The sequence below is a fragment of the Streptomyces sp. P13-3-3 genome (genome assembly GCF_050571355.1).
GTDB lineage: Bacteria > Actinomycetota > Actinomycetes > Streptomycetales > Streptomycetaceae > Streptomyces > Streptomyces althioticus.
Window position 1 is genome coordinate 4713633 of sequence record NZ_CP192228.1, and the last position, 57671, is coordinate 4771303.

Below are 57671 nucleotides of genomic sequence, written 5' to 3' on the forward strand. Positions count from 1 at the left end.
GAGGCGGCCGAGGCCGAGCTGAAGAAGGCCCTCCAGCGCGAGGCGCTCCTGGAGGACGAGGTCCGCCGCCTCACCCCGCGGCTGCAGAACGCCCAGCAGACCTGGTACGAGCTCTCCCAGCTCGCCGAACGGGTGCGTGGCACCATCTCGCTGGCCGACGCGCGCGTGAAGAGCGCCACCTCCGCGCCCCCCGAGGAGCGGCGCGGCCGGGACCCCGAGGACATGGAGCGTGAGGCCGCCCGCATCCGCGAGCAGGAGGCCGAACTGGAGGCCGCGCTCGAGGCGGCCGAACGCGCGCTGGAGGACACCGTCGCCCATCGCGCCGAACTGGAGCGCGAACTCGCCCAGGAGGAACGGCGCCTCAAGGACGTCGCCCGCGCCATCGCCGACCGGCGCGAAGGGCTCGCCCGGCTCAAGGGCCAGGTCGGCGCCGCCCGCTCCCGCGCCGCCGCGGCCCAGGCCGAGATCGAACGCCTCGCCGCCGCCCGCGACGAAGCGCGGCAGCGCGCCGTGGCCGCCCAGGAGGAGTACGAGGCCCTGCAGGCGGAGGTCGACGGACTCGACGCGGGCGACGCGGAACTCGCCGACCGGCACGAGGAGGCCAGGCGCGGGCTCGCCGAGGCCGAGGCCGCCCTCACCGCCGCGCGCGAGGCGGCCACCGCCGCGGAGCGGAAACGCGCCGCGACCCAGGCACGCCACGAGGCGCTGGCGCTCGGCCTGCGCCGCAAGGACGGCAGCGGCGCGCTGCTCGGCGCGAAGGACAGCCTCACCGGGCTGCTGGGCCCGGCCGCGGAACTGCTGACGGTCACGCCCGGCTACGAAGTGCCGATCGCGGCCGCGTTCGGCGCGGCGGCCGACGCCCTCGCGGTCACCTCCCCGTCCGCCGCGGCCGACGCGATCCGGCTCCTGCGCAAACAGGACGCGGGCCGGGCCGCCCTCCTCGTCACGGGCCTCTTTCCCGACACGACGGGCGCAACGCCCTCCGAAGGCGAGGGGGACGACGCGCCCGGCCACGAAGCACCCGCACCCGCCGCCCCCTCCGGAACTCTCCTCCCCGCGGAGCGCCTGGTCAGCGGCCCCGACGACCTCATGCCGGCCGTACGCCGGCTCCTGCACGGCATCGTCGTCGTCCCCACCCTCGAGGACGCCGAGGAACTCGTCCACGCCCGGCCCGGCCTCACCGCCGTCACCGCCGAGGGCGACCTGCTGGGCGCCCACTTCGCTCACGGCGGCTCGGCCGGCGCGCCCAGCCTGCTGGAGGTGCAGGCCTCCGTCGACGAGGCCGCCGCCGAGCTGGAGGAGCTCGAGGTGCGCTGCGAGGAGCTGGCCGAGACGCAGGAGGCCGCGGCCGCCCGGCGCCGGGAGTGCGCGGCCCTCGTCGAGGAGCTGGGGGAGCGGCGCCGGGCCGCCGACCGGGAGAAGTCCGCCGTCGCCCAGCAGCTCGGCCGGCTCGCCGGACAGGCGCGCGGAGCCGCCGGAGAGGCCGAACGCGCGGGGGCCGCCGCCGAACGCGCGCAGGAGGCCCTCGACAAGGCGCTCGCCGAGGCGGAGGAACTGGCCGAGCGGCTCGAGGCGGCCGAGGAGATGCCGTTCGAGGAGGAGCCCGACACCTCCGTGCGCGACCGGCTCGCCGCCGACGGGGCCAACGCACGCCAGACCGAGATGGAGGCCCGCCTCCAGGCGCGTACGCACGAGGAGCGGGTGAAAGGGCTGGCCGGGAGGGCCGACTCCCTGGACCGGGCGGCCCGCGCGGAACGTGAGGCACGCGCGCGCGCCGAGCAGCGCCGGGCCCGGCTGCGCCACGAGGCGGAGGTCGCGGCCGCCGTCGCCGCGGGCGCCCGCCAGCTGCTCGCGCACGTCGAGGTGTCCCTGTCCCGCGCCGCCGAGGAGCGCGCCGCCGCCGAGGCCGCCAAGGCCCGCCGTGAGGAGGAACTCGCCCGCGCCCGGGGCGAGGGACGCGATCTCAAGGCGGAACTCGACAAGTTGACGGATTCGGTTCACCGAGGCGAGGTACTAGGAGCCGAGAAGCGGCTGCGGATGGAGCAGCTGGAGGCGAAGGCCCTGGAGGAACTGGGTGTCGAACCGGCCGGGCTGGTGGCGGAGTACGGCCCGCACCAGCTCGTGCCGCCCTCGCCCCCCGCCGAGGGCGAACAGCTCCCGGAGGACCCGGAGCATCCGCGTAACCAGCCCCGTCCCTTCGTGCGGGCCGAGCAGGAGAAGCGGCTGAAGGCCGCCGAGCGCGCCTACCAGCAGCTCGGCAAGGTCAACCCGCTCGCCCTGGAGGAGTTCGCGGCGCTGGAGGAACGCCACCAGTTCCTCAGCGAGCAGCTGGAGGACCTGAAGAAGACCCGCGCGGACCTGCTCCAGGTCGTCAAGGAGGTCGACGAACGCGTCGAGCAGGTCTTCACCGAGGCCTACCGGGACACGGCCCGGGAGTTCGAGGGCGTCTTCTCCCGGCTCTTCCCGGGCGGTGAGGGGCGTCTGGTGCTGACCGACCCCGACAACATGCTCACCACGGGCGTGGACGTCGAGGCGCGTCCGCCGGGCAAGAAGGTCAAGCGGCTGTCGCTGCTCTCGGGCGGCGAGCGGTCGCTGACCGCGGTGGCGCTGCTCGTGTCGATCTTCAAGGCGCGGCCCAGCCCGTTCTACGTGATGGACGAGGTCGAGGCGGCCCTCGACGACACCAACCTCCAGCGGCTGATCCGGATCATGCAGGAGCTGCAGGAGGCCTCGCAGCTGATCGTGATCACGCACCAAAAGCGCACCATGGAGGTCGCCGACGCGCTGTACGGCGTCTCCATGCAGGGCGACGGCGTGTCCAAGGTCATCAGTCAGCGTCTGCGCTGAAGCGGTTCAAACTCTTCAAGATGTGAACCCTTGGTGGGTCTCGCTTCGGGCTCCTGCGTCTAATAAGTCACAGCCCAGGACCTATTGACTTCAAAAGTTGAAGACATAGTCTCTGCAATGTTGTTCTTACCTTCAGGTGCCTACGGCAGAAACCTTGAAGGGCTGACCCCCACCCGGCGATGTTGCCGGTGGCCCGAGGAGTACACGTGACCAGCGCTGCGCAGGCACAAGCGTCAGGAGCCAGGACGGCTCACCCCGAACATCTCGGGCATGTCATCTTCATCACCGCCGCCGCCGCCATGGGCGGCTTCCTCTTCGGCTACGACAGTTCCGTGATCAACGGCGCCGTCGAGGCGATCCGAGACCGCTACGACGTCGGCTCCGCCGCGCTCGCCCAGGTCATCGCCATCGCGCTGATCGGCTGTGCCATCGGCGCCGCCACCGCCGGCCGGATAGCCGACCGCATCGGACGCATCCGCTGCATGCAGATCGCCGCGGTCCTCTTCACGGTCAGCGCCGTCGGCTCCGCGCTGCCGTTCGCGCTGTGGGACCTCGCCTTCTGGCGGGTCGTCGGCGGCTTCGCCATCGGCATGGCCTCCGTCATCGGCCCGGCCTACATCGCCGAGGTCGCCCCGCCCGCCTACCGCGGCCGGCTCGGCTCCTTCCAGCAGGCCGCGATCGTCATCGGCATCGCCGTCTCCCAGCTCGTCAACTGGGGCATCCTGAACGCGGCCGACGGCGACCAGCGCGGTCAGCTGATGGGCCTGGAGGCCTGGCAGGTCATGCTCGGCGTCATGGTGGTCCCGGCCGTCCTCTACGGCCTGCTGTCCTTCGCCATCCCCGAGTCCCCGCGCTACCTGATCTCCGTCGGCAAGCACGAGCGCGCCCGCCAGATCCTCTCCGAGGTCGAGGGCAGCGGGATCGACCTCGACGCCCGCGTCACCGAGATCGAGACCGGCATGCACCGCGAGGAGAAGTCCAGCTTCAAGGACCTGCTCGGCGGCAGCTTCTTCTTCAAGCCGATCGTCTGGGTCGGTATCGGCCTGTCCGTCTTCCAGCAGTTCGTCGGCATCAACGTCGCGTTCTACTACTCCGCCACGCTGTGGCAGTCGGTCGGCGTCGACCCGTCGGACTCGTTCTTCTACTCGTTCACCACGTCGATCATCAACATCGTCGGCACCGTCATCGCGATGATCTTCGTCGACCGGGTCGGCCGTCGGCCGCTGGCCATCATCGGCTCCGTCGGCATGGTGATCGGTCTCGCGCTCGAGGCCTGGGCGTTCTCCTCGAACCTCGTCGACGGCCAGCTGCCCGCCACGCAGGGCTGGGTGGCCCTGATCGCGGCCCACGTCTTCGTCCTCTTCTTCGCCCTGTCGTGGGGTGTGGTCGTGTGGGTCATGCTCGGCGAGATGTTCCCGAACCGGATCCGGGCGGCTGCGCTCGGTGTGGCCGCGGCGGCGCAGTGGATCGCCAACTGGGCGATCACCGCGAGCTTCCCGTCGCTGGCGGACTGGAACCTGTCCTTCACGTACGTGATCTACACGGTGTTCGCGGCGCTGTCGATCCCGTTCGTGCTGAAGTTCGTGAAGGAGACGAAGGGCAAGCGGTTGGAGGAGATGGGCTGACGCCCCTCTTCCCCCCTCGGACCCGAGGGGCGGGGTCACCTCCCCGCTGCCCTGCCCCTCGTGTGTGCCACCCCCCACCCGCCCCGGTTCGGATGTCCTCGAGCCGGGGCGGCGGCGCGTCCGGTCACCTCGCGGGTGGGTGGGGGCTCAGGCGCGCGGTTCCCCGCGCCCCTGAGCCCCTGAAAGGGGCGGTGGCTGCGGAGTCGCACGGTGCGGCGCCGCTGGGGCCGGTCGCGCAGTTCCCCGCGCCCCTGGGGGTGTTGCACGGTGCGGCGCCGCTGAGGCCGGTCGCGCAGTTCCCCGCGGCCCCGAGGGCGTTGCACGGTGTGGTGTGTGCTTGGGGTGGGCGCGCGGTTCCCCGCGTCCCTTCGGGGTGCCCTGGGCGGGGCGCGTCTGTATGGGGGGCCCGGGGGGAGCATGGCTGATACTGGACGGGTTATGGACATCGTCATCCTTGCTGTAGTCATCGCCGTGGTCGTGCTCGGCGCGCTCGGCGGGCTGATCGTCGGGAGCCGGCGCAAGAGGCCGCTGCCCCCGCCGCCGCCCGCCGCGCCCGACATCACCGCCCCGCCGGCCGAGCCGCACGTCGGCGAAGAGGCCGAGACGCCGCGGGAGGAACCGCGGCGCACCATCGAGGAGGTTGATCTTCCGGCGGGCGCCGGTCCCGTCGTCATTGAGGAACCGCCCGCCGCCGAGGCTCCCGAGATCGAGATCCCGGAGCCCACCGCCGGCCGTCTGGTCCGGCTGCGCGCCCGGCTGTCCCGGTCGCAGAACGCCCTGGGCAAGGGCCTGCTCACCCTGCTGTCCCGCGAGCACCTCGACGAGGACACCTGGGAGGAGATCGAGGACACCCTGCTCACCGCCGACGTCGGCGTCCAGCCCACCCAGGAACTGGTCGAGCGGCTGCGCGAGCGGGTCAAGGTGCTCGGCACCCGCACCCCCGAGGAACTGCGCACGCTGCTCCGCGAGGAGCTGATCACGCTGGTCGGTCCCCAGATGGACCGCACCGTGCACACCGAGAACCCCGACGGCGGCCCCGGCGTCGTCATGGTCGTCGGCGTCAACGGCACCGGCAAGACCACCACCACCGGCAAGCTCGCCCGCGTCCTGGTCGCCGACGGCAACACCGTCGTCCTCGGCGCAGCGGACACCTTCCGCGCCGCCGCGGCCGACCAGCTGCAGACCTGGGGCGAGCGGGTCGGCGCCCACATCGTGCGCGGCCCGGAGGGCGGCGACCCCGCCTCCGTCGCGTTCGACGCGGTCAAGGAGGGCAAGGAGATGAGCGCCGGCGCGGTGCTCATCGACACCGCCGGCCGGCTGCACACCAAGACGGGCCTCATGGACGAGCTCGGCAAGGTGAAGCGGGTCGTGGAGAAGCAGGCCCCGCTGGACGAGGTGCTGCTGGTGCTCGACGCCACCACCGGCCAGAACGGTCTGGTGCAGGCGCGGGTCTTCGCCGAGGTCGTGGACATCACCGGCATCGTGCTCACCAAGCTCGACGGCACCGCCAAGGGCGGCATCGTCGTCGCCGTCCAGCGCGAGCTGGGTGTCCCGGTCAAGCTGATCGGTCTCGGCGAGGGCGCGGACGACCTGGCGCCGTTCGAGCCCGAGGCCTTCGTGGACGCGCTGCTGGGGGAGTGACCCCCGAGCCGTCCGGCCGTACGCGAGGAAGCGCCCGCCCCCGGGAGTGATCGGGGGACGGGCGCTTCGCCGTACCGGCAGGGGGCGGGTGCGCGAACGGGGAGGGCGTCAGGCGCCCGAGCGGTGCGCCACGTACGCCAGCGTGCCGAGCAGCAGCCGTGCCTCCGGCGGACGGGAGGCGGAGTCCAGGGCGGGGGAGCGCAGCCAGCGCACCGGGCCGAGGCCGGCGCGGTCCGACGGCGGCGCCGTGATGTGCGTGCCGCGTCCCAGGCCGCGCAGGTCGAGGGAGCCCGGGTCGTCCCAGCCCATGCGGTACAGCAGGTCCGGCAGGGCCGCCGCGGCGCCGGGGGCGACGAAGAACTGGGCCCGGCCGTCCGGGGTGGCCGCGACCGGCCCGACCGGCAGGCCCATCCGCTCCAGCCGCGCCAGGGCGTGAGTTCCGGCGGGCTCCGCCACCTCGATCACGTCGAACGCCCGGCCGACGGGCAGCATCACCGAGGCGCCCGGGAACTCCGACCAGAGCGCGGTCACCTCGTCCAGCGGCGCGCCCGCGCGGATCACCGGCGCGTGCTTCAGGGGGTGGGCGCCCGGCGTCCGGCAGCCCGCACGGCCGCAGGAGCAGGACCCGGCGACGGCGCGCACGCCCGGCACCACGTCCCAGCCCCACAGTCCCGTGTACTCCGCCACGACCGTGCCGTCCGAGGAGCGGCCGCGCCGCCGCGAGCCGGACCGGATGTCACGGATGCCCCGGCTGATACCGATCGTGAAGCCCATGCCCCCTCCAACGGGTCCGACGTACCGGTGGTTACGTAGCGGACGCAGAGTGTGACTCTCTGTTTCCGGCTTCCCGGTGCGACCTGCGCCAACCAGCGCCTCGATGTGCGCGGGGTGGTGCGGCGGGTGTCACGCGCCCCTGGGTGCACCGCTGCATCCGCTCTTGTCCGTCCTGTGTCAAGTCAATCGCGGGACGGCGACGGTGCGTTCATTCGAAGGGGTGGCGAATGGTGGCGATTGAGGTTCCGCCATGGTGAGGCGGGTGATCGTAGGGTTACTGTGTGTGCACGGCTTGGATGGGGCACATGCACTCGTGGGTATGCCGGAGGCAACTCGGCTTTCCGTTCGAAGGGTGGCATCCGCCGGACGGGCGGCCCCAACTACCGGCATTCTGATAGGGCTTGGCGCACTCAGCGACAAGTGGTCTGCAGGGATGGGGGCGTTCCAGTGAGCGGCAACGGCGGTGGCGGGACGGGTTCTGCGAGTGCGGAGAAGCGCCCGAACGAGCTGCTCACCTCATGGTTCGTCCGCAGCGGCTGGTCCAAGGGCGAGCTCGCCCGCCAAGTGAACCGCAGAGCCCGGCAGTTGGGCGCCAACCACATCTCCACCGACACCTCCCGGGTGCGCCGCTGGCTGGACGGGGAGAACCCGCGGGAGCCGATCCCGCGCATCCTCTCCGAGCTGTTCTCCGAGCGCTTCGGTGTCGTCGTCTCCGTGGAGGACCTGGGCCTGCGCACCACACGCCCGGCGCCCTCCGCGACCGGCGTCGACCTTCCCTGGACGGGCCCGCAGACCGTGGCCCTGCTCAGCGAGTTCTCGCGCAGCGACCTCATGCTGGCGCGGCGCGGCTTCCTCGGGAGCTCGCTGGCCCTCTCCGCGGGCCCGTCCCTCATCGAGCCCATGCAGCGCTGGCTCGTCCCCTCCCCGTCCAGCCCGCTGTCCAGGCCCGAGCCGGACGTCGCCCCCTCCTCGGCGCGCGCCCGCGGCCGGCTCTCCAAGCCGGAGCTGGACCTGCTGGAGACCACCACCGTGATGTTCCGGCAGTGGGACGCCCAGTGCGGCGGCGGACTGCGCCGCAAGGCCGTCGTCGGCCAGCTCCACGAGGTCACCGACCTCCTCCAGGAGCCCCAGCCGGACGCCACCACCAAGCGGCTGTTCAAGGTCGCCGCCGAGCTCGCCGAACTGGCCGGCTGGATGTCGTACGACGTGGGGCTCCAGCCCACCGCGCAGAAGTACTTCGTGCTCGCCCTGCACGCCGCCAAGGAGGCCGGCGACCGGCCCCTCGGCTCCTACGTCCTCTCCAACATGAGCCGCCAGATGATCCACCTCGGCCGTCCCGAGGACGCCCTGGAGCTCATCCACCTCGCCCAGTACGGCAGCCGTGACTGCGCGAGCCCCCGCGTCCAGTCCATGCTGTATGCGATGGAGGCCCGCGCCTACGCCAACATGGGTCAGCCCGGCCGCTGCAAGCGCGCCGTCCGCATGGCCGAGGACACCTTCGCCGAGGCCGGCGAGTGGGACGAGCCGGACCCCGACTGGATCCGCTTCTTCTCCGAGGCCGAGCTGTACGCGGAGAACAGCCACTCCTTCCGCGACCTCGCCTACGTCGCGGGCCGCAGCCCCACCTACGCCTCGCTCGCCGAGCCGCTGATGAAGCGGGCCGTGGAGCTGTTCGGCCAGGAGGGCGGCGAGCATCAGCGCTCCTACGCCCTCAACCTGATCGGCATGGCCACGGTCCATCTGCTCCAGCGCGAGGCCGAGCAGAGCACGGTTCTCGCCACCGAGGCCATCAAGGCCGCCAAGAAGGTCCGTTCCGAGCGCGTCAACACTCGTATCCGAAAGACCGTCGACACCGCCGTACGCGACTTCGGTGAGCTCGCCGAGGTCGTCGAACTCACCGAGCGGCTCGCGGTCGAGCTGCCCGAGACCGCCCAGGCCGTCTGACCCCACCGAGGAACCCTGGACCCCGGCCGCGGCCGGCCCTCCCGAACTGCCCGACTCGGCTCCCCCATGCCAGTCATTCGGAAGGCCGACCGCGGCCGGTCGTGTGTCTCCCCGGCCGCGGCTCACCGCCGTACACCGAAGATTGCGCCACGATAACGATCGGCGCGCCCCGGATCCGGCGGTTCACCGACCCGTAACACGCCGGGTGCCTTCGTCACGGCCGCGAAACAACGAGGGGCTTCCACCGAAACGGCGCTGCGCCAATCTTCATGGCGCATAACCGGCCCACCCCTCAATCCGCTCAAGGCTTCGCCCGCACGGGGCCGTACCAACGACGAGGAGACGCCGATGGCACAAGCCATCACCCTGGCAGCAGACGCGCCCACGCTGTCCGCCGCCAACACAGGGTTCATGCTCATCTGTTCCGCCCTGGTGATGCTCATGACCCCCGGTCTGGCCTTCTTCTACGGAGGCATGGTCCGGGTCAAGAGCACGCTGAACATGCTGATGATGAGCTTCATCAGCCTGGGCATCGTCACCATCCTGTGGGTGCTCTACGGATTCTCCGTCGCGTTCGGCGACGACAAGGGCAGCCTCGTCGGCTGGAACTCCGACTGGGTGGGCCTGAGCAACATCGGCCTGACGGAACTGTGGGACGGCACCACCATCCCGCTGTTCGTCTTCGCCTCCTTCCAGCTGATGTTCGCGATCCTCACGCCCGCCCTGATCAGCGGCGCGCTCGCGGACCGCGTGAAGTTCAGCGCGTGGGCCCTGTTCATCGCCCTGTGGGTCACCGTCGTCTACTTCCCGGTCGCGCACTGGGTGTGGGGCTCCGGCGGCTGGGCCTTCGACCTCGGCGTCATCGACTTCGCCGGCGGTACCGCCGTGCACATCAACGCGGGTGCGGCCGCCCTCGGCGTGATCCTGGTGATCGGCAAGCGCATCGGCTTCAAGAAGGACCCGATGCGCCCGCACAGCCTCCCGCTGGTCATGCTCGGCGCCGGTCTGCTGTGGTTCGGCTGGTTCGGATTCAACGCCGGCTCGTGGCTCGGCAACGACGACGGCGTCGGCGCGCTGATGTTCGTCAACACCCAGGTCGCCACCGGCGCCGCGGTCGTCGGCTGGCTCGCCTACGAGAAGATCCGCCACGGCGCGTTCACCACGCTGGGCGCCGCCTCCGGCGCGGTCTCCGGCCTGGTCGCCATCACCCCGGCGGGCGGCGCGGTCTCCCCGCTCGGCGCCATCGCGATCGGCATCATCGCCGGTGTCCTGTGCGCCATGGCCGTCGGCCTCAAGTACAAGCTCGGCTACGACGACTCCCTCGACGTCGTCGGCGTCCACCTCGTCGGCGGCATCATCGGCTCCCTGCTCATCGGCTTCTTCGCCACCGGCAAGGGCCAGTCCGACGTCGCGGGCCTCTTCTACGGCGGCGGCCTCGACCAGTTCTGGAAGCAGTGCGCCGGTGTCTTCGGTGTCCTCGCCTACTCCCTGATCGCCTCCGCGGTCCTGGCCCTCCTGATCCACAAGACCCTCGGTATGCGAGTCTCCGAGGACGAGGAGGTGGCCGGCATCGACCAGGCCGAGCACGCCGAGACCGCATACGACTTCAGCGGCGCGGGCGGCGGCGCGGCCCGCACCGCGGCCAGCAGCCCCGTCGCCCCGGCCGAGAGCAAGAAGGTGGACGCATGAAGCTCATCACCGCCGTCGTGAAGCCGCACCGGCTCGACGAGATCAAGGAGGCCCTCCAGGCCTTCGGAGTGCACGGTCTGACCGTCACCGAGGCCAGCGGCTACGGCCGCCAGCGCGGCCACACCGAGGTCTACCGCGGCGCCGAGTACACCGTCGACCTGGTGCCCAAGGTCCGCATCGAGGTCCTCGTCGAGGACGACGACGCCGAACAGCTCGTCGACGTCGTGGTCAAGGCGGCCCGCACCGGCAAGATCGGCGACGGCAAGGTGTGGACCATCCCCGTCGAGACGGCCGTACGGGTCCGGACCGGCGAGCGCGGCCCGGACGCGCTCTGACAACAGACCGACCGAACAGGAGTCGCCGGGTGACGAGGACGGACATGCACCACCAGGCAGAGGACTCGGGACCCGGCGGCTACGCGGCGGCCCGGCTGCGCCTTCTCAACGAGAAGGCGCGGTCCGGGCCGCCGCGCCGTTCCGCGCTCGCCGGCCTCACCGACGCATGGCTCGCCGGCCTCTTCGCGGCCGGCGCCCCCGGGGCGCGCGGGGTGTCCCTCGTCGCCGTCGGCGGCTACGGACGCGCGGAACTCTCCCCGCGCAGCGACCTCGACCTGCTGCTGCTCCACGACGGCAGCGACCCCGAGACCGTCTCGAAGCTCGCCGACCGCCTCTGGTACCCGGTGTGGGACCTCGGCCTCGACCTCGACCACTCCGTCCGCACGCCCGCGGAGGCCCGCAGGACGGCGGGGGAGGATCTCAAGGTCCAGCTCGGCCTGCTGGACGCCCGGCACATCGCGGGCGACCTCGGTCTCACCACCGCCCTGCGCACGACCGTCCTCGCCGACTGGCGCAACCAGGCCCCCAAGCGGCTGCCCGCACTGCGGGAGCTGTGCGAGGAGCGCGCCGCACGCCAGGGCGAACTGCAGTACCTCCTTGAACCGGACCTCAAGGAGGCCCGCGGTGGACTGCGCGACGCCACCGCCCTGCGCGCGGTGGCCGCCTCCTGGCTCGCCGACGCCCCCCGCGAAGGACTCGCCGAGGCCCGCGGCCGCCTCCTCGACGTACGCGACGCCCTGCACCTGGCCACCGGACGCGCCACCGACCGCCTCGCCCTCCAGGAACAGGACCAGGTCGCCGCCGAACTCGGCCTGCTCGACGCCGACGTCCTGCTCCGCCAGGTCTACGAGGCCGCCCGGGTCGTCGCCTACGCCGGCGACGTCACCTGGCGCGAGGTCGGCCGCGTCCTGCGCTCCCGCTCCGTGCGCCCGCGGCTGCGCAAACTGGCAAGGGAGCGAAGCGACTTCATCAGAAGGGCGGTGGCGGGCGACGGGAGGGCGCTGGGCGGAGGGAAGCCCGCGCCCGAGCGGTCCCCGCTCGCCGAAGGGGTCGTGGAGCAGGACGGCGAAGTGGTGCTCGCCCGCGCCGCGCGCCCCGACCGCGACCCCGTGCTCCCGCTCCGCGCCGCGGCCGCCGCCGCCCAGGCCGGCCTCCCCCTCAACCTGCACGCCGTACGACGCATGGCCGCCGGCGCCCGCGCCCTCCCCTCGCCCTGGCCCGCCGAGGCCCGCCAGCAGCTCCTCACCCTGCTCGGCTCCGGCCGGCCCACCGTCGACGTGTGGGAGGCGCTGGAGGCCGAGGGCTTGATCAGCCTGCTGCTCCCCGACTGGGACCGGGTGCGCTGCCGCCCGCAGCGCAACGCCGTGCACCTGTGGACCGTCGACCGGCACCTCATCGAGACCGCCGTGCGCGCCTCCGCGTTCACCCGCCGGGTCAGCCGCCCCGACCTGCTGCTCATCGCCGCCCTGCTGCACGACATCGGCAAGGGCTGGCCCGGCGACCACTCGGTGGCCGGCGAGGTCATCGCCCGGGACGTGGCCGCCCGCCTCGGCTTCGACGCCGACGACGTCACCGTGATCGCCACCCTCGTACGCCACCACCTGCTGCTCGTCGAGACCGCCACCCGGCGCGACCTCGACGACCCCGCCACCGTGCGCTCCGTCGCCGAGGCCGTCGGATCCCCGGGCACGCTGGAGCTGCTGCACGCCCTCACCGAGGCGGACGCCCTCGCCACCGGACCGGCGGCCTGGTCCTCCTGGCGCGCCTCACTGGTCGCCGACCTGGTCAAACGGGTCGCCGCCGTGCTCGCGGGCCAGGCACCGCCCGACCCGGAGGAGGCCGCGCCCACCGCGCAGCACGAACGGCTCGCCCTGGAGGCCGTCGCCACCGGCGCGCCCGTGCTGTCCCTGCGGGCGCAGACCGAGCCGCCCGCCGAGCCCTCCGACGACCCGGAACCGCTCGGCGTGGAGCTGCTGATCGCCGTGCCCGACCAGGCGGGCGTGCTGCCCGCGGTGGCCGGTGTGCTCGCCATGCACCGGCTGACCGTGCGCACGGCCGAACTGCGCTCGCTGCATCTCCCGGACGGCGTCGACGGCTCCGTGCTGCTGCTGGACTGGCGGGTCGCCGCCGAGTACGGCTCGCTCCCGCAGGCCGCCCGGCTCCGCGCCGACCTGGTCCGTGCCCTGGACGGCAGCCTGGACATCTCCGGCCGCCTCGCCGAACGGGACGCCGCGTACCCGAGGCGCCGCGGGGTGGTCGCCCCGCCCCCGCGCGTGACGGTCGCCCCGGCCGCGTCCCGGCACGCCACGGTCATCGAGGTCCGCGCACAGGACGCCCCCGGGCTGCTGTTCCGCATCGGGCGGGCGCTGGAGGACACGGCGGTACGCGTGCGGAGCGCGCACGTGAGCACGCTGGGGGCGAACGCGGTGGACGTCTTCTACGTGACGCAGGAGCAGGGCGTGCCCTTGCCGGGCGAGGAGGCGGTGGCCGTGGCACGGAAACTGGAGGAGGCCCTGCGGGTGTGACCCCGTCCCGTGCCGCGCGGAGGCGTGTGCGGCACGGGGCCCCGCCCCCGGCCACCGGCCGCGGCGGGCGGGGGCGATTTGCTTGCGGGGCCGGATACCCTGGAGGGCAGCCCAGTTCCGCTCCCGACCTCGAGGACCGACGCCACCGTGTTCGATACCCTCTCCGACCGCCTCAGCGCGACTTTCAAAAACCTCCGCGGCAAAGGCAGGTTGTCCGAGGCGGACATCGACGCCACGGCGCGTGAGATCCGCATCGCCCTCCTCGAGGCCGACGTGGCCCTGCCCGTCGTCCGCTCGTTCATCAAGAACGTCAAGGAGCGTGCGCTCGGCGCGGAGGTCTCCAAGGCGCTGAACCCTGCCCAGCAGGTTCTCAAGATCGTCAATGACGAGCTCGTCCAGATCCTCGGCGGCGAGACCCGCCGCCTCCGCTTCGCCAAGCAGCCGCCGACCGTGATCATGCTCGCGGGTCTGCAGGGTGCTGGTAAGACCACCCTCGCGGGCAAGCTCGGCAAGTGGCTCAAGGACCAGGGCCACTCCCCGCTGCTCGTCGCCGCCGACCTCCAGCGCCCCAACGCCGTCAACCAGCTCAGCGTCGTCGCCGAGCGGGCGGGCGTCGCCGTCTACGCGCCCGAGCCGGGCAACGGCGTCGGCGACCCGGTGAAGGTCGCCAAGGACTCCATCGACCACGCCCGCGCCAAGGTGCACGACATCGTGATCGTGGACACCGCCGGCCGCCTGGGCATCGACCAGGAGCTGATGCAGCAGGCCGCGGACATCCGTGACGCGGTCTCGCCCGACGAGATCCTCTTCGTCGTCGACGCGATGATCGGCCAGGACGCGGTCAACACCGCGGAGGCCTTCCGCGACGGCGTCGGCTTCGACGGCGTGGTGCTGTCCAAGCTCGACGGCGACGCCCGTGGTGGTGCCGCCCTGTCGATCCGGCAGGTCACCGGCAAGCCGATCATGTTCGCGTCCAACGGTGAGAAGCTCGACGAGTTCGACGCCTTCCACCCGGACCGGATGGCCTCCCGCATCCTCGACATGGGTGACCTGCTCACCCTGATCGAGCAGGCGGAGAAGACGTTCAGCCAGGAAGAGGCCGAGCGGATGGCCTCCAAGCTGGCGTCGAAGAAGGGCCAGGACTTCACCCTGGACGACTTCCTCGCCCAGATGGAGCAGGTCCGCAAGATGGGCTCCATCTCCAAGCTGCTCGGCATGCTCCCGGGCATGGGCCAGATCAAGGACCAGATCAACAACCTGGACGAGCGGGACGTCGACCGCACCGCCGCGATCATCAAGTCGATGACGCCCGGTGAGCGCCAGGACCCGGCGATCATCAACGGCTCGCGCCGCGCCCGTATCGCCAAGGGTTCCGGCGTCGAGGTCAGCGCGGTGAAGAACCTGGTCGAGCGGTTCTTCGAGGCGCGCAAGATGATGTCCCGCATGGCGCAGGGCGGCGGCATGCCGGGGATGCCCGGGATGCCGGGCATGGGCGGCGGTCCCGGCCGTACGAAGAAGAAGCAGAAGCAGGCCAAGGGCAAGCAGCGCTCCGGCAACCCGATGAAGCGCAAGCAGCAGGAGCAGGAGGAGGCCGCGCGGCGCGCGGCGGCGGCCGAGGGCGGAGGCGCCTTCGGTCTGCCGCAGCAGGGCGGCAAGGACTTCGAGCTGCCCGACGAGTTCAAGAAGTTCATGGGCTGAGGCCCGCGCACGAACGCCGCAGGGGCGCTCTCCTCGTCGTGAGGAGGCGCCCCTGCGGCGTTCCGCGTGCCGTTCCGCGTGCCGTGCCCGTGCCGTGCGCGTCAGGGCACGCGCGCGACGAGGTACCGGAACACGTTCGGCATCCAGACGGTGCCGTCCGCGCGCTGGTACGGGTGAAGGGCCTCGGTCAGTTCCTTGTCGACCTGCACCTGGTCGGTGGCGGTGATCGCCGGGTCGAACAGACCCGTCGACGTCAGACCCCGTACGGCGCTGTCGGTGTCCGCGTAGCCGAAGGGGCAGGCCACCCGTCCCGAGCCGTCGGGCCGGAGTCCCGCGCGCTCGGCGACCCGCTCCAGGTCGTCGCGCTCGGTGGGCCGCCAGGCGTCCGCGCCGCGCAGCGGTTCCGCCAGCTTGGCGGCGACCCGCAGCACCGTCGAGGTGGTGCAGCGCTCGGGCGGGCCCCAGCCGGCCAGCACCACGGCCGCCCCGTGTCCGGCCAGCGGGAGCGCCTCGGCGAGCAGCTCGCCCAGTCCCTCCGCGTCGCCGGCGAGGCACCCGATCGGTTCGAAGGCGGTCACCACGGTGTACCCGGCGGCGTCCGCGGGGGCCGCCTCGGCGGGGGAGCCCCGCACGATCCGGGTGGACGTCCGCAGGGGGGTGTCCCGCTCGTCCGGCAGCAGCCGTTCCCGGGCGAGGGCGAGCCGGTCGGACGAGGTGTCCACGCCGGTGATCGCCGCGCCGCGGGAGGCCGCCATCAGCAGGGCCAGTCCTGAGCCGCAGCCGAGGCCCAGCAGCCGGGTCGCCGGGCCCACGTCGAGTCGCTCGTACACCGCTTCGTAGAGCGGTACGAGCATCCGCTCCTGGATCTCGGACCAGTCACGCGCGCGTGCCCGCAGGTCCACGCGCGGGGCCGCCCCCGTGCGTGACGGGTGCTGCCGCACGAGCGTAGGTGTCATAGGAAAGCGCCCCAATCAGCCGAGAGTTGCCGCCGTGCCCGTTTTCCTGGCCCCCGTGCGGTGCGCCCGCACACCCCCCGTATGCCAGGTAACTCCGCCCTCGACGTGTCGTCCAGTGGAAGGGGGCGGCCGTTGGGTAGTTGCTCGTGCCAGTGGCAAGAATTCACATTCCGGTAATCGGGGGCCGCCCGGACCGTCACGGCGGGGAGGGGCGCGGGAACGGTTCCGGCCACCGGCGGCGGGGGAGCCGGGGGCCGGGGGAGGGCCGGTTCGCGGGGGCGGGGGCGGACCCGGTAGGTTCTGCCGTCACGGCGTTCCGGGTGAACCGGACGCAGCCTTCCGCCGCGAGGGCGTCCGAAAGGGCCCTTGCGCGTCCGTGGGGCGCACGCGCACCGGCGCGTGCAGACCGGATACACGCGGGGGCGTACGTCAGCCTACGCACCACCTTGCGGTGAGCTGCGAGGCTTCTCCGCAGATCAGCGCACCCGTGTTCGTCAGGACGCATGAGTGGCAACTGACGGGTACGTGCAAATTATTTGGGATGCCCCGGAATCGGAACACAGAGGCACCCAGGCTCGTTGTCATTACGTGAGCACGACACAGACACCACCTGTTCTCGCCGCAGAGCTGGCACAGGCGTGGGCCGACATTCAGCGGTACCACCCCGAACTGCCCGATCTTGCCGCGCCCGAGTCCCTGATCGGGGAGTCGTCGTCCGCGTGCGGGCACGAACTCTCCTTCGAGCGACTGCTGCACGAGGCAGTCCACGGCATCGCCGCCGCGCGCGGCGTGCGCGACACGTCCCGAGCCGGGCGGTACCACAACCGCAGGTTCCTGGCCATCGCCGAGGAGCTGGGCCTGGACCACCCCGAGGAGCCGCACCCGAGCAGCGGCTTCTCGCTGGTCACGCTCACCCCCGAGGCGAAGCGCCGCTATCGCCCGACGACGGAGCGGCTCCAGCGTGCCCTCAAGGCCCACACCGCGGCGACGGCGGGCGACACCGCCCGCAGCTTCCGCGGTCCGGCCGCGCGGCACGGCTCGTCCGGCGGCGGGGTGCGCGTGAAGGCGGTCTGCGACTGCGGCCGCAACGTGCGCGTCGTCCCGTCCGTGCTGGCGCAGGCGCCCATCGTCTGCGGCGGCTGCGGAAAGCCGTTCCGCATTCCGGAAGTCGTCGCGGCGAGCTGAGGCCCCGGCACCTCGTGGGTGCCGGGGCCTCGGCCCCGCCGGCCACCGGGCGCACCCGACGCGAAATGCAGCACGCGCCGGGTGCTGCTTCGTCGTGCCCACGTGCCCTCACCCCGCGGCCGTCCGGTCCCTCGGGGTGTGGCACAATGGCTAGCTGTACTCGACAGCCGCACAGGACCCCTCTCTCCTCCGGCTGACGCGTCCATCGGGCACTCGGGTACCGCAACCCCACGCGGCTCTCTCGCCGTGCCCAACCACGTCAAATCCAGGAGAACCCACTCCCGTGGCAGTCAAGATCAAGCTGAAGCGTCTGGGCAAGATCCGTTCGCCTCACTACCGCATCGTCGTCGCCGACTCCCGCACCCGCCGTGACGGCCGGGCCATCGAGGAGATCGGCAAGTACCACCCGACGTACAACCCGTCGGTGATCGAGGTCGACGGCGACCGCGTGGCGTACTGGCTCTCCGTCGGCGCCCAGCCGACCGAGCCCGTGCTCGCCATCCTGAAGAAGACCGGCGACTGGCAGAAGTTCAAGGGCGAGCCCGCCCCGGCGCCCCTGCTGCAGCAGCCCGAGAAGGCCGCCCGTCCGTCCTTCGAGGCGATCGGCGGCGACGACGAGGGCAAGGGTGAGGCCATCACCCAGAAGAAGAAGGCTGAGAAGAAGGACGAGGCGTCCGCCGAGTCCGCGTCGACCGAGGCCTGAGCATGCTCGAGGAGGCTCTCGAGCACCTCGTGAAGGGCATCGTCGACAACCCTGACGATGTGCAGGTCGCCTCGCGCAACCTGCGCCGCGGTCGCGTGCTCGAGGTCCGGGTCCACCCGGACGACCTCGGCAAGGTGATCGGCCGCAACGGCCGCACCGCACGCGCGCTGCGCACCGTCGTGGGCGCCATCGGCGGCCGCGGTGTCCGCGTCGACCTCGTCGACGTGGACCACGTCCGCTGACGCCGTAAGCAGCACCGGCTCGGGCCGGGGAGGGCCACTGGGCCGTCCCCGGCCCGCAGTCGTATGACAGGAGAACGAACACAGTGCAGCTGGTAGTCGCTCGTATCGGCCGCGCCCACGGCATCAAGGGCGAGGTCACCGTCGAGGTCCGTACCGACGAGCCGGAGCTGAGGCTCGGGCCCGGCGCCGTCCTGGCCACCGACCCCGCTTCCGCGGGGCCGCTGACCATCGCGACCGGCCGGGTGCACAGCGGCCGTCTGCTGCTGCGCTTCGAGGGCGTCCACGACCGCACCGGCGCCGAGGCGCTGCGCAACACCCTGCTGATCGCCGACGTCGACCCCGAGGAACTGCCCGAGGGCGAGGACGAGTACTACGACCACCAGCTGATCGACCTGGACGTCGTCACCGAGGACGGCGAGGAGGTCGGCCGGATCACCGAGATCTCCCACCTGCCCACCCAGGACCTCTTCGTCGTGGAGCGCCCGGACGGCACCGAGGTCTTCGTGCCGTTCGTCGAGGAGATCGTCGCCGAGATCGACCTCGAGGAGCAGCGCGCGGTGATCACCCCGCCGCCCGGACTGATCGACGACCGTGCCGAGGTCGCCTCGTCCCGTGACGCGGCGGAGTCCGGGGACGACGCCCGATGAGGCTCGACGTCGTCACGATCTTCCCCGAGTACCTCGACCCGCTGAACGTCTCGCTCGTCGGCAAGGCACGCGCCCGCGGACAGCTCGGCGTGCACGTCCACGACCTGCGCGACTGGACGTACGACCGGCACAACACCGTCGACGACACCCCGTACGGCGGCGGTCCCGGCATGGTCATGAAGACCGAGCCCTGGGGGGACGCGCTGGACTCCGTCCTGGCGGACGGCTACGAGCAGGGCGCGCACGAGCCCGTGCTGATCGTCCCCACCCCGAGCGGCCGCCCCTTCACCCAGGAACTCGCCGTCCACCTCTCCGAGCGGCCCTGGCTGATCTTCACCCCGGCCCGCTACGAGGGCATCGACCGCCGCGTCGTCGACGAGTACGCCACCCGCATGCCGGTGTACGAGGTGTCCATCGGCGACTACGTTCTGGCCGGCGGCGAGGCCGCGGTCCTGGTGATCACCGAGGCGGTGGCGCGGCTGCTCCCGGGCGTCCTCGGCAACGCCGAGTCGCACCGCGACGACTCCTTCGCGCCCGGCGCCATGGCCAACCTGCTGGAGGGCCCCGTCCACACCAAGCCGCCGGTCTGGCGCGGCCGGGAGATCCCGGAGGTGCTGCTCAGCGGCCACCACGGGAAGATCGCCCGCTGGCGGCGGGACGAGGCGCTGCGGCGGACCACCGCGCACCGCCCCGACCTCATCGAGCGCTGCGACCCCGAGGCCTTCGACAAGAAGGACCGCGAGATGCTGTCCATCCTCGGCTGGGAGCCGGACCCCGACGGGGAACCGTACGGCCGATTTTGGCGCAGGACCGGCGGCGTGGAAGAATAGGCCGCTGTTGTGCGCCGTCAGGCGAGCGCCCCTGCCGCAGGGGGACACGACGCCCGCCCCGCACCGCACAGCCCGATCCGTTACCTAGTGCCGTTGATGACCTGCGGCATCAGCGAAGAAAGCAGACACGATGTCTCACCTGCTCGACTCCGTCGACACCGCGTCGCTCCGCAGCGACGTCCCGGACTTCCGTCCCGGCGACACCGTCAACGTCCACGTGCGCGTCATCGAGGGCAACCGCTCCCGTGTGCAGCAGTTCAAGGGCGTGGTGATCCGCCGCCAGGGTTCCGGCGTGCGCGAGACCTTCACGGTCCGCAAGGTCTCCTTCTCCGTCGGCGTCGAGCGCACCTTCCCGGTGCACACCCCGATCGTGGAGAAGATCGAGCTCGTCACCAAGGGTGACGTCCGCCGCGCCAAGCTGTACTACCTCCGTGACCTCCGCGGCAAGGCCGCGAAGATCAAGGAGAAGCGCGAGAACTGAGCGCTTTACCGGCGTCATATCGCGGCCGGATAGCATCTGGCCCCGATGGACACCGAAGCACAGCCGACGGAGCGCGACCGCTCCCTCCCCCCGGACCCCGAGGACTCCTCGGACGCGCCGGGACCGGAGGGGCGGTCGCGTTCCGCGTTGGTCTCGCGCTTCACGGACGGGTTGCCCGGCGGGCGGATCACCCTGACCCTGCTGCTCTGCCTGCTGTTCCTGCTGGCGGTCAACACGTTCGTGGCGCGGCCCTTCGAGATCCCGAGCGGATCGATGGAGAAGGGATTGAGGGTCGGGGACCGCGTTCTCGTAAACAAGTTGGCGTACACCTTCGGCGACGGGCCCGCCCGTGGCGACGTGATTGTGTTCGACGGCACCGGGTATTTCGGTGACGCCGACTACATCAAACGGGTCGTCGGGGTGGGCGGGGACCATGTCGTCTGCTGCGACGGGGAGGGGAGGATCCGGGTGAACGGCCGGTCGGTCGACGAGTCGGGCTTCCTGTTCCCCGGCGACAGCCCCTCCACGGTGCGGTTCGACGTGGTCGTGCCCGAGGGACGGCTGTTCGTCCTCGGGGACCACCGCGGCAGCTCCAGCGACTCGCGTGACCGTCTCGGCTCGCCCGGTGGCGGGATGGTGCCGGTGGACAAGGTCGTCGGGCGCGCGGAGGGCGTCGTGTGGCCGTTCGGCCGCGCCGGCCGCCTGGAGCCGACGGACGCGTACGCGAAGGTGCCGGCGGGGGAGGCATCCGCGCACGCGGCGGCTCCGGCGGGAGGCGGCCATGGGTAACCGCGGCAAGCCCCGCGGCGTGCCGGAGAGCGCCGCCGAGAACCTGCTGCCCACCGGGTCCCGCAGGGCCGTCGCCCCGGGCTCCGGCCGCACCCGCGCCGAGCGGCGCAAGCTCCAGCGCAAGGTCAAGCGGCGCCGCAGGCGCAGCGCCGTCAAGGAGATCCCGCTCCTCATCGGCGTCGCCGTCCTGATCGCGCTGGTGCTGAAGACGTTCCTCGTGCAGGCGTTCGTCATCCCGTCCGGCTCCATGGAGCAGACGATCCAGATCGGCGACCGCGTCCTCGTCGACAAGCTCACCCCCTGGTTCGGGTCCAAGCCGCAGCGCGGTGACGTCGTCGTGTTCAAGGACCCCGGCGGCTGGCTCCAGGACGAGCGGACCACGGTGAAGAAGGAGGACCCCGTCGGCATCAAGCAGATCAAGGAGGGCCTCACCTTCATCGGTCTGCTGCCGTCGGAGAACGAGAAGGACCTGATCAAGCGGGTCGTCGGCGTCGGCGGCGACCGCGTCCAGTGCTGCGACACCCAGGGCCGCGTCACCGTCAACGGCGTCCCGCTGAACGAGGACTACCTCTACCCCGGCAACGCTCCCTCGCTGACGCCCTTCGACGTCACCGTGCCGGAGGGCCGCCTGTGGGTGATGGGCGACCACCGCGCCAACTCCGCGGACTCCCGTTTCCACCAGGACACCGACTACGGCGGCACCGTCTCCGAGGACGAGGTGGTGGGCCGCGCCATGGTCATCGCCTGGCCCCTCGGCCACTGGAACACGCTCGACGAGCCGACGACCTACGCCTCCGTGTCCGACTCGGCGCCCGGGTCGATCGCCGGGGCCTCGCCGTCGCATAGGGTTGCCCCGGACGATCCCGGCCAACGTGAAGAGATTGTCCAGCTCCCGAGCCCTGCGGAACTCCCGCTCGTTATGGGAGTGGTGGGCCTGCGCCGGGCATGGCGCGGGCAGCGGCAGAGAGTGAGGAGTCGGCGTGGGGGATGTGGCGGTTGGCGCACGGTCCGGTCAGGGAGGCGAGGAGCCCCGCGGACGCTCCGCGGGACCGGGCGACCCGGACGCGGGCCACGCCGCGTTCTCCGGAGATGACGGGCGTGCGGTCGAGGACGGCGGAGTGAACGAGGACGGGACGCGGACCGACGGTCAGGGACCGGACGGCCCCGAGCACGGCCGGCAGAAGAAGCAGCAGCGCTCCTTCTGGAAGGAACTGCCGATCCTCATCGGCATCGCCCTCGTCCTGGCGCTGCTGATCAAGACGTTCCTCGTCCAGGCGTTCTCGATCCCCTCCGACTCGATGCAGAACACCCTCCAGCGGGGAGACCGGGTCCTGGTCGACAAACTGACCCCGTGGTTCGGCTCCGAGCCCGAGCGCGGCGAGGTCGTCGTCTTCCACGACCCCGACAACTGGCTGGCGGGCGAGCCGACCCCCGACCCCAACGCGCTGCAGAAGGCTCTCAGCTTCATCGGCCTGATGCCGTCCGCGGAGGAGAAGGACCTGATCAAGCGGGTCATCGGCGTCGGCGGCGACACGGTCGAGTGCAAGGGCACCGGCCCGCTGACGGTCAACGGCAAGGCGCTCAACGAGCCCTACGTCTACCCGGGCAACACCCCCTGCAGCCAGGACGACCAGGGCGGCCAGTTCAAGGTCAAGGTTCCCGAGGGCCACATCTGGGTCATGGGCGACCACCGGCAGAACTCGCGGGACTCCCGCTACAACACGGCCGACAAGAACCAGGGCTTCGTCCCCGTCGACAAGGTCGTCGGCCGCGCCGTGGTCATCGCCTGGCCGATCAACCGCTGGACCAACCTGCCCGTCCCGGACACCTTCGACCAGCCCGGGCTGAACACCCAGGCGCAGGACGCGGCGGCCCTGACGGTCGCGCCTCCCGCGCTCGCGCTGGCCGGCGCGGTGCCGTTCGTGCTGTGGCGGCGCCGTCGCGCCTGACGGCCGGGACCCGCGCCCTCTCGGGAAGGGGAGGCGCGGGGAGGGCTGACCCGCCCGGGTACCGCCGGGTAGGGTGCCGCCCATGAGTGGTCAGAGCACGACGCGTACGGTCCCGGGCAGCGGCGGTTCCGGCACGGCACGGAGCGGCCGGACCGGGCAGGTGCTGTCCAACGTGGCCGTCGCGCTCGGGCTGGTGCTGTTCCTCGGCGGGTTCGCCTGGGGAGCGGTGGTCTACCGGCCCTACACCGTGCCGACCACCTCGATGGCCCCGACGATCGACGCCGGCGAGCGGGTGCTGGCGGAGCGCATAGACGGCGGAGAGGTCCGCCGCGGCGACGTCGTCGTCTTCCGGGACGCCACCTGGTCGAACGCCCCCATGGTGAAGCGGGTCGTCGCCGTCGGCGGAGACACCGTCTCCTGCTGCGAGGACGGCAAGCTCACGGTCAACGGCAAGGAGATCGACGAGCCGTACCTCCCCGACGACCCGATCGCGCGGTCGTCCGTCTTCCCCGAGGTGACCGTGCCGAAGGGACGCCTGTTCCTGCTCGGCGACGAGCGCTCCGGGTCGGTCGACTCCACGGCCCATCTGACCGACGCCGCCAGCGGCACCGTCGCCCGCGACGCCGTCCAGGCGCGCGTCGACGCCGTCGTCTGGCCGATGGACGGCATGCTCGCCAAGCCCGCCGGCTTCCAGGCCCTCGGTCCGCTCTCCACGCCGGGACCGCTGCCGGGCGTGCTCGCCGCGGTGGTCGGCGGGGCGGTGCTGGTGCTGGCGGGAGCCGCCTACGGGCCGCTGGCCAAGCGCGCGGCCGCCTCCCGGGCCCGGCGCGCCGCGGGGAGCACCGGTGGCCGCTGAGCCGGCGCCGGCCGCACCGGACACGTACACGGGCGGGCTGCGCAGGGTCGCCCGGGTGGTCCTGCTCGACCCGCGGGACCGCATCCTGCTGCTCCACGGCCACGAACCGGACGACCCCGGCACCGACTGGTGGTTCACGCCCGGCGGCGGCGTGGAGGGCGACGAGACCCGTGAACAGGCCGCCCTCAGGGAACTCGCCGAGGAGACCGGCATCACCGACGTCGAACTCGGCCCCGTGCTGTGGCGGCGGCGCTGCTCCTTCCCGTTCGCGGGCCGCCAGTGGGACCAGGACGAGTGGTACTACCTGGCCCGTACGACGCAGACGGCCACCGCGGCGACCGCCCTGACCGAGCTGGAACGGCGCAGTGTCGCCGGCGCCCGCTGGTGGACCTGCCCGGAACTGTCCCACGCCCGTGAGACGGTGTACCCGACCAAGCTCGCCGGACTGCTGCGGACACTGCTCGACGAAGGGCCCCCGGCCGCGCCCGTCACCCTGGACACCGAAATCGTCCGGTGACTTGCGGGACTGGCGCACAATGGTGGGATCGCACGGCTGAAGGGGAACATGCCATGAGCGCCGAGGACCTCGAGAAGTACGAGACCGAGATGGAGCTGAAGCTCTACCGGGAGTACCGCGATGTCGTCGGTCTGTTCAAATATGTGATCGAGACCGAGCGGCGCTTCTACCTCACCAACGACTATGAGATGCAGGTCCACTCGGTGCAGGGTGAGGTCTTCTTCGAGGTCTCCATGGCGGACGCCTGGGTCTGGGACATGTACCGGCCGGCCCGCTTCGTGAAGCAGGTGCGGGTGCTCACGTTCAAGGACGTGAACATTGAGGAGCTCAACAAGAGCGATCTTGAGCTGCCGAGCGGGTGACGTGGTCTCGTGGTGACAGTGGTGAGAGTGGTGACGTGGTGACGTCACTCTCGCGGGTGGCGGAGTTGTCCACAGCAGCGAGGTTGTCCACCTGACCCGGCGGGGACCGGCTGGTCTGCGTGACGGTTGGCGCCGGAGGTGGTGCCGACATGGACGCACGGCAGGACACGCAGGACAGGCAGGACACGCAAGTACGCGGGGGCGCCGGGAGTGGTGGCGGGCAGGCCCGCGGGGCGCTCGGCAGGTACGGGGAGATACTGGCCGCGCGGCGGCTGACCCAGGCCGGCATGACGGTGCTGGAGCGCAACTGGCGCTGCGGCAGGACCGGCGAGATCGACATCGTGGCGCGGGACGGCGACGCCCTGGTCGTCTGCGAGGTGAAGACCCGCCGCGCCGGGGCCTTCCAGCACCCCATGGCTGCGATCACTCCGGCCAAGGCGAGCCGGCTGCGAGGACTCGCGGAGCGCTGGCTCCAGGAACACGGGGGAGCACCGCCCGGCGGCGTCCGCATCGACCTGGTCGGCGTGCTGCTGCCGAGGCGCGGCGCCCCCGTCGTCGAGCACGTCAGGGGGGTGGCCTGAATGGGATTCGCCCGTACGTGTTCGGTGACGCTCGTCGGCGTCGAGGGCGTGGTCGTCGAGGTGCAGGCCGACCTGGAGCCGGGAGTCGCCGCGTTCACGCTGGTGGGGCTGCCGGACAAGAGCCTGACGGAGAGCCGCGACCGGGTGAGGGCCGCCGTGGTCAACTCCGGTGGCGAGTGGCCGCAGAAGAAGCTCACCGTCGGACTGAGCCCGGCGTCGGTGCCGAAGGCCGGCAGCGGGTTCGATCTCGCCGTCGCCTGTGCCGTCCTCGGCGCCTCCGAGCGGATCGACCCCCGGGTGCTGTCCGACATCGTGATGATCGGCGAGCTCGGCCTGGACGGCCGGGTGCGGCCGGTGCGCGGCATCCTGCCGGCGGTGCTGGCCGCGGCGGACGCGGGCTTCGAGCAGGTGGTGGTGCCGGAGTGCGCCGCCGCCGAGGCCGCCCTGGTACCGGGCGTGTCCGTGCTGGGCGTGCGCAGCCTGCGCCAGCTCGTCGCGGTCCTCACCGACGAGCCGGTGCCCGACGAGGAGCCCCAGGAGCCCGACCGGCCCGATCCGCTGATGGCGGGACTGCGCGACCTCGGCGGCGGGGCGATCACCGGCATGAGCGGCGGCCCCGGCCGGTGCGACCAGGGACACGACCTCGCCGACGTCGTGGGCCAGCACACGGCGCGCACGGCCGTCGAGGTGGCCGCGGCGGGCGGGCACCACCTCTTCCTCGAAGGCCCGCCCGGCGCGGGCAAGACGATGCTCGCCGAGCGCATGCCCTCCATCCTGCCGCCGCTGGACCGGCAGGCGTCCCTGGAGGTGACCGCCGTGCACTCGGTGGCGGGCCTGCTGCCGCCGGGCCGCCCCCTGATCGACACCGCGCCCTACTGCGCCCCGCACCACTCGGCCACCATGCAGGCGCTCGTGGGCGGCGGCCCGGGGACGGCCCGGCCGGGGGCGGTGTCCCTGTCCCACCGGGGCGTCCTGTTCCTGGACTTTAGCGACTGCTAGCGAAGTGTCCGTGTCCCTCGTTGGAGTGCTCATCGGCCGCGTCGCGTAGGTCTTTAGCTAACGGTTTGCTTCTGTTCGCCCTGTACGGGACGAATTGGAAGGAATGCCTAGTGCGAAGCACGTTGGTGCTGGACGACCTGCGGGTGCAGAAGATCAGACGGACGGACGGAAGCTGGTCGTTCGGGATCGTGTTGCCCGACTGCTCGCTCGACGAGGAATCGGAGAGCTACCTGCGCGTCTACGAGGGGTCGGGGTCCCAGGAGACCTACGCCTACTACCTCGTTGACCACCTTCGGTGGCGCGTCCGCGAGGGCCTGACCACAGAGACGATCAAGATCATGGACCTCCACCGCTACCAGGGTGCGGTGGGTGCGCAGGTGCCGATGCCGTACGGGCAGCCGTGGCGGGTTCCGCCGAAGCGCCCGTACAGCAAGGCGGCCCTGTCGATCTCGGCGACCGTCCTGAAGGGCTTCTACCTGCACCAGTGCGTGAAGCGCGGCATCAACGGCGAGCTGCGTGAGGCGCTGGACGTCGAGCGGCTGCCCACCAAGGCCGACAAGAACCGGGCCTTCCTGGGACACACGATGACCTCGGTCGCGAAGAACCCGCTGGCGCCCCGGCAGGGCACGCGTCGGCGGCACCCGAAGATGCTGCCGGATGACGCCCGGCCCGAGCTGATGGGCGCGGTGAACACCGCCCGCGACGAGATGGTCGTGACCTGGCTGTCCGACACGACCCTGCGGATCGGCGGCCTGACCGGCCTGCACCTGGTCGACCTGCACCTGCGTGAGAACGCGGCCTGCGGCGAATGCAAGAGCCCGCACGTCCACGTCTGCCACCGGCAGACCAACCCCAACCGAGCCAGGGCGAAGAAGAAGGAGGACTGGAAAACGGTGGACGGCGTGATCACCGGCGGTGAGATCTACCGAGTGAGCCCGGCCATGGTCAGCTCCTACTTCAAGTACATGACGACCGAGTACGCGAAGTACGCGACGGGACACGGCATGCTCCTGATCCAGCTCGCCGGACCGCGGATCGGCGAGCCGTGGACGGCGGACGCGGCCCGCGGAGTGCTGCGGCGGGCCGGCAAGCGGGCCGAGCTGTCCGGCCGCATCAAGCCGCACGCGTTCCGGCACACGACCACCAACAAGATCCTCGACGTCACGGACAACGACCCCTGGGTGGCCAAAGAGGCCGGCAACTGGGCGTCGGTGCAGACCGTCGAGGAGGTCTACGGGCACCCCGACATGCACTCCCCTGAGTTCACGTCCGCGCTAAAGGCGGTCTGGGGTGAGGAGTCGTGACCGAGCCCGTCCGCACCCTCCTGCCCGTCATCACGCCGGATCAGCCGAGCCGGACCACTGGCGACCGCCTGGAGATTCTCCACGCGCTGATGCAAGCGCCTGGCTTCGACGCCGGGCTGTTCCGACGTGACGTGATCCGCATCCCGCAGGATCACGAGGCCTACGGTTGGGGCTGCCGCGTTCCGCAGTGCGAGCGGGCCCAGGAGCCGTGCCGGTCGTTCTGCGCGAACCACGAGACCGAGTGGCGCGCGAAGCGGAAGGCCGGCGGACTGCTGGCCGACTTTATGCGCACCGCCGAGCCACTGAAGCCGGTCTCGCACTACCAGCCCGAGGACTGCACGATCTGCCCGGACATCCCGGCTTGGGCCTCCTCGCCGCTCTGCTTCGTGCACACCCAGCGCTGGCGGGCCGCGAAGGGAGTCTGGAAGCGCCGGAAAGGTCTGCCCGGAGAGCCCGACTACGAGAAGTTCCTCGCCTCGCAGCAGCCGTTCGTGCCCTTCGGCGAGTGCCAGGTGCTGGCCTGCCCGGATCTCGCAGAGAACCCGGTGGGTCTCTGCCAGCGCCACCACCGCCGCTACAGCAGGGCCGGTTCCCCGGGGAATGTCCATCTGCCGCACCAGTGGGGTCGGTGGCTCGCCGACCGGGACAAGCCGATCCCGGTTCTCTACGACGACGAACTCGCGTTCCGGACCTGGTGCAAGGAAGCGGACCCGGCCCACCGCATGGACGGCAAGGTCTCCCTGCTCGGGCTGAAGCCGCTGGCGAAGGCAGAGATCCAGTGGTGCATGTTCCAACGCACCCAGATGAAGGTCGAGGCCGGGCACTGGCCGTTGCCCTGGATTCAGTACCTCGCCGACGACTGCCGCAACCTGAAGGTCAACTCGCTGGCGGACCTCCACCCCGATCAGATGAGGAACTTCCCGGCCCTGGTCGTCAAGGCGATGCTCCGCATGCTGCGGCTGATCTACTTCAGCCGCGAGGACACCAAGGACGCCGGCTACATCGAGACCGATCACTTCGGGGTGAAGCTCAGCAGCCACGGCGGGCAGATCGACCTGTCGAACATCTCGCAGCGGTGGCTGCGTGATCTGGTCTGGGACCAGATGGCCCACCGGCTCCTGACCAACCCGCCCCGCAGCACCCAGCCCTTTGACTTGGTACGGCGCGGAGCCGCCGAGCTCAGCGCGTTCTTGGAGATCCAGGGCCCCGAGGGCGGTCACGACCCCCGTCTCCTCGAGGGCCGTCACATGGTCGACTTCGTCACCGATCAGCGACACCGGGCCCAAAACGGGATCCGGCCCCTGGCCGCGAGCCGTCGCCGCGGTCAGGACAACGATCCCGTGACAGCGGGGATGGTCTGCGGCTACTTCGACGGGGTTCGCCGCACCCTGCGCAAGGCGCTGGAGGACGGGGACCTCGAACGCCTCGGCCTGGACCGGGCCTTCGTCCTTGCCGTTCCCCCGGGCAAGCGGGCCAAGGGCCGACGCCGCCCATTCCCCGACGACGTCGCCAGGGCGGTCGCGAACGAGACCAATCTGCAGGCTCTGGATCGCCAGGACGTCGAGGACCGGGGGCTGCGGGACATCTGGGAGGCCCTGGTCATCACCGGCCGCCGCTGCAGCGAGGTGCTGAAACTGCGGCTGGAGTGCATCGGCCGGCTCGGTGGCTTGCCGATGTTTTGGTACGACGCGACGAAGGTCGGCAACCTCGACGAGGCGATCCGCATCTCGGAACGTCTCTACAAGCGGATCGAGGCCCGACAGGCCATCACCATCGACCGCTTTCTCGAGCGCGAGGGGCGTGTCCCGACCGGCGAGGAACGACGGCAGATCGCGCTATTCCCGGCGCGGAACTCCAACCGGAACCACATCAAGGGCATCAGTTACGGCTGGTTCAACCGCCAGTTCCGGGACTGGATCGACTCGCTCACCGACATCCACGTCGTCACCCACCAGGCCCGGCACACCCTAGCCACCAACCTGCTGAAGGCCGGGGCGAACCTCAGCCACGTCAAGCGTTACCTCGGGCAGGTCTCCGAGGCGATGGCCGAGCACTACGTCCACCTCGCCAGCACCGACCAGAAGCTCGAGGACGCCCTCAACACGATCTGGGTCACCGGCCCCGGCGCCCTGGAACCGGGCGTGGTGCTGAGCGGCGGCGAACCCATGAGCCGCGAGCAGGCCGAGGCGATGATGATCGACCTCACCCGCAAGTCCACCCCGGCCGAGGGCGGCTTCTGCACCTTCCAGGCCGTGGTCGACGGCGGCGCCTGCCCCTGGAAGCTGGACTGCCACAACTGCGACAAGTTCGTGATGTCCGGCGCCGACCTCGTCTACTGGCACCGCAAACGCGAGCACTGGCGGACGCTCGCAGAACGCGCTGGCAACCCCAAGGTCACCGACTACCTACACCAACTCTTCGAGCCCACCGCCCGCGCGATCGACGGCCTGGAGAAGGCCCTGGCAGCCGTCGGCCTCCTCGACGAAGCCCTCGCCCTGGACCTACGACGCCCGCAGGACTACTTCGGCCGCGTCTGGGCCACCGCGTTCCGCGCCAACGAACTCGCCCAGATCGAGGACCTCGGCGAAACCGACTTCGACGATGAGTACGACAACGACCATGAGGTGGCTCCGTGACCTCCGGACCCGGCCAGACTGCGGCGGCGATCGCCGCCCGCCGTCAACAGACCCAGGACAAACTCACCCGCGTCGAGAAGGCCATCGCTCAGCTCCGCCGCGAACGCGGTCGGCTGGCAGTCCGGGCGATCGCCGAGCGGGCGGACGTGTCTCCTACGTTCCTCTATGAGAATCCCGATGCCCGCGCACTCGTCCAGCAAGCCGTCACCGACAGCAAGAGCCGCCACGACCGGCGCACCGGCGAGAAGCACGAGCAGATCGAGGCGTCCTGGCGCGAACGGGCCCTGAACGCCGAAGCCGAACTCACCCGAACCCAGAACGAGGTCCTGGTCCAACGGCAGCGGATCGGCGAGCTCATGGGCCAACTCCGCGACGTCGACGGGATGGTCCCCGGCGAGTCCGTCCAGCACCTCACCACCGAAAACACCACCCTCAAGCGCCGCCTCCAGCAGCTGACGCAAGAGCACCGCAAGCTCCAGGAGCGTCTCGAAGGAGCCCGCACCAACCTCCGCTTCTCCGACAAACGCATCGCCGACCTCGAGGTCCAGCTCCTCGAACTCCAGCCTCCCGTCCCGGCCGACGTCGATTCCGACCTCTCGCACTCAGCTGCGGCCACACGTCGTTACTCTCGCGCGTTGCCTCCTGATGTGGCCCCGGGGAGCCCGGTCCGGGCGAGTTCGCCTGTCTCCGCTTCAAGGGGCGCGGCCATCTGATCGCCGATACCTGTGACGAGGACTGCGACGGGATGAACCCCTGCCTCACCGTGAGGCAGGGGCCACCGTCAGCTGCTGGTCCTCGCTCGGGACGCCCTACTTTGCCCCCTGGCTCCAGGCAAACGTGCGAACACGCTCGGAGATGTGCATGCGCTGCTCTTGTTTGGGATTCTCTGCCGTCAGTCGCCCGCCAGCGTGGAGCTCGGCACTCCAATCCCCTCGCGTTCTCCGCAACAGCACTGAGTCACTAGTCTCTTTCCACGAGTTCCCTTGCTTCATCAGTGTCCGGAACTTCCTGGGCGGCTGCTGAACGCACGGTTCCTCGTCTGCCCAAATGTCGCCGTCGTCGATTGCAGGGGCGACAACGGCGTGAGGTGTCTTCTTCTCGTCGTACCAGAGGTAGCACGCCTCCCAGGACTGGTAGCCAGAGGGTACCGGGGCGGTGCTCAGTTGCCCGTTCTTGGTTACTTCCGCCAATTCCAGCTGGGCTTGCTCTCCCACGCCTTCGCAGCCGCCACTGTTCCAAGCGGACATCAGCCACCGCCCGTCTGGGCCGGGCTCAACTACGCTGTCGTACCCGAGGTTGGCCACGGTGAGGGCGGACACCTGCAGTCGCGAGTTGACGCGAAAGACCTTTGTGCGGCAGTCGTTCCATCGAATCCCCATGAGCGAGTCCCCTGAGTTTGCTGCTCCCCCGTAAAGGTCCATTGTGGAACAGCCTCCGGTCCCACAGTAGTTCCTGGCTACCTCCAGAGCTTCTTCGTCGGTCTGTCCCTGATGGAGGATCTCGGGGTTTTCCAGGTGCATCGTGCTGGGTTCCGTCTCCCCGAGGCGGTACCAGGCGAATCCAGCGTCTTCTCCGTCGAGTGTGTTCCACTCGGAAAGCAGTTTGTTCCCGATGAAGGAAATCTGACAGCCTCCGCACTCCCAGCTGCCGACATTTCCCGTCGTCAGGTCGGCCAAGTACACGAGGCCACCACTCTGGCCCAGTTCTGTGGCTGCAGTCGTCCACGCGAGTTGCTTACCGTCGGGCGCCCAGGTCAGTTGGCTAGCCGCCATGCCTGCAGGCAGTGCTGTGACCGTCTCCGGACCCCCCGTACCGGACTTCACCATAATGGCGCTGTCCGTGGCGAACGCCAAGGCCGGCATCAGTTCGTCTGACTCCCAAATAGTATATTTGGGCGACGTAATTGTGAGGCCGATCTGGCGGGCCTTGAATTCTCCGGGCTTGAAATCCACTGCGGCCCCGCCCTCTAGGAATCCCTCCACCTTCCCTTGGTGCTTTTCTGGATCGATGCCAGCCTCCACCGCAAGAGCGGCATCCAAGTTGAATTCTGTAACGAAGACCTCGATAGGGTCGCTCGCCTCAAGTCCGAATCGCACTCCACCCTTTCCCTTTAGCTTTCCTTCGCCAGCCCCTGAAATCGACGTTGTGAAAGGAGCCGGCCCATCAACAGTCGCCGAGGCATAGGGCAGGAGACTCAGGCGAGATTTGACTTTCCAGTCCTGCTCCCCTCCCGATACCACTTTCATCCCGGTGGCTGCTTTGACTTCCAGCCCAGCGATGAACTTCATCTGCGGCTGGACGCGGAACGGGCCGACGCGGACGAGTTGCGCCACCTTTCCCAAATTGCCTGGCAGTTTGATCCAGTCCTTGCTGATTAATTCGTAACTGCACTGGGCTCCGTGAGGGGTGCCAAGCGTGACTCGAGCGGAGTAGTGGACATTGGCGTGAACGTCGGCCCACACGACATCCCTCAGATTGAATCCGATTTCACTGCCGCTAAGGTCAAGATCGGGCCAGGTCGCTTCCACCTTCACCAGAGGGATGCCGGTTCCACACGCAACTTTCGCGCCGCTTTTCAGTTCCTGCTGCCATGTGTCCATTTTGAGGGAAAATTCACCCTCCCACGGTTTCGCTTGCGGTCCCGGACCGGGATCGTCGTCGGCCCGGTACGCAGCTGGCTGCATGTTGGATCCTGCGGCGGCCGCATCGGATGGCGTGCGCGTGAACCGTAGGACCGCCTTGGGCATGGCTTCGCTGAGCCGTGCCGAGGAGGTTTCGACCGCCAGAAGATCTCCTCGGCGCTCGCGGCCCACGACTTTGCGGAGGAGACCGTGCGGGGTTTTCGGCCCTTCAGCGGCCAGCAAGATGTCGCCGACCTTCAGGTTTTGTGCACTCTCGGCGTCGGACCGGAACAGGAGTTCTTTGTCCCTGCCCGTGGTTGTTTTGGCCAGGCCCGGGTCGGCGTAGTCGAGGATGCGGGCTTTCTCAGAGACTGCGATTCGGTAATCGACCGTCACGCGCGCGGACTCGCCTCTGTCGACCGGGGTGGTCAGCACTTCGTCCGGGGTGTAGTAGGTGGCGTTGGCGGCCTTGACGGGCGCCGGTGCCAGGCGGACGGATCCTGGGGGGACCCCCAAGGTCGTAGAAGCCGTGACCGACCGCTTGAACCCGTTAGCTCCGGTGACCGCGATGATTGGCTGGGCCTTGCCGGGTAGGCCTGTGATCTTGATGGTGAGGCGGGTGGCGGACTCCTGGGTCTTCCAGAAGGCCACCCAAGTTCCAGTCAGCAGAGCCAGAGCCAGGATGCCGCTGACCCACCAGACCCGTCTGCGCTTCATGATCATGCGCTCCCCCTTCACAGCGCCGGGGGTGATGCGTGACACCCCACAACAGAGTGAAGAGTATTAACCACATAACATGGCGTCACCGCAACTCGGGCGCGCCGTCAACTACGTGGCTGGATTGCAGAGTTGTCATGAATGGAGCCATTGAGAGGTGAGGATGCGACCCTCCACTACGGGAGACTCCGGTCGGCCCGCATCACGTCGTGAGCGCCTGCGCATCGAACTGGAGCATGACGCGCTCGCAGCGGCGCGCAGGCTCATCGCTACGCAGGGTGTCGAGGCCCTCAGTTTGTCGGCGGTGGCCCGGGAGGTAGGAGTTACTCCGCCGGCGCTGTATCGCTACTTCGAGGGAAAACCGGGCCTCACCCTTGCCGTCTACGAAGCGGTCACGCGTGACTTCGTGGCGACCGTCGCGAAGGCGGCGGGCGCGATGGGTGCGGAGGATTTCGGCGGTCAGCTCTACGCAGCCACCCGGGCAGTGCTGGACTGGTCGGTCGCGAACCCGGGCGAGTTCGATCTCCTCATGGGCGCCGGCTACGCGCGCTTAGTCGCCTCCGGACGCCACGTTGACCAGGTGCTGATCCGGGAGTTGGGCGGTCTGTTCGGGCAGACCTTTGCTCAGCTGTGGCGCCGGGGCATCCTGCCGTACCCGTCAGAGCAAGAGATGGAGCCAGCCCTTCGGTTGCAGGTATCGGCCTATGGACGGCTGATGGAGCACGACTACCCAGCAGGCGTCGCCATGGTGATGATCACCTGCTGGCGGCAGATCTACGGGCTGCTCTGCATGGCCGTCTATGGACACCTGGCCTCGTCATTCGACGATTACCTGCCCCTGTTCGAGAACATGATGGACGACCTCCTCGCCTTGTGTGGCGTACCGCGCAAGCGATAAATGAGGCCCACAGCGGCGACGCGTGCCCACGGTGCTACCGCAGCAGCTTGGTAGTGCGTTCGGGATGGCCCGTCTTGATGTTCCGCATCCGGCGCCGGCTCCTTCGTGATCAGCCGCAGACCCGTCTCTGGGCCGCGCGGCAGAGCGACCGGTGGCGTGTGACCCGCACCCTCGCCATCGGCCCCACCGTTTACGCCGCCCCTGAACTTGACTCCATTAACCCTTGGTGCCCACACCGTTCTGACGGCGCACGTCCATACGTCGCGGACGCACACGCGACGTATTGCCGCAGGTCAAAGCCGATACTGACGATTGAGTACTCCCTAAAGACGGCGAGACCCCCGAGTTCAGCAGCAAGGCACTGGACGCCCTGCGCCAGCCGCTGGAGGCGGGGCACGTGGTCATCGCGCGCAGCGCGGGCGTCGTGCGCTTCCCGGCGCGTTTCCTCATGGTGCTCGCGGCCAATCCGTGCCCGTGCGGCCGGTTCTCGCGCACGGACGACCGGTGCGAGTGCCCGCCCTCGGCGATCCGCCGCTACCAGGCCCGGCTCTCCGGACCACTGCTCGACCGGGTCGACCTGCGGGTGGAGGTGGACGCCGTCACCCGGGGCGAGCTGACGGCGACGGGCGCACGTGGCGAGACCACCGCGGTGGTCGCCGACCGGGTGCGCTCGGCCCGCGAACGGGCCGCCGCGCGGTTCCACGGCACGCCGTGGCGCCTCAACAGTGAGATCCCGGGCCGGGAGCTCCGCAGCCGCTGGCAGGCCGCGCCGGGCGCCATGGACGAGGCCGAGCGGAGTCTGGAACGGGGCGTGCTGACCGCGCGGGGGATCGACCGCGTGCTGCGGGTCGCCTGGACGGTCGCCGACCTGTCCGGCCACGACCGCCCGGACGCCGGCGACGTCGTACTGGCCCTGCAACTCCGCACGGGCGTGCCCCGCGGGGTGCCGATGGCGATCGGGGCGGGGGTATGAGCGGGGGGATCGGGCCGGTCGGCCCTCGCAGCCGTGGTGAGGCGTCGGAGACGGTCGGATGGACGGGCCAGGACGGCCCGGCGCGACCGACCGGGTCCGGCGGCCCACCTGGAGGCGGCGTGCGCGAGGGCCCGCCAGGACCGGTCAGCCCGCTGGGCCGGCCCGCAGAGGGCGGCAACGAGGACGCGCCGTGTCCGACCGGCCGGGGCGGGGACGGCTCGGCTGGTGCAGCTGGACAAGGCACGGTGCGACCGACGGGCCCCGGCGGCCCGTCCGGGGAGGCCGGGCCGCCGCGTCTGGTCGACCCGGTGAGCTCGGCCGGAGGGGCCGGAGACGAGGGTCAGCCGAGGGCGGTCGGCCGGCCTGGTGCGGCCGTGCACGACCCGGCGCGACCGACCGGGTCCGGCGGCCCGCCTGGAGGCGGCGTGCACGACGGCGGCGGCCCGCCCGGGGCACCCGGGCGCGACGGCTCACCCTCACCGGTCAGCCACGGCGGCCTCATGGGCCGGATCTTCCTCACCCGTGTCGTCGAACCCGGGGACGAGGCAGGCGGGCGCTGGGTACGGGAGTTCGGGGTGGACGAGGTGGTGCGGCGGCTGAGGCAGCGCGGGGAGCCCTTGCCGGGTGTCAGCCGGAAGCGGTGGGCCGGGCTGCTGGCGCGGGCCGAGCGGGCCGACCCGCGTCGGGATCTCGCCGTCGCGCGGGACGCGGGCGTGCGGTTCGTGTGCCCCGGGGACGCCGAGTGGCCCCGCCAGCTCGACGACCTCGGGGATGCCCGCCCGCTCGGCCTGTGGGTGCGCGGCACCGCGGACCTGCGGCTCTGGGCGTTGCGCTCGGTCGCCCTCGTCGGCGCGCGCGCCTGCACCGAGTACGGGGCGTTCATGGCCGCCACCCTCGCCGCCGGACTCGCCGAGAAGGGGTGGATCGTCGTCTCAGGCGGCGCCTACGGCATCGACGGCGCCGCACACCGCGGGGTGCTCGGCGCGGGCGGTGCGACCGTCGCCGTACTGGCCTGCGGGGTGGACCGTCCCTACCCGCGCGGACACGCCGGACTGATCGGCCGGATCGCGGAACAGGGACTCGTGGTCGGCGAGTTGCCACCCGGCGAGCATCCGACGCCCAGTCGCTTCGTCCTCCGCAACCGCGTGATCGCCGCCCTCACGCGGGGCACGGTCGTCGTCGAGGCGGCCCACCGCAGCGGCTCCCTGGTGACCGCCCGCGCCGCCCGCCGGCTCGGACGCCACACGATAGGAGTACCGGGCCCGGCCACCAGCGGCCTCTCCGCCGGCGTGCACGAACTGCTGCGGCAGGACGCCGTCCTCGTCACCGACGCCGACGAGATCGTCGAACTGGTCGGGGACATGGGCGAGCTCGCCCCCGAGCGCAGGGGACCCGTCCTGCCCCGCGACCTGCTGGACCCGGCGGTCCGTCAGGTCCTCGCCGCGCTGCCGGCCCGCAGGGCGGCACGCCCGGACGACATCGCCCGCACGGCGCAGACCACCCCGGACGACGCGATCGCGAAACTGTACGAACTCCGAGCACTTGGTTACGTCGAACGACACGGCGACGGCTGGAAGTTGACGCGCCAGGCGATGATCTCGGTCCGGGGAGACACCGATGTCCGCTGACGCAGCGTGTTCGGCCGTCCGGGGGAACCCCGACACGCCCTGGAAAATACGTCAGTTGGGGTATCCGGGTGATCACGCAGAGCGACGGGTGTGCCCCGGCGGGACGGCCCCCGGAACGTATCTGCGCACGGCCCGGCCCCCGTTCTTCGCGCACCGCGACGCCGCAGTCACGCTACGCTCACGAGGGTCCAGACACGGACGGCCCAGAACAGGCACGAGAACAGACATCGGACAGACGACGCACCCAGGCAGTACCAGCCCACGGCAGAACGGCACTAGGCGACGAATGCCCCAGCACACCTCCGGGTCCGACCGGGCGGCGATCCCCCCAGCCGCCCGCGACGGTGGCAGCGTGCGGCCGCCCGCTCCCTCGACGCTCGACGAGCTGTGGCGGTCGTACAAGGCGACGGGGGACGAACGTCTGCGGGAGCAGCTGATCCTGCACTACTCACCGCTGGTGAAGTACGTCGCCGGCCGGGTCAGCGTGGGCCTGCCGCCCAACGTCGAACAGGCGGACTTCGTCTCCTCCGGCGTCTTCGGGCTGATCGACGCGATCGAGAAGTTCGACGTCGACCGTGAGATCAAGTTCGAGACGTACGCGATCACCCGGATCCGCGGCGCGATGATCGACGAGCTGCGGGCACTGGACTGGATCCCCCGCTCCGTGCGGCAGAAGGCGCGCAACGTGGAGCGCGCCTACGCCACCCTCGAGGCGCGGCTGCGGCGCACCCCGACGGAGAACGAGGTCGCCGCCGAGATGGGCATCACCGTCGGCGAGCTGCACGCGGTGTTCAGCCAGCTCTCCCTCGCCAACGTCGTCGCCCTGGAGGAGCTGCTGCACGTCGGCGGTGACGGCGGCGACCAGCTCAGCTTCATGGACACCCTGGAGGACACCGCCGCCGACAACCCGGTGGAGGTCGCCGAGGACCGGGAGCTGCGCCGCTTCCTGGCGCGGGCCATCAACACCCTGCCCGAGCGGGAGAAGACCGTGGTCACGCTGTACTACTACGAGGGCCTCACCCTGGCCGAGATCGGCAACGTGCTCGGTGTCACCGAGAGCCGCGTGAGTCAGATCCACACCAAGTCGGTGCTCCAGCTGCGCGCCAAGCTGGCCAGTTTCGGGCGCTGACCCCCGGCGGCGTCCGGTGCGACCGGCCGTCCGAACCCCTGGCCGCGGTGGGCGGAGCGTCCGTAAAGTGGACGACGTGCCAAGGATTCGAGCGGCCTCCGTGGCCGAGCACCGGTCGATGCAGCGAGCCGCCCTGCTGGACGCGGCACGCTCCCTGCTGTCCGAGGGCGGTACGGAGGCGCTGACCTTCCCGGCCCTCGCCGAGCGCACGGGCCTCGCCCGGTCGTCCGTGTACGAGTACTTCCGCTCGCGGGCGGCCGTCGTCGAGGCGCTGTGCGAGGCCGACTTCCCCGTCTGGGCGGCCGAGGTCGAGGCGGCGATGGCGGACGCCGAGGGCCCCGAGGGCAAGATCGAGGCGTACGTCCGCAAACAGCTGGAGCTGGTCGGGGACCGGCGGCACCGCGCGGTCGTCGCGATCTCCGCGAGCGAACTCGACGCCGGCGCCCGGGAGAAGATCCGCGCCGCCCACGGCGGACTCGTCGCGATGATCGTCGAGGCGCTCGCCGGACTGGGGCACGCCGAGCCGCGCCTCACCGCCATGCTGCTCCAGGGCGTCGTCGACGCCGCGGTACGCCGTATCGAGCTGGGGGCGGCCGAGCATCCCGACGTGATCGTCCGGGCGGCGGTCTCCCTGGCCCTGGACGGCGTCCGGGGCTGAAGCACCGCCCGGGCGGCCCGGCCCTCTCAGGGCAACGGCACCCCGAGCACCGGCAGGAGCCGGGACGGGCCCCGGTGGAGCAGCCACGGGGGCAGCAGGGAGAGCGGGTCCAGGTAGGTCTCGCCCCGCAGCAGCCCCCAGTGGACGCACGGCGCCGTGCAGTGCGAGCCGCCCGCCTCCACCGTGCCGATCACCTCGCCCGCCGACACCTCCGCGCCCTGCGGCACCGAGGCTCGGACGGGTTCGTAGGTCGTGCGCAGCGGCGGGTCCCCGGTGCCGGTGAGCTCCACCGACACGACGCCCTTCCCGGCCACCCGGCCCGCGAACGACACCCGGCCGTCCGCCACCGCCCGTACCGGCGTCCCCGGCGCCGCCGCGAGATCGACGCCCCGGTGCCCAGGCCCGTAGACGGTCGCCGGCGGTTCCCAGCCGCGCAGGACGTGCGGGCGTACCCCCACCGGCCACGTACGGCCGACGGCGGGGACGGTGTCGGCGTCCGCGGCGGAACGTGGCTCCCCAGCGGCTCCCGCGACGGCCCGCACAACGGCCCCCGACGATCCCGCCGAGCCGACCGCGAACAGCCGGGACGCGGGCGGTGCCAGCAGAGCCGCCACGGTCAGCGCCACCACCAGCACCAGCCGCACGCACCGCCGGGCCCACCTGCCCGGACCGCCCCCGCCACTCGCATCACGCCACTTCACGCCACCCACGCCCCTCGCTCCGTCCCGGTCGTCGCATGGTGGAAGCGTCCCCCGGAGACGTGATCTCCGCCGGGACCTGTGGACGGACGGCCGGGTTGTGGACAACGGCGTCACCCGGCACCCTCCGGGTCCCGTACACTTCTGGTGGCGACCCGGGCCACCGGGTCGACTTCGCACGCCCCGACATCGGGACCGGTCACGACCGTGCCTCGGTGTCAGCGCCCCTCGGTCCTTCGTGGCACGGCGCGTCGTGGGCGTCAGGCGCGGGAGCCGTCCGGCACCCGCGGCACAACCGAGAAATTCAAGGAGAAACGGCCATGGCCGTCGTCACGATGCGGGAGCTGCTGGAGAGCGGCGTCCACTTCGGTCACCAGACCCGTCGCTGGAACCCGAAGATGAAGCGCTTCATCTTCACGGAGCGCAACGGCATCTACATCATCGACCTGCTCCAGTCGCTGTCGTACATCGACCGCGCCTACGAGTTCGTCAAGGAGACCGTCGCCCACGGCGGCACGGTCATGTTCGTCGGCACGAAGAAGCAGGCGCAGGAGGCCATCGCCGAGCAGGCCACCCGCGTCGGCATGCCCTACGTCAACCAGCGCTGGCTGGGCGGCATGCTCACCAACTTCTCGACCGTCTACAAGCGTCTGCAGCGCCTCAAGGAGCTCGAGCAGATCGACTTCGAGGACGTGGCCGCCTCCGGCCTCACCAAGAAGGAGCTGCTGGTCCTCTCCCGCGAGAAGGCGAAGCTGGAGAAGACCCTCGGCGGTATCCGCGAGATGCAGAAGGTGCCCAGCGCCGTCTGGATCGTGGACACCAAGAAGGAGCACATCGCGGTCGGCGAGGCCCGGAAGCTCAACATCCCGGTCGTCGCCATCCTCGACACCAACTGCGACCCCGACGAGGTCGACTACAAGATCCCGGGCAACGACGACGCGATCCGCTCCGTCACCCTGCTCACCCGCGTGATCGCCGACGCCGTCGCCGAGGGCCTCATCGCCCGTTCCGGTGGCGCCGGTGAGGGCAAGGGCGAGAAGGCCGCCGGCGAGCCGCTGGCCGAGTGGGAGCGCGACCTGCTCGAGGGCGAGAAGAAGGCCGAGGAGGCCGCTCCGGCCGCCGCCGAGGGCGAGAAGCCGGCCGAGGCGCCCGCCGCCGAGGCCCCGCAGGCCGACGCCGAGCCCAAGGCCGAGCAGGCCTGACCGCTCCGTACGAGCCGATGACGGCGGGAGCGGTGACATGACGTCCGCTCCCGCCGTTCACCCGTAGACCGGCGGTGGCCCGGGACCTGCCCACGAAGCGGTCCCGCCCCGCCGATCTTCGAACCTCCAGACTTCGAGAAAGATTCACAGACTCATGGCGAACTACACCGCCGCCGACGTCAAGAAGCTCCGGGAGCTCACCGGCGCCGGCATGATGGACTGCAAGAAGGCGCTGGACGAGGCCGACGGCAACGTCGACAAGGCCGTCGAGGCGCTCCGCATCAAGGGCCAGAAGGGCGTCGCCAAGCGCGAGGGCCGCTCCGCCGAGAACGGCGCCGTGGTCTCGGTCCTCGCCGACGACAACTCCTCCGGTGTCATCGTCGAGCTGAAGTGCGAGACGGACTTCGTCGCCAAGGGTGAGAAGTTCCAGGCCGTCGCCACCGCGATCGCCGAGCACGTCGCCAAGACCGCCCCGGCCGACATCGAGGCCCTGCTCGCCTCCGAGATCGAGGCCGGCAAGACCGTCCAGGCGTTCGTGGACGAGGCCAACGCCAACCTCGGCGAGAAGATCGTGCTGGACCGCTTCGCGCAGTTCGCCGACGGCTACGTGACGGCGTACATGCACCGCACGATGCCCGACCTGCCCCCGCAGATCGGTGTGCTCGTCGAGCTGGACAAGCCGAACGCCGAGATCGCCAAGGGCGTCGCCCAGCACATCGCCGCCTTCGCGCCGAAGTACCTCTCCAAGGAGGACGTGCCGGCCGAGGTCGTCGAGTCCGAGCGTCGCATCGCCGAGGAGACCACCCGCGCCGAGGGCAAGCCCGAGGCCGCGATCGGCAAGATCGTCGAGGGTCGCCTCAACGGCTTCTTCAAGGACGCCACGCTGCTCGGCCAGCCCTACGCGCTCGACAACAAGAAGTCCGTCCAGAAGGTCCTGGACGAGGCCGGTGTCACCCTGAAGCGCTTCTCGCGCATCAAGGTCGGCATCTGAGTCCGTACCGCGACGGGCGCGCGACCCCGATAGGGTCGACAGCAGTCGTTCGGACACGCGTCCACGCACGCGCGCGTGCCGGGCGACAGCAGATCTGACGAGGAGGCCATTGCCGCATGGGATGCGAACCACGCCCCACCGGCAATGGCCTTCTTCGTATGTGCAACACGTGAAAGAGGCGGGATTCGACCATGACGACCAAGGCTGAGAAGAGCGACGACGGCAAAGTGCGCGGCCGGTTTCTGCTGAAGCTGTCCGGAGAGGCCTTCTCCGGTGGCGGAGGCCTGGGCGTCGATCCCGACGTGGTGCACGCCATCGCCCGTGAGATCGCGGCCGTCGTACGGGACGGCGCGGAGATCGCGATCGTGATCGGCGGCGGCAACTTCTTCCGCGGAGCCGAGCTCCAGGTGCGCGGCATGGACCGCGCCCGCTCCGACTACATGGGCATGCTCGGCACCGTGATGAACTGCCTGGCCCTCCAGGACTTCCTGGAGAAGGAGGGCGTCGACTGCCGCGTGCAGACCGCCATCACCATGGGCCAGGTCGCCGAGCCCTACATCCCGCTGCGCGCCGTGCGCCACCTGGAGAAGGGCCGCGTGGTCATCTTCGGCGCCGGTATGGGCATGCCGTACTTCTCCACCGACACCACCGCCGCGCAGCGCGCCCTCGAGATCGACGCCGAGGCGCTGCTCATGGGCAAGAACGGTGTCGACGGGGTCTACGACTCCGACCCCAAGACCAACCCCGACGCCGTCAAGTTCGACTCCCTCGGCTTCGGCGAGGTCATCACCCGCAACCTCAAGGTCGCCGACGCCACGGCCGTCACCCTCTGCCGTGACAACAACCTGCCGATCGTCGTGTTCGAACTCCTCAAGGAGGGCAACATCGCCCGCGCCGTCAAGGGTGAGAAGATCGGCACGCTGGTGGACGACCAGGCCGGGCGCGACTGACCGGGGGATGGACAATGTCCTGCCGGTCGTGAACCGTGCAGGAAGAAGACGCGACGCAGCCGGCCGCCGCCCCGACCGAGGACCGCAGCCGGGCCTACTCAAGACACGCAGGAGCAAGTGGTGATCGAAGAGACCCTCCTCGAGGCCGAGGAGAAGATGGAGAAGGCCGTCGTGGTCGCCAAGGAGGACTTCGCCGCGATCCGCACCGGCCGTGCGCACCCGGCGATGTTCAACAAGATCGTGGCCGACTACTACGGCGCGCCGACGCCGATCAACCAGCTGGCCTCGTTCTCCGTGCCCGAGCCGCGCATGGCCGTGGTGACCCCGTTCGACAAGAGCGCCCTGCGCAACATCGAGCAGGCGATCCGTGACTCCGACCTGGGCGTCAACCCGAGCAACGACGGCAACATCATCCGGGTGGTGTTCCCCGAGCTGACCGAGGAGCGCCGGCGCGAGTACATCAAGGTCGCCAAGGGCAAGGGCGAGGACGCGAAGATCTCGATTCGCTCCGTGCGCCGCAAGGCGAAGGAAGCCATCGACAAGCTGATCAAGGACGGCGAGGTCGGCGAGGACGAGGGCCGCCGTGCGGAGAAGGAGCTCGACGACACCACGGCGAAGTACGTCGCCCAGGTGGACGAGCTCCTGAAGCACAAGGAAGCGGAGCTGCTCGAGGTCTGATGAACGACTCTTCCTGGGGGACGCCGCAGACCGGGTACTGGGGGCCGTCCGACCAGGGACCCGACCGGGGAGCTGTCCCGGCGGGTCCCGCGTACGATGCGCACCAAGCACAGCAGACGCGGCCCATGCCCATCGTGCCTGACGTACCCGAACACGGCGGAGACCAGGATGCGGACCGGGGGGCTGCTCGGCTGAGCGGCCCCCTGTTCCGAGACGAGCCGACGCGGGCCCGCCCCCTGCCGGGGGAGGTGCCGCAGAATCCGGAGCCCATGCCCCACGCCCCGCAGCCGGCCCCCGCACCGCAGAAGAAGAGCGCGGGGCGGGACCTCGGCGCGGCGATAGGCGTCGGCGTCGGACTCGGCGCGGTGATCGTCGCGTCGCTGTTCTTCGTCAAGGCCGTCTTCGTCGGGGTGATCGCGGTCGCCGTCGTGGTGGGCCTGTGGGAGCTGACGACGCGGCTGGACGAGCGCAAGGGGATCAAGGCGCCCCTCGTCCCACTGGCGCTGGGCGGCGCGGCGATGGTCGTCGCCGGGTACGCCCGGGGCGCGGAGGGCGCGTGGGTCGCCATGGCGCTCACCACGCTGGCGGTGCTGGTGTGGCGCATGACGGCACCGCCGGAGGGCTACCTCAAGGACGTCACGGCGGGCGTCTTCGCGGTGTTCTACGTCCCCTTCCTGGCGACGTTCGTCGCGATGCTGCTGAAGGCCGAGGACGGCCCCTGGCGCGTGCTGACCTTCCTGCTGCTCACCGTGGTCAGCGACACCGGCGCGTACGCGGTCGGCTGGCGCTTCGGCAAGCGCAAGCTCGCCCCGCGCATCAGCCCCGGCAAGACCCGCGAGGGCCTGCTGGGCGCGGTCGGCTTCTCGATGGCGGCGGGCGCGCTGTGCATGCAGTTCCTCATCGACGACGGCCAGTGGTGGCAGGGCCTGCTGCTGGGTCTCGCGGTCGCCGCGAGCGCCACGCTGGGCGACCTCGGTGAGTCGATGATCAAACGTGACCTCGGCATCAAGGACATGGGCACGCTGCTGCCGGGCCACGGCGGCATCATGGACCGCCTGGACTCCCTCCTGCCGACGGCGCCGGTGGTGTGGCTGCTGCTGGCGGTCTTCGTGGGGTCGGGCTGAGGTTCCTCTCGTAGCGCCATGACCTTTGGGCCCTCGTCCCGCTGGGACGGGGGCCCGAATGCTGTCCACATGCCGAACAGGTCCTGCGATCGTGACGACGAAAGGGGCCGCTGGTGATCACCTTGCACCTGCTGCATGAGCAAGGCGGCGCGTCCGTCAGGGCTGCCGTCTCGGCGTTCGAAGCGCGTCACAGTCACGGCGGTGCCGAGCCCGACCGGGAGCGGGCGGAGCAGCACTTCGTCCTGCTGTCCGCAGCGATCGCGGGGGCGTGGCCCCGGCCGGCGGCGGCCTCGCGGGCGGCGGAGCGCGAGGCCGTCCACGTGTTGCTGGCGGTCGGCGACGTGCCCGGTCACCGCTGCCCCGTCTGCGTCAGGCCTCAGGCACCCCTCCCTCAGCCGACGGCCGGCGCCGGAGGCGACATGACGGACGACGAGCGTGCGGAGCACGAGGCCCGCCTTCGCGGACTGCTCTACCTGTCCTGTCCCGACGCCCCGGCCGGCGCCCTGGAAGCCACGGCCGAAGCCATCACACGGAGCGCCGGGCGCGTGCCCGCCGCGGCAGTCCCGGAGGCCGCTGATCTCGCCCGCCCCCGGCAGCCCTACAGCGCGGACCCCCTGAACCTGTGCGGGGCGGACCTCCGCGGCGCGGCGCTCATGGGCGCGGACCTGCGCCATGCGGACGCCTATGGCGCGGACCTGAGCGGTGCGGATCTGACCGGCGCGGATCTGAGCCACGCGAACCTGACGGGCGTGGACCTGAGGCACGCCCATCTCACCGGCGCGAACCTGACCGACGCGAACCTGAGCAACGCGCAGCTGAGTCACGCGAACATGAACGGCGCTGTTCTGCGGGACGCGGCACTGACCGACACGGACCTGCGCTCCGCGCTGCTGTGCGGCGTGGACCTGACCGGCGCGGACCTGATGTACGCGGACATGACCGACGCGCACCTGAGGGGCGCGGTCCTCACGGCGGCGGACCTGTCCGAAGCGGTCCTCACGGGCGCGGACGTCTCCGAAGCGGTCCTCATGGGGGCGGACCTGTCCGGAGCCGTCCTCACGGGCTCGGCGCTCGAGGACGCCACGATCCCGTGCCCGGATCACCGCTGACCGGGGTCGGTCAGTGACGATCCCGTGACCGGATCACCGCTGACCGGGGCCGGTCAGTACGCGCGTGCCACGACGGCGATGTTGCCAGGCTGGTCGTCGCTCACGGGAACGGAACCGTCCGCCGCGACCAAACACCGCACGGTGACGCCCTGCTCGGCGAGCTTGGCCTCACCCTCCACGCCCAGGGTTTCCCAGGCGATGCGCGCCCAGCCGGTGCTCGCCGCCTCCGCGGCCTCCTCGACCGTGGTCACCTCGACGGTGCGGTCGTCGCGACGCTGACGGGACTGGGCCAGCAGAAGCGCCTGGTCGTCCTCCAGCACCGTGGGCAGGATCTCGGGCAGCGCCCCGATCGGCGTCGGCTCCTTGCTTCCCGCCACGCGACGGACCAGCGCGGCGGTGCCGTTCTCCACGTCACGCGGCCCGACCTCGACGCGTACCGGCACCCCCTTGAGCTCCCAGTCGACCGCGCGGCGGCCGAACGGCGTGTCGGTGCGGTCGTCGACCTGCACGCGGACACCGGCCGTCCTCAACCGGTCGGCGATCCCACGGACCGTGTCCAGGACCGCGTCGTCGCCCTTGACAGCCACGACGACCACCTGAACCGGGGCCAGACGCGGTGGGACGCGAAGGCCGTCGTCGTCGCCGTGCGTCATCACCAGCGCGCCGACCATCCGGGTAGTGGAACCCCACGACGTCTGCCAGACGTGTTCCTCACGGCCGTCCTTCGACAGGTAGCGCGTCCCGAACGCCTTGGCGAAGTTCTGGCCCAGTTCGTGGCTCGTGGCCAGCTGGAGGGCCTTGCCGTCGCCCATCATGCCTTCCAGAGTGAGCGTGTTGATCGCGCCGGCGAACCGCTCCCTGACCGTCTTGCGACCCGGTACGACGTCCATGGCGAGGACGTTCACCAGGAAGTCGGCGTACACCTCCTGGTGGATGCGCGCGGCGTAGTCCCGGGCGTCCTCGTAGGTGGCGTGTGCCGTGTGGCCTTCCTGCCACAGGAATTCCGTCGTACGGAGGAACACCCGCGGCCGCAGCTCCCAGCGGACCACGTTCGCCCACTGGTTGATCAGCAGCGGGAGGTCGCGGTAGCTCTGCACCCACTTGGAGAAGTAGTCGTTGACGATCGTCTCGGACGTGGGGCGGACGACGACGGGCTCCTCCAGCTCCTTGCCCCCACCGTGCGTGACCACGGCCAGTTCCGGCGCGAACCCCTCGACGTGCTCGGCTTCCTTCGTCAGGTACGACTGCGGGATGAAGAGGGGAAAGTACGCGTTCTGCGCGCCGGCCGCCTTGATCCGGGCGTCCACCTCCTGCTGCATCCGCTCCCACAGGCCGTACCCGTACGGTCGCACGACCATGGTGCCGCGCACCGGCCCGTTGTCGGCCAGCTCGGCCTTGCCGACCAGGTCCTGGTACCAGCGGGGGAAGTCGTCCGCGCGGGGTGTGAGAACGGGTGCCTTTGCCATGGCGCGCAGAGTAGGACGCGGCCCGGCCGGGGCGCGACCCGATTACGGCGTGACCGGCAGCCCCGCGGCAACGCCCTCTTCCTGCTGCACTCCGTCTGGGGAACTGCGGGCACCAGCAGCCACAGATCCGACGTGTGGTACGCCAGCGTCTGCGGGTCAGCCTGATCCGCATACGGGATCTTTCACACCGGTGATGTCCGATCGTCGTCGGATCCGGCGCCTCTGACGAGCTGGCGGCCTAGAGTGATCGGAATGCGGTGGGGGAGTCGCCCGACGTGGGCTCGGTGGTTGGTGGCTGTGTACGTCGTCGGATTTCTCGAAGGAACGGTGGCGCACGCGTACTTCTTGGTGGCGGGCGGGCCGGCCGCGTACAGCTACGCGCCGGTACCGGTGCAACTGCTGTTCCACGCTCTCCTCCTGCTGGATCCGTTGGCGGCCCTGCTGACCGTCCGTGTCCACCCACTCGGGCCGCTCCTTTGTGCTGGCATCATGCTCGTCGACCTCACTGCGAACTGGTGGGTTCAGTGGGATGCCGTCCTGACGCACCCGGCTGCCTTCGTCCGTCCGGTCGGGCTCTTGCCCATGACGCTCTTCGGCGTATTGGTGCTGAGTGCGGCCTTCCCGCTGAGTCGCGCACTGGCATCCACCGCTGACGTCAACGACGCCGGACGACGACGTACCAAGCCGGTCACCGACGGCTCGGCGACCGACGGTGTCGGCGCTTGATGCTTGGTCGCCGACCACTGTGACCGAACTAATGAAGCGGTGCGGTGTCGCCCACGGCGACGACGGCTGTGCTGACAGCGCCGACGATGGACGGCAACGGCACTCGGCGGCACGGCTCGATGAGTGGCGCGCAAGCGTCGAGTGATCGCCCCCGGGCCGTCGGAGGCGCTCAAGAGCGACCAGCGACGCCCCCCACCGACAGGTGTGGCCCCCGACACCCGCAGGTCACCCATCTGGATCTGCGACACTGGTACAGCCATGCCTAAGCCCGGAGAACTTACATTCGTCGCGCCGCGCGGAGCCAAGAAGCCGCCGCGGCATCTTGCCGATCTCACGCCTGCCGAGCGCAAGGAGGCGGTCGTCGCGGTCGGTGAGAAGCCGTTCCGTGCCAAGCAGCTCTCGCAGCACTACTTCGCGCGGTACGCGCACGATCCGGAGCAGTGGACCGACATCCCCGCCGGTTCGCGCGGCAAGCTGCGGGAAGCGCTGCTTCCCGAGCTGATGAGCGTCGTGCGGCACCTGTCCACCGACCAGGGGACGACCCGCAAGACGCTGTGGAAGCTGTTCGACGGGACGCTCGTCGAGTCCGTGCTGATGCGGTACCCGGACCGGGTCACCATGTGCATCAGCTCGCAGGCCGGCTGCGGCATGAACTGCCCGTTCTGCGCGACCGGGCAGGCGGGGCTGGACCGGAACCTGTCCACCGCCGAGATCGTGCACCAGATCGTCGACGGCATGCGCGCGCTCCGCGAGGGCGAGGTGCCCGGCGGGCCCGCGCGGCTGAGCAACATCGTGTTCATGGGCATGGGCGAGCCCCTCGCCAACTACAACCGCGTCGTCGGCGCCATCCGCCGCCTCACCGACCCCGAGCCCGACGGCCTCGGCCTGTCGCAGCGCGGGATCACCGTGTCCACCGTCGGTCTCGTCCCGGCGATCCACCGGTTCTCCGACGAGGGCTTCAAGTGCCGCCTGGCGATCTCGCTGCACGCCCCCGACGACGAGCTCCGCGACACCCTCGTCCCCGTGAACACACGGTGGAAGGTGCGCGAGGTGCTCGACGCCGGGTTCGAGTACGCGGCGAAGTCCGGGCGCCGGCTGTCCATCGAGTACGCGCTGATCCGGGACATCAACGATCAGGCGTGGCGCGGTGACCGGCTCGGGCGCATGCTCAAGGGGCGTCCCGTGCACGTCAACCTCATCCCGCTCAACCCGACGCCCGGCTCCAAGTGGACCGCGTCGCGGCCCGAGGACGAGAAGGCGTTCGTCGAGGCGATCGCCGCGCACGGTGTGCCGGTGACGATCCGGGACACCCGTGGTCAGGAGATCGACGGGGCGTGTGGTCAGCTCGCCGCCACCGAGCGGTAGTCTGACCGGCGTCAACACATCTGCATATTCCGACAGGGGAGCGCCACAGCGCTGAGAGTGCGGCACCGGCCGCAGACCCTCCGAACCTGGCCCAGGTCATTCTGGGTAGGGAGATCGGTCATCACTCGAGCTGTTGCGCCCTGCCCGGGACCCCGCCGGGGATCCCGGGCAGGGCCGCGTCTCTTCCTGGTCACTCCAGGAGGAATCAAGTGGGCATCACCAAGAAGGTCACCGTCCTGGCCGTCGGGCTGGGGCTCGTCACACTGTCCGCCTGCGGCTCGTCCGGCGGGGACGGCGGCGGCGCCGGCGGCGAGGGCTCGAAGACCGTGACCCTCGTCAGTCACAACTCGTGGGCCGTGTCCGAGGACGTCGTCGCCGCCTTCGAGAAGCAGTCCGGATACAAGCTCAAGGTCCTCGAGGACGGCGACGCCGGGCAGGCCGTGAACAAGGCGATCCTGACCAAGGACAACCCCCAGGGCGACGTCTTCTTCGGCGTCGACAACACCCTGCTGTCCCGCGCCCTCGACAACGGCCTCTTCCAGTCCTACGAGGCCAAGGGCTCCGACCTGATCCTGCCCGAGTACCGGGTCGACGAGGACAAGCACCGCGTCACCCCCGTCGACACCGGCGACGTCTGCGTCAACTACGACAAGGCGTGGTTCCAGAAGAAGAAGCTGACCCCGCCGAAGACCTTCGACGACCTGGCCAAGCCCGCCTACAAGGACCTCCTCGTCGTCGAGAACGCCGCCACCTCCTCGCCCGGCCTCGGCTTCCTGCTCGGCACCGCCGCCGAGTACGGGGACAAGGGGTGGGAGGACTACTGGGGGAAGCTCAAGGACAACGGCGTCAAGGTCGTCGACGGCTGGGAGCAGGCGTACAACGAGGAGTTCTCCGGCTCGGCCGGTGGCAAGAAGGCCAAGGCCGACCGCCCGCTCGTCGTGTCGTACGCCTCCTCGCCGCCCGCCGAGGTGATCTACGCCGACCCGCGGCCCGACACGGCGCCCACCGGCGTCGCCGAGGGCACCTGCTTCCGCCAGGTCGAGTACGCCGGTCTGCTGAGCAACGCCAGGAACCCCGAGGGCGGCAAGGCGCTCCTGGACTTCATGGCCGGCAAGACCTTCCAGGAGGACATGCCGCTCAACATGTTCGTGTATCCGGTGCGTGAGGGCGCCCAGGTGCCGGAGGAGTTCGTGCAGTTCGGGCCGCAGGCGAAGGAGCCGCGGACCATGGACCCGGCGAAGATCGCCGAAAACCGTGACCAGTGGGTCAAGTCGTGGACCTCGCTCGTACTGAAGTGACACCGCGGCGGCCCGGATGGTGGCGCCGCAACGCGGCCCGGCTCGGCCTCATGGCCGTGCCGGCCGCGTTCTTCGCCGTCTTCTTCGCCTACCCGGTCGCCGCGATCGTCGCCCGAGGGCTGAAGACCGACGGCGGCTGGCAGCCCGGGCGGATCGCGGACGTGCTCGGCCAGTCCGACATCCGCCAGGTGCTGTGGTTCACCACCTGGCAGGCGCTCCTCTCCACGGCCCTCACCCTGGTGATCGCCCTGCCTGGCGCCTACGCCCTGGCCCGCTTCGACTTCCCCGGCCGACAGGTGCTGCGCGCGGTGATCACCGTGCCGTTCGTGCTGCCGACGGTCGTCGTCGGCACGGCGTTCATGGCGCTCGTCGGGCGCGGCGGGCTGCTGGACGAGCTGTGGGGCGTGCGCCTGGACACCACGGTCTGGGCGATCCTCCTCGCGCACGTCTTCTTCAACTACGCCGTGGTCGTCCGCACCGTGGGCGGGCTGTGGGCGCAGCTCGACCCGCGCCAGGAGGAGGCCGCGCGGATGCTCGGCGCCTCCCGCCTCACCGCCTGGCGCACGGTCACCCTCCCGGCGCTCGCGCCCGCCGTGGCCGCCGCCGCGCTGATGGCCTTCCTCTTCACCTTCACGTCGTTCGGCGTGGTGCAGATCCTCGGCGGACCCGCCTTCTCCACCCTGGAGGTGGAGATCTACCGGCAGACCGCGGACATCTTCGACCTGTCCACGGCCGCCGTCCTCACGCTGATCCAGTTCGTCGCCGTCGGTGCGATCCTCGCCCTGCACGCCTGGACCGTGCGGCGCCGGGAGACCGCGCTGCGGCTCGTCGACGCCTCGGCCACCGCCCGCCGCCCGCGCGGGGCCGGGCAGTGGGCGCTGCTCGGCGGGGTCGTCGCCACGGTCGTCGTCCTCCTGCTCCTGCCGCTCGCCGTTCTGGTGCAGCGGTCCTTCGCCGGCGTCGGTCTCGCCTACTACCGGGCGCTGACCGAGGCCGACGGCGGCGTCTTCCTGGTCGCCCCGATCGAGGCGATCGGCAACTCCCTGCGCTACGCCGTCACCGCCACCGTGATCGCCGTGGTGATCGGCGGTCTCGCCGCCGTCGCGCTGACCCGGCGGGACGCGGGACGGCTGGTGCGCGGGTTCGACGCGCTGCTGATGCTGCCCCTCGGCGTGTCCGCGGTGACCGTCGGCTTCGGCTTCCTCATCGCTCTCGACGAGCCCCCGCTGGACCTGCGCGCCTCCTGGATCCTGGTGCCGCTCGCGCAGGCACTGGTCGGCGTCCCCTTCGTCGTACGGACCATGCTGCCGGTGCTGCGCGCGGTGGACGTGCGGCTCAGGGAGGCGGCGTCGGTGCTGGGGGCGTCGCCGTGGCGGGCGTGGCGGGAGGTGGACCTGCCGCTGGTGCGGCGGGCGCTGCTGATCGCCGCCGGGTTCGCCTTCGCGGTGTCGCTGGGGGAGTTCGGGGCGACGGTGTTCATCGCGCGGCCGGACAACCCCACCCTGCCGGTGGCCGTGGCGCGGCTGCTGGGGCGGCCCGGGGACCTCAACTACGGGCAGGCGATGGCCCTGTCGACGATTCTGATGATCGTGTGCGCCGTGGCTCTGCTCGTGCTGGAGCGGCTGCGGACCGACCGGACGGGGGAGTTCTAGATGCCCACCGACAGCCAGCCGCCCACCGGGGCCCAGCTGCCCACCGAGAACCAGCCGCCTACCGAGAGCCGGCCGTCCACCGACAGGCAGCCGCCCACCGACAGCCACCTGCCCGTCCACGGCACGCCGTCCGTCCACGGCAAGCCGCCCGCCGACAGCCTGCTGCGTCTCGAGGACGCGACCGTCCGCTTCGGCGGCCGGGCCGCGCTGGACTCCGTCGGCCTCGGTGTCGCCGAGCACGAGATCGTGTGCGTGCTCGGGCCCAGCGGCAGCGGCAAGTCCACGCTGCTGCGCGCGGTCGCCGGGCTCCAGCCGCTGGACGCCGGGCGGGTCCTGCTCGACGGTCGTGACCAGGCGGGCGTGCCCGCGCACCGGCGGGGCGTCGGGCTGATGTTCCAGGACCACCAGCTGTTCCCGCAGCGGGACGTGGGAGGCAACGTGGCCTTCGGCCTGCGCATGCACGGCGCGCCCCGCGCCGAACAGGTGCGGCGCGTGAAGGAGTTGCTGGAGCTGGTCGGGCTGCCCGGGGCGTCCGGGCGGGCCGTCGCCGCCCTGTCCGGGGGTGAGCAGCAGCGGGTGGCGCTGGCCCGTGCGCTCGCGCCCAGCCCGCGGCTGCTGATGCTCGACGAGCCGCTCGGCCAGCTCGACCGGTCGCTCAGGGAGCGTCTCGTCGTCGAACTGCGGGACCTGTTCGGCCGGCTGGGCACCACGGTGCTGGCCGTGACGCACGACCAGGGCGAGGCGTTCGCGCTCGCCGACCGGGTGGTGGTGATGCGCGACGGGCGGATCGCCCAGTCCGGCACGCCGCTCGAGGTGTGGCAGCGGCCCGCCGACGCCTTCGTGGCCCGCTTCCTCGGCTTCGAGAACGTCGTCGAGGCGAGCGTCGCCGACGGCGTCGCCGTCACTCCCTGGGGCAAGGTGCCGGTGCCGCCGGACGCGCCCGAGGGCACGCGGCCCCTGCTGGTCCGGCCGGCCGGGGTCCGGCTGGTCCCGGCCGGGGAGGGACTGCGCTGCACGGTGACCGCGCGCACCTTCCGCGGCACCCATGTCGCCGTGCGTCTCCAGCCGGAGGACGCGCCCCCGCTGGAGGCGGCCTGCGCGCTGCGGGACGCCCCGGACGTCGGGGACGTCACCGGCGTGGAGTTCGACGGCGCGGAAATCGCCGTGCTCGGCTGATCGCCGTTGCCTAGGGTGAGCGGCATGACACGACTGGCTCACGAGCGCTACTGCGACGAGATCGCCCATCAGATCGGGGAGTTGAGGTCGGTGGTGACCTCGGGGGCGGACCTGTCCCGCGCGGTGCCGACCACACCCGACTGGACGCTGGAACAACTCGTACGGCACCTCGGCGGCGCCCTGCGCTGGATGGCTCTGATGGTGCGGACGGGGGCCGAGAAGGAGACCCCCGAGGAGGACGTGCCGGGCTTCGACGGGCCCGAGGCGCGCGGGGACGCCGCCGTCCTGGACGCCTGGCTGGCGGAGAGCGGCGACCTGGCCGTCGGCGCGCTGCGGGATGCCGGGCCGGACGCCCGGGTGTGGAGCTGGGCGGGCATCGAGAACGCCGGCTTCTGGGCCCGCCGTATGACCCATGAGGTGACCGTGCACCGCGCGGACGCCACGCTCGCCGCCGGACTGCCCTACGAGGTCGCGCCCGAGGTGGCCGCCGACGCGGTCGACGAGTGGCTGGAGATCGTGGAGTGGGCGCAGCGGACGCTGCCCGACGACGAGGTGCACGAGCTGCGCGGACCCCTGCGCACGATCCACCTGCACGCCACCGACACCGGACCCGAGGCCGAGGCGGAGTGGCTGATCAGGCTGGACGAGGAGGGGGTGTCCTGGAGCCGGGACCACGAGAAGGCCACGGTCGCGCTGCGCGGGCCGCTCACCTGGGTGCTGCTCGCCTTCTACCGCCGTATCCCGCTGGACGACGCCCGCATCGAGGTCCTCGGTGAGCGCTCGGTGCTCGAACACTGGCTGGACCGGGCCACGTTCGGCTGACGGCAGCTCAACGGCGAGCGGCCCGCCCCCGGTTCGGGGACGGGCCGCAGGCGTTTCCGTGAGGCGTCAGCGCTGGCTGTTCGCCCCGCGGCGGCGCATGCCGAAGAAGACGGCGCCGCCACCGATGGCGACCAGGGCGGCCGCGACACCGGCGATCATGCCGGTGTTGGAGTTGGCGCCGGTCTCGGCGAGGTTGGACTCACCGGCCGGGGACGGGGCGTTGTCCGACGTGTCCGCCGGGGGAGCGCTCTCGCTCGTGCTCTCCGACGGGGCCGGGGTCGGCTCCTCGCTCTCCTCGGCCGGGGCCGAGGTCTCCTCCGACGGCGTCGGCTCGGGGGACGGGGACTCCTCCTCGTCCTCCTTGCACGGCGTCGACGGCGTCACCAGGTTCGGCTTGATGTCCTCGTCCACGTACGGCTTGGCCGTGACGTGGATGCGGTACTCGGCGTTGGGCTTCCAGTCCTCCTCGAAGGTGATGGTGGTGCCCTTCTTGGACCCCTTGACCACCTGCTCGCCGATCTTCTCGATGTCGGCGCCGTTGTTCTGGAGGAACACGGTCACGGTGGCGGGGACGCCGGCCGGGTCGACGTCGGTGACGGTGATGACACCCTTGTCACCTTCGCACTTGGCCTCGGCCGAGAACTCGTTGATGTTGCACGCCGCGGCGTTGCCGGCGGCACCGAGCGCGAGCGCGGCGGACGCGGAGACGACACCGAGGGCGCGCACGGAGCGGGTCACGGTACGGCGTGATACGGACAGAACTGCCACGTTTGTCCTTTACATGATGCGCAAATGCGGGGGGTTGAGGGAGGCGTGATGAAGAATCAGCACTCCCATGAGGCTCCCAGGTCTATAAGCGCCGCATAAGTAGTGTCAACGCATATGCCTACCGGGGACCCGGGCTTTGCCTATTTGTTAACCACCCGTACGTTTACGCGCCCTCGGGACCGCATCGATTCGGCCGCAGCGTCCGAGAACGGTCACCGACCGTGAACGGAGGCGCAGTTAAGGCCGGCGGCAGGACAACACCCCTGCCGCCAGCCTACGTTGCCGTCAGCCCTCCACGGCCGCCGGGTCCATCCAGACGACCTCCCAGGTGTGGCCGTCGAGGTCGTCGAAGGAGCGGCCGTACATGAAGCCGAGGTCCTGGGTGTCACCGGCCACGGAGCCGCCCGCCGCCAGCGCCTTCTCCACCAGTTCGTCGACCTTCTCCCGGCTCTCGGCGCTCAGCGCCAGCAGTACCTCGCTGCTCGTGCGGGCGTCCGCGATCTCCTTCTTCGTGAACTGCGCGTACTTCTCCTTGGTCAGCAGCATCGCGATGATCGTGTCGCTGATCACGACGGACGCCGTGGACTCGTCGCTGAACTGCTCGTTGATGGAGTAGCCGAGCGCCGTGTAGAACGTCCGCGACGCGTCGATGTTCTCGACGGGCAGGTTCACGAAGATCATCTGCTGGTACATGACGGGGCCTCTCCCTGTAAGTGGTGCCGTTCGAGGGGGTAGACCCCGGGTCCGAGCGGAACTCATCGCCCAGGGGGAAGGTTTTTTCGGCCGTGTCCGCTCAGCCGCCCAGCGGCCACGCCGACAGCTCGGCCACTGCCACGGTGAGCGGTCCGAACAGGGCGAGCAGCGCGGCCGCGCGCAGGACGGCGGCCCGGCGCAGCGTCCCCGCGGGCGCCCCCAGCCGCCGCAGCGAGGCCGTGGTGTCCGCGTGCGCCTGCTTGGCCTCGACGGCCGCGGTGAGCAGCGTCGCCACCGTGCAGCCGACCACCAGCAGCACCCCGAGCACCACGAGCGGACCGGCCGACGGGTCGTCCCGGTCGTGCAGCGACGCCATCGCGTACGCGGCCGACACCACCGCGCAGACCACGCCCAGCGGGCGTCCGATGCGCGTCGCCTCCGTCATCAGCACCCGCCCGGCCAGCAGTCGCAGCGCGCCCGGCCGCACCGCCTGGAGCAGCCGCCCGCACAGATGGGCGAGTCCGGGTCCGACCAGGGCCAGTCCGAGGGAGGTCAGGGCCAGCCCGAGGAACGCCGCCGGACCGCCCTCGGAGCCGGTACGGCTCGTCAGCGCCTCCACCGCCAGCCCCACCGCGAGCACCGCGATCCCCCAGGGCAGCCCCGACGGGGCGGCGGTCGACACGGGGGGCGGGACCACGGCGGGGGAGCCGTCGGCGGTTTCCTCCGCCGCGTCGGCCGAGGGCGCCTCCGCGCCGGCCTGCTCCGGCGCGGGCAGCTCCGTGGCCGTGCGCCGCTCGCGCGCGGCGGCCCCGAACTGCCGGCCGAACCGCCCGTACGCGCCGAAGGACTCCCGCACCGGCGTGCGCCGGTAGGCGCCGAACCGGCCGTACGCCGGTGCCGTCCGGCCCGCGCCCGTCACCGGGTCGCGCGGCCGCAGCGTCATGGCCACCGCGGCCGACGCGCTGAGCGGCACCAGGGCCAGCAGTGTCAGCGCGGCCGGGAGCGGCAGGGGGCGCCCCGCGGCCAGGAACTCCCGCGCGCCTCCGCCGAGGGGCATCCCGGTCAGGTCGCCGCGGAGCTGGAGGAAGACCAGCAGCGCCAGCACGGAACCGAGCAGGCAGGCCGCGGCCGTGGTCGCCGCCGAGATCGCCATCAGCTTGACCGGGCCGAGCCCGACCGCCGACAGACCGGGCCGGGGCCGGGTCGCCGGGTCGGTGCGGGCGACCGCGAGCGCGAGGTAGACGGTGGACGCCAGCGGGCCCGCGCACCAGGCCAGCCGGAGCGCGGAGGCGGCGGGGTCGGGGTGGCTCAGGGCGTGGCCGAGGGCGCTCAGCAGCAGGAAACCCGTGCCGGCCGACGCGCCCGCGACGAGGAGCCTGCGGACCTGGACGGCGGGCTGCGCCCCGAGGCTCAGACGGAGAGCGAGCACGCCGCCCGGCCTTCCGACTCGGCCGGTCCGGAGACCGGGGGGAGGTGGACGGTCCGCACGCACCGTCCGTCGAGCAGCGACACCGTGCGGTCGGCGAGGGCGGCGGTCTGCGCCTCGTGCGTCGCCAGGACCACGGTGATGCCGTGCGAACGGGCCGCCGTGGTCAAGGTGCGCAGTACGTGGGCGCGGTCGACGCGGTGCAGCGGGGCGGTCGGCTCGTCGGCGAACAGCACCGACGGCGCCGGGGCCAGTGCCCGGGCGATGCACACGCGCTGGCGCTCCGCGTGCGTCAGCTCCACGGGGTGCCTGCGCGCCCGGTCGCCGACGTCGAGACGCTCCAGCCACTCCAGGGCGGCCGCCTTCGCGCGGCGGCGCCCGGTGCCGCGCAGCATGAGGGGCAGCGCGGCGTTCTCCCACACGTTCAGCTCGGGCACCAGCACCGGGGCCGGGTCGATCCAGCCGAACCGGTCGCGGCGCAGCCGCTCCCGGGCCGCCGGACCCATGGTGTGCACGGGCACGCTGTTGAACCAGACCTCGCCGTCGTTCGCGGGCACCAGGCCGGACAGACAGCGCAGCAGGGTCGACTTGCCGCTGCCGCGCGGGCCTGAGACGGCGAGGATCTCGCCCTCCCGGACACCGAGCGAGACCCCGCTCAGGCCGGGCGAGCCGTCGTCGTGACGGAAGTGCAGGGCGCGCGCCCAGAGCACGTCGTTGTCCGGTGGGGCCACCATGGCGTACACCTCGGTTCGGATCGGAAATGCCGTGCGCTCTTCGGGTAATTCCCC

At 71.1% G+C, this 57671-nt stretch carries 49 protein-coding genes, 2 pseudogenes and 1 riboswitch (1 of these 52 only partly in view); of the genes and pseudogenes, 42 read left to right on the forward strand and 9 right to left on the reverse strand.

The window, feature by feature from the left end; translation table 11 throughout:
* The 3 genes from smc to ftsY all read left to right on the forward strand — a co-directional run.
* A protein-coding gene (gene smc / locus ACQZOG_RS21690) for a chromosome segregation protein SMC (protein ID WP_430741731.1) crosses the window boundary here: on the forward strand, positions 1–2847 show its 3' portion. 765 nt of this gene lie to the left of the window's left edge; only the last 2847 of its 3612 coding nucleotides appear in the window; its start codon lies beyond the left edge, outside the window; the stop codon is at positions 2845–2847.
* Positions 2848–3053: 206 nt separating this feature from the next.
* Positions 3054–4472, forward strand: a complete 1419-nt coding sequence (locus ACQZOG_RS21695) for a sugar porter family MFS transporter (protein ID WP_033275903.1) — start codon at positions 3054–3056, stop codon at positions 4470–4472.
* 438 nt (positions 4473–4910) lie between these two features.
* Positions 4911–6113: a signal recognition particle-docking protein FtsY gene (gene ftsY / locus ACQZOG_RS21700; RefSeq protein WP_430741732.1), complete on the forward strand. Its 1203-nt coding sequence runs from the start codon at positions 4911–4913 to the stop codon at positions 6111–6113.
* Between the two features lie 108 nt (positions 6114–6221).
* Here the strand turns inward: ftsY and ACQZOG_RS21705 are convergent, their stop codons facing one another.
* Positions 6222–6887, reverse strand: a complete 666-nt coding sequence (locus tag ACQZOG_RS21705; protein WP_037641809.1) for a bifunctional DNA primase/polymerase — start codon at positions 6885–6887, stop codon at positions 6222–6224.
* A 447-nt stretch (positions 6888–7334) separates the two neighbouring features.
* On the opposite strand from ACQZOG_RS21705, the gene nsdA reads away from it, so the two are divergent.
* The 5 genes from nsdA (at position 7335) to ffh (ending at position 15078) form a co-directional block, all read left to right on the forward strand.
* Positions 7335–8831 (forward strand): transcriptional repressor NsdA, encoded by a 1497-nt coding sequence (gene nsdA, locus ACQZOG_RS21710; protein WP_033275907.1) that lies wholly within the window; start codon positions 7335–7337, stop codon positions 8829–8831.
* A gap of 348 nt (positions 8832–9179) precedes the next feature.
* A complete protein-coding gene (locus ACQZOG_RS21715; RefSeq protein ID WP_033275908.1) occupies positions 9180–10520 on the forward strand; it encodes an ammonium transporter in 1341 nt (446 codons plus the stop codon).
* A complete protein-coding gene (locus tag ACQZOG_RS21720; RefSeq protein WP_006130453.1) occupies positions 10517–10855 on the forward strand; it encodes a P-II family nitrogen regulator in 339 nt (112 codons plus the stop codon). Before ACQZOG_RS21715 ends, ACQZOG_RS21720 begins: the two co-directional genes overlap by 4 nt.
* A 44-nt stretch (positions 10856–10899) precedes the next feature.
* Positions 10900–13380 (forward strand): [protein-PII] uridylyltransferase, encoded by a 2481-nt coding sequence (locus tag ACQZOG_RS21725; RefSeq protein ID WP_387759651.1) that lies wholly within the window; start codon positions 10900–10902, stop codon positions 13378–13380.
* Between the two features lie 147 nt (positions 13381–13527).
* The gene (gene ffh, locus ACQZOG_RS21730) at positions 13528–15078 is read left to right on the forward strand and encodes a signal recognition particle protein (RefSeq protein ID WP_033275910.1); all 1551 of its coding nucleotides are present in this window, start codon (positions 13528–13530) and stop codon (positions 15076–15078) included.
* A gap of 101 nt (positions 15079–15179) precedes the next feature.
* Here the strand turns inward: ffh and ACQZOG_RS21735 are convergent, their stop codons facing one another.
* The gene (locus ACQZOG_RS21735) at positions 15180–16034 is read right to left on the reverse strand and encodes a methyltransferase domain-containing protein (RefSeq protein ID WP_033275911.1); all 855 of its coding nucleotides are present in this window, start codon (positions 16032–16034) and stop codon (positions 15180–15182) included.
* Between the two features lie 588 nt (positions 16035–16622).
* Here ACQZOG_RS21735 and ACQZOG_RS21740 point away from each other — a divergent pair.
* The 17 genes and pseudogenes from ACQZOG_RS21740 to ACQZOG_RS21820 all read left to right on the forward strand — a co-directional run bounded on the left by ACQZOG_RS21740 (position 16623) and on the right by ACQZOG_RS21820 (position 30828).
* The gene (locus tag ACQZOG_RS21740) at positions 16623–17219 is read left to right on the forward strand and encodes a hypothetical protein (protein WP_033275912.1); all 597 of its coding nucleotides are present in this window, start codon (positions 16623–16625) and stop codon (positions 17217–17219) included.
* Positions 17220–17502: 283 nt separating this feature from the next.
* On the forward strand, positions 17503–17922 hold the full coding sequence (gene rpsP / locus ACQZOG_RS21745; RefSeq protein ID WP_024887956.1) for a 30S ribosomal protein S16: 420 nt from the start codon (positions 17503–17505) through the stop codon (positions 17920–17922).
* 2 nt (positions 17923–17924) lie between these two features.
* Positions 17925–18164: an RNA-binding protein gene (locus ACQZOG_RS21750; RefSeq protein WP_003973401.1), complete on the forward strand. Its 240-nt coding sequence runs from the start codon at positions 17925–17927 to the stop codon at positions 18162–18164.
* A gap of 83 nt (positions 18165–18247) precedes the next feature.
* A complete protein-coding gene (rimM, locus tag ACQZOG_RS21755; RefSeq protein WP_037641815.1) occupies positions 18248–18811 on the forward strand; it encodes a ribosome maturation factor RimM in 564 nt (187 codons plus the stop codon).
* The gene (gene trmD / locus ACQZOG_RS21760) at positions 18808–19641 is read left to right on the forward strand and encodes a tRNA (guanosine(37)-N1)-methyltransferase TrmD (protein ID WP_193456568.1); all 834 of its coding nucleotides are present in this window, start codon (positions 18808–18810) and stop codon (positions 19639–19641) included. The genes rimM and trmD overlap by 4 nt, the downstream gene beginning before the upstream one ends.
* Before the next feature lie 130 nt (positions 19642–19771).
* A complete protein-coding gene (rplS, locus tag ACQZOG_RS21765; protein ID WP_033275915.1) occupies positions 19772–20122 on the forward strand; it encodes a 50S ribosomal protein L19 in 351 nt (116 codons plus the stop codon).
* A 45-nt stretch (positions 20123–20167) separates the two neighbouring features.
* Positions 20168–20911: a signal peptidase I gene (gene lepB, locus ACQZOG_RS21770; RefSeq protein WP_033275916.1), complete on the forward strand. Its 744-nt coding sequence runs from the start codon at positions 20168–20170 to the stop codon at positions 20909–20911.
* The gene (lepB, locus tag ACQZOG_RS21775) at positions 20904–22004 is read left to right on the forward strand and encodes a signal peptidase I (RefSeq protein WP_033275917.1); all 1101 of its coding nucleotides are present in this window, start codon (positions 20904–20906) and stop codon (positions 22002–22004) included. The genes lepB (ACQZOG_RS21770) and lepB (ACQZOG_RS21775) overlap by 8 nt, the downstream gene beginning before the upstream one ends.
* Positions 21892–22860, forward strand: coding sequence for a signal peptidase I (lepB, locus tag ACQZOG_RS21780; protein WP_033275918.1), 969 nt, complete (start codon positions 21892–21894; stop codon positions 22858–22860). The genes lepB (ACQZOG_RS21775) and lepB (ACQZOG_RS21780) overlap by 113 nt, the downstream gene beginning before the upstream one ends.
* An 82-nt stretch (positions 22861–22942) precedes the next feature.
* The gene (lepB, locus tag ACQZOG_RS21785) at positions 22943–23716 is read left to right on the forward strand and encodes a signal peptidase I (protein ID WP_193469323.1); all 774 of its coding nucleotides are present in this window, start codon (positions 22943–22945) and stop codon (positions 23714–23716) included.
* Positions 23706–24233 (forward strand): NUDIX hydrolase, encoded by a 528-nt coding sequence (locus ACQZOG_RS21790; RefSeq protein WP_193469321.1) that lies wholly within the window; start codon positions 23706–23708, stop codon positions 24231–24233. Before lepB (ACQZOG_RS21785) ends, ACQZOG_RS21790 begins: the two co-directional genes overlap by 11 nt.
* A 53-nt stretch (positions 24234–24286) precedes the next feature.
* On the forward strand, positions 24287–24595 hold the full coding sequence (locus ACQZOG_RS21795) for a DUF2469 domain-containing protein (protein ID WP_003993268.1): 309 nt from the start codon (positions 24287–24289) through the stop codon (positions 24593–24595).
* 149 nt (positions 24596–24744) lie between these two features.
* The gene (locus ACQZOG_RS21800; RefSeq protein ID WP_359520533.1) at positions 24745–25176 is read left to right on the forward strand and encodes a YraN family protein; all 432 of its coding nucleotides are present in this window, start codon (positions 24745–24747) and stop codon (positions 25174–25176) included.
* Positions 25177–26160 (forward strand): annotated as a pseudogene (locus ACQZOG_RS21805) (YifB family Mg chelatase-like AAA ATPase); the annotation flags it as partial. It lies immediately after the preceding gene.
* Between the two features lie 125 nt (positions 26161–26285).
* Complete coding sequence (locus tag ACQZOG_RS21810; RefSeq protein WP_245657375.1) at positions 26286–27479, forward strand: tyrosine-type recombinase/integrase; 1194 nt, start codon at positions 26286–26288, stop codon at positions 27477–27479.
* Positions 27476–30115, forward strand: coding sequence for a tyrosine-type recombinase/integrase (locus tag ACQZOG_RS21815; RefSeq protein WP_037641819.1), 2640 nt, complete (start codon positions 27476–27478; stop codon positions 30113–30115). Before ACQZOG_RS21810 ends, ACQZOG_RS21815 begins: the two co-directional genes overlap by 4 nt.
* Entirely contained in the window at positions 30112–30828 is a 717-nt protein-coding gene (locus ACQZOG_RS21820; RefSeq protein ID WP_063834612.1) for a DUF6262 family protein, read from the forward strand. Before ACQZOG_RS21815 ends, ACQZOG_RS21820 begins: the two co-directional genes overlap by 4 nt.
* A 96-nt stretch (positions 30829–30924) precedes the next feature.
* Here ACQZOG_RS21820 and ACQZOG_RS21825 read toward each other — a convergent pair whose 3' ends face one another.
* Positions 30925–33459 (reverse strand): hypothetical protein, encoded by a 2535-nt coding sequence (locus tag ACQZOG_RS21825; RefSeq protein WP_158698228.1) that lies wholly within the window; start codon positions 33457–33459, stop codon positions 30925–30927.
* Between the two features lie 157 nt (positions 33460–33616).
* Here ACQZOG_RS21825 and ACQZOG_RS21830 point away from each other — a divergent pair, with 157 nt between their 5' ends.
* From ACQZOG_RS21830 to ACQZOG_RS21850, 5 genes and pseudogenes are all read left to right on the forward strand, one after another.
* Positions 33617–34351 carry a TetR/AcrR family transcriptional regulator gene (locus ACQZOG_RS21830; RefSeq protein ID WP_051747821.1) on the forward strand — a complete coding sequence of 245 codons (735 nt, stop codon included), beginning with the start codon at positions 33617–33619 and terminating at the stop codon, positions 34349–34351.
* 334 nt (positions 34352–34685) lie between these two features.
* Positions 34686–35324 (forward strand): annotated as a pseudogene (locus ACQZOG_RS21835) (ATP-binding protein); the annotation flags it as partial.
* Positions 35325–35824: 500 nt separating this feature from the next.
* On the forward strand, positions 35825–36952 hold the full coding sequence (dprA, locus tag ACQZOG_RS21840) for a DNA-processing protein DprA (RefSeq protein ID WP_033275966.1): 1128 nt from the start codon (positions 35825–35827) through the stop codon (positions 36950–36952).
* A gap of 286 nt (positions 36953–37238) precedes the next feature.
* Complete coding sequence (whiG, locus tag ACQZOG_RS21845; protein WP_006130436.1) at positions 37239–38081, forward strand: RNA polymerase sigma factor WhiG; 843 nt, start codon at positions 37239–37241, stop codon at positions 38079–38081.
* A 100-nt stretch (positions 38082–38181) separates the two neighbouring features.
* Positions 38182–38739, forward strand: coding sequence for a TetR/AcrR family transcriptional regulator (locus ACQZOG_RS21850; protein ID WP_033275923.1), 558 nt, complete (start codon positions 38182–38184; stop codon positions 38737–38739).
* Between the two features lie 26 nt (positions 38740–38765).
* Here the strand turns inward: ACQZOG_RS21850 and ACQZOG_RS21855 are convergent, their stop codons facing one another.
* Positions 38766–39383, reverse strand: a complete 618-nt coding sequence (locus ACQZOG_RS21855) for a M23 family metallopeptidase (protein WP_107115396.1) — start codon at positions 39381–39383, stop codon at positions 38766–38768.
* A 374-nt stretch (positions 39384–39757) separates the two neighbouring features.
* Here ACQZOG_RS21855 and rpsB point away from each other — a divergent pair, with 374 nt between their 5' ends.
* The 6 genes from rpsB (at position 39758) to ACQZOG_RS21885 (ending at position 45491) form a co-directional block, all read left to right on the forward strand.
* A complete protein-coding gene (gene rpsB, locus ACQZOG_RS21860) occupies positions 39758–40639 on the forward strand; it encodes a 30S ribosomal protein S2 (RefSeq protein ID WP_033275925.1) in 882 nt (293 codons plus the stop codon).
* Between the two features lie 154 nt (positions 40640–40793).
* Positions 40794–41630 carry a translation elongation factor Ts gene (gene tsf / locus ACQZOG_RS21865; RefSeq protein ID WP_033275926.1) on the forward strand — a complete coding sequence of 279 codons (837 nt, stop codon included), beginning with the start codon at positions 40794–40796 and terminating at the stop codon, positions 41628–41630.
* A 191-nt stretch (positions 41631–41821) separates the two neighbouring features.
* Positions 41822–42580, forward strand: coding sequence for a UMP kinase (gene pyrH / locus ACQZOG_RS21870; RefSeq protein ID WP_033275927.1), 759 nt, complete (start codon positions 41822–41824; stop codon positions 42578–42580).
* A gap of 120 nt (positions 42581–42700) precedes the next feature.
* Positions 42701–43258 (forward strand): ribosome recycling factor, encoded by a 558-nt coding sequence (gene frr / locus ACQZOG_RS21875; RefSeq protein WP_006136598.1) that lies wholly within the window; start codon positions 42701–42703, stop codon positions 43256–43258.
* Positions 43258–44382 (forward strand): phosphatidate cytidylyltransferase, encoded by a 1125-nt coding sequence (locus ACQZOG_RS21880; protein WP_078493020.1) that lies wholly within the window; start codon positions 43258–43260, stop codon positions 44380–44382. Before frr ends, ACQZOG_RS21880 begins: the two co-directional genes overlap by 1 nt.
* Positions 44383–44495: 113 nt before the next feature.
* Positions 44496–45491 (forward strand): pentapeptide repeat-containing protein, encoded by a 996-nt coding sequence (locus ACQZOG_RS21885; protein ID WP_430741733.1) that lies wholly within the window; start codon positions 44496–44498, stop codon positions 45489–45491.
* Between the two features lie 53 nt (positions 45492–45544).
* Here ACQZOG_RS21885 and proS read toward each other — a convergent pair whose 3' ends face one another.
* A complete protein-coding gene (proS, locus tag ACQZOG_RS21890) occupies positions 45545–46957 on the reverse strand; it encodes a proline--tRNA ligase (RefSeq protein WP_430741734.1) in 1413 nt (470 codons plus the stop codon).
* Positions 46958–47254: 297 nt separating this feature from the next.
* Between proS and ACQZOG_RS21895 the strand changes: the two genes are divergently transcribed.
* The 6 genes from ACQZOG_RS21895 (at position 47255) to ACQZOG_RS21920 (ending at position 53996) form a co-directional block, all read left to right on the forward strand.
* Positions 47255–47683 (forward strand): hypothetical protein, encoded by a 429-nt coding sequence (locus ACQZOG_RS21895; protein ID WP_193456564.1) that lies wholly within the window; start codon positions 47255–47257, stop codon positions 47681–47683.
* A gap of 258 nt (positions 47684–47941) precedes the next feature.
* Positions 47942–49048, forward strand: a complete 1107-nt coding sequence (gene rlmN, locus ACQZOG_RS21900; protein ID WP_019523288.1) for a 23S rRNA (adenine(2503)-C(2))-methyltransferase RlmN — start codon at positions 47942–47944, stop codon at positions 49046–49048.
* A 24-nt stretch (positions 49049–49072) separates the two neighbouring features.
* A riboswitch (TPP riboswitch) is annotated at positions 49073–49178 on the forward strand.
* Positions 49179–49257: 79 nt separating this feature from the next.
* The gene (locus ACQZOG_RS21905) at positions 49258–50346 is read left to right on the forward strand and encodes a thiamine ABC transporter substrate-binding protein (RefSeq protein WP_230229258.1); all 1089 of its coding nucleotides are present in this window, start codon (positions 49258–49260) and stop codon (positions 50344–50346) included.
* Positions 50322–51998 (forward strand): ABC transporter permease, encoded by a 1677-nt coding sequence (locus ACQZOG_RS21910; RefSeq protein ID WP_430741735.1) that lies wholly within the window; start codon positions 50322–50324, stop codon positions 51996–51998. The genes ACQZOG_RS21905 and ACQZOG_RS21910 overlap by 25 nt, the downstream gene beginning before the upstream one ends.
* Positions 51999–53174 carry an ABC transporter ATP-binding protein gene (locus tag ACQZOG_RS21915; protein WP_430741736.1) on the forward strand — a complete coding sequence of 392 codons (1176 nt, stop codon included), beginning with the start codon at positions 51999–52001 and terminating at the stop codon, positions 53172–53174.
* A 24-nt stretch (positions 53175–53198) separates the two neighbouring features.
* Entirely contained in the window at positions 53199–53996 is a 798-nt protein-coding gene (locus ACQZOG_RS21920) for a maleylpyruvate isomerase family mycothiol-dependent enzyme (RefSeq protein ID WP_033275932.1), read from the forward strand.
* Positions 53997–54062: 66 nt separating this feature from the next.
* Here ACQZOG_RS21920 and ACQZOG_RS21925 read toward each other — a convergent pair whose 3' ends face one another.
* The 4 genes from ACQZOG_RS21925 to ACQZOG_RS21940 form a co-directional block, all read right to left on the reverse strand.
* Positions 54063–54734 carry an LAETG motif-containing sortase-dependent surface protein gene (locus tag ACQZOG_RS21925; protein ID WP_033275933.1) on the reverse strand — a complete coding sequence of 224 codons (672 nt, stop codon included), beginning with the start codon at positions 54732–54734 and terminating at the stop codon, positions 54063–54065.
* Positions 54735–55049: 315 nt separating this feature from the next.
* The gene (locus tag ACQZOG_RS21930) at positions 55050–55457 is read right to left on the reverse strand and encodes a VOC family protein (RefSeq protein ID WP_033275934.1); all 408 of its coding nucleotides are present in this window, start codon (positions 55455–55457) and stop codon (positions 55050–55052) included.
* 100 nt (positions 55458–55557) lie between these two features.
* The gene (locus ACQZOG_RS21935) at positions 55558–56886 is read right to left on the reverse strand and encodes a hypothetical protein (RefSeq protein ID WP_058917035.1); all 1329 of its coding nucleotides are present in this window, start codon (positions 56884–56886) and stop codon (positions 55558–55560) included.
* Complete coding sequence (locus tag ACQZOG_RS21940; protein ID WP_033275936.1) at positions 56868–57617, reverse strand: ABC transporter ATP-binding protein; 750 nt, start codon at positions 57615–57617, stop codon at positions 56868–56870. The genes ACQZOG_RS21935 and ACQZOG_RS21940 overlap by 19 nt, the downstream gene beginning before the upstream one ends.
* Positions 57618–57671 lie beyond the last annotated feature (54 nt).

What these genes read in the sequence shown, in the direction of transcription:
- rplS (WP_033275915.1), top strand. Translation starts at nt 19,772, where the DNA reads ATGTCTCACCTGCTCGACTCCGTCGACACCGCGTCGCTCCGCAGCGAC.
- ACQZOG_RS21705 (WP_037641809.1), bottom strand. Translation starts at nt 6,887, where the DNA reads ATGGGCTTCACGATCGGTATCAGCCGGGGCATCCGTGACATCCGGTCC.
- trmD (WP_193456568.1), top strand. Translation starts at nt 18,808, where the DNA reads ATGAGGCTCGACGTCGTCACGATCTTCCCCGAGTACCTCGACCCGCTG.
- ACQZOG_RS21915 (WP_430741736.1), top strand. Translation starts at nt 51,999, where the DNA reads ATGCCCACCGACAGCCAGCCGCCCACCGGGGCCCAGCTGCCCACCGAG.
- ACQZOG_RS21735 (WP_033275911.1), bottom strand. Translation starts at nt 16,034, where the DNA reads ATGACACCTACGCTCGTGCGGCAGCACCCGTCACGCACGGGGGCGGCC.
- ACQZOG_RS21930 (WP_033275934.1), bottom strand. Translation starts at nt 55,457, where the DNA reads ATGTACCAGCAGATGATCTTCGTGAACCTGCCCGTCGAGAACATCGAC.
- ACQZOG_RS21880 (WP_078493020.1), top strand. Translation starts at nt 43,258, where the DNA reads ATGAACGACTCTTCCTGGGGGACGCCGCAGACCGGGTACTGGGGGCCG.
- dprA (WP_033275966.1), top strand. Translation starts at nt 35,825, where the DNA reads ATGGGCCGGATCTTCCTCACCCGTGTCGTCGAACCCGGGGACGAGGCA.
- ACQZOG_RS21720 (WP_006130453.1), top strand. Translation starts at nt 10,517, where the DNA reads ATGAAGCTCATCACCGCCGTCGTGAAGCCGCACCGGCTCGACGAGATC.
- lepB (WP_033275916.1), top strand. Translation starts at nt 20,168, where the DNA reads ATGGACACCGAAGCACAGCCGACGGAGCGCGACCGCTCCCTCCCCCCG.
- ACQZOG_RS21725 (WP_387759651.1), top strand. Translation starts at nt 10,900, where the DNA reads ATGCACCACCAGGCAGAGGACTCGGGACCCGGCGGCTACGCGGCGGCC.
- ACQZOG_RS21795 (WP_003993268.1), top strand. Translation starts at nt 24,287, where the DNA reads ATGAGCGCCGAGGACCTCGAGAAGTACGAGACCGAGATGGAGCTGAAG.
- ACQZOG_RS21750 (WP_003973401.1), top strand. Translation starts at nt 17,925, where the DNA reads ATGCTCGAGGAGGCTCTCGAGCACCTCGTGAAGGGCATCGTCGACAAC.
- ACQZOG_RS21940 (WP_033275936.1), bottom strand. Translation starts at nt 57,617, where the DNA reads ATGGTGGCCCCACCGGACAACGACGTGCTCTGGGCGCGCGCCCTGCAC.
- lepB (WP_033275917.1), top strand. Translation starts at nt 20,904, where the DNA reads ATGGGTAACCGCGGCAAGCCCCGCGGCGTGCCGGAGAGCGCCGCCGAG.
- ACQZOG_RS21800 (WP_359520533.1), top strand. Translation starts at nt 24,745, where the DNA reads ATGGACGCACGGCAGGACACGCAGGACAGGCAGGACACGCAAGTACGC.
- rpsB (WP_033275925.1), top strand. Translation starts at nt 39,758, where the DNA reads ATGGCCGTCGTCACGATGCGGGAGCTGCTGGAGAGCGGCGTCCACTTC.
- whiG (WP_006130436.1), top strand. Translation starts at nt 37,239, where the DNA reads ATGCCCCAGCACACCTCCGGGTCCGACCGGGCGGCGATCCCCCCAGCC.
- pyrH (WP_033275927.1), top strand. Translation starts at nt 41,822, where the DNA reads ATGACGACCAAGGCTGAGAAGAGCGACGACGGCAAAGTGCGCGGCCGG.
- rlmN (WP_019523288.1), top strand. Translation starts at nt 47,942, where the DNA reads ATGCCTAAGCCCGGAGAACTTACATTCGTCGCGCCGCGCGGAGCCAAG.
- ACQZOG_RS21715 (WP_033275908.1), top strand. Translation starts at nt 9,180, where the DNA reads ATGGCACAAGCCATCACCCTGGCAGCAGACGCGCCCACGCTGTCCGCC.
- ftsY (WP_430741732.1), top strand. Translation starts at nt 4,911, where the DNA reads ATGGACATCGTCATCCTTGCTGTAGTCATCGCCGTGGTCGTGCTCGGC.
- tsf (WP_033275926.1), top strand. Translation starts at nt 40,794, where the DNA reads ATGGCGAACTACACCGCCGCCGACGTCAAGAAGCTCCGGGAGCTCACC.
- ACQZOG_RS21830 (WP_051747821.1), top strand. Translation starts at nt 33,617, where the DNA reads ATGCGACCCTCCACTACGGGAGACTCCGGTCGGCCCGCATCACGTCGT.
- proS (WP_430741734.1), bottom strand. Translation starts at nt 46,957, where the DNA reads ATGGCAAAGGCACCCGTTCTCACACCCCGCGCGGACGACTTCCCCCGC.
- ACQZOG_RS21920 (WP_033275932.1), top strand. Translation starts at nt 53,199, where the DNA reads ATGACACGACTGGCTCACGAGCGCTACTGCGACGAGATCGCCCATCAG.
- lepB (WP_193469323.1), top strand. Translation starts at nt 22,943, where the DNA reads ATGAGTGGTCAGAGCACGACGCGTACGGTCCCGGGCAGCGGCGGTTCC.
- ACQZOG_RS21825 (WP_158698228.1), bottom strand. Translation starts at nt 33,459, where the DNA reads ATGATCATGAAGCGCAGACGGGTCTGGTGGGTCAGCGGCATCCTGGCT.